Annotated in this window: 58 protein-coding genes (1 of these 58 running past the window's edge); 26 read left to right on the top strand and 32 right to left on the bottom strand. The window is 63.6% G+C overall.

Annotated elements, in window-relative coordinates; all coding sequences use genetic code 11:
- Positions 1-253 carry the 3' portion of an ABC transporter ATP-binding protein gene (locus tag GOX53_RS21125; protein ID WP_171179898.1) on the top strand. The gene continues 503 nt to the left of window position 1, outside the view, so the window shows 253 of its 756 coding nt (coding positions 504-756); its start codon lies off the left edge, out of view; the stop codon is at positions 251-253.
- A gap of 111 nt (positions 254-364) precedes the next feature.
- Here GOX53_RS21125 and GOX53_RS21120 read toward each other — a convergent pair whose 3' ends face one another.
- The 3 genes from GOX53_RS21120 to GOX53_RS21110 form a co-directional block, all read right to left on the bottom strand.
- Positions 365-1,015, bottom strand: coding sequence for a hypothetical protein (locus tag GOX53_RS21120; protein ID WP_171179896.1), 651 nt, complete (start codon positions 1,013-1,015; stop codon positions 365-367).
- The gene (locus GOX53_RS21115) at positions 1,012-2,067 is read right to left on the bottom strand and encodes a GSCFA domain-containing protein (protein ID WP_171179894.1); all 1,056 of its coding nucleotides are present in this window, start codon (positions 2,065-2,067) and stop codon (positions 1,012-1,014) included. Before GOX53_RS21115 ends, GOX53_RS21120 begins: the two co-directional genes overlap by 4 nt.
- A gap of 125 nt (positions 2,068-2,192) precedes the next feature.
- Positions 2,193-3,701, bottom strand: a complete 1,509-nt coding sequence (locus GOX53_RS21110) for a class I adenylate-forming enzyme family protein (protein WP_171179892.1) — start codon at positions 3,699-3,701, stop codon at positions 2,193-2,195.
- A 108-nt stretch (positions 3,702-3,809) separates the two neighbouring features.
- On the opposite strand from GOX53_RS21110, the gene GOX53_RS21105 reads away from it, so the two are divergent.
- The 4 genes from GOX53_RS21105 (at position 3,810) to aat (ending at position 7,034) form a co-directional block, all read left to right on the top strand.
- Positions 3,810-4,346 carry a LuxR C-terminal-related transcriptional regulator gene (locus GOX53_RS21105; RefSeq protein WP_171179890.1) on the top strand — a complete coding sequence of 179 codons (537 nt, stop codon included), beginning with the start codon at positions 3,810-3,812 and terminating at the stop codon, positions 4,344-4,346.
- Between the two features lie 149 nt (positions 4,347-4,495).
- Positions 4,496-4,999 (top strand): acetyl-CoA carboxylase biotin carboxyl carrier protein, encoded by a 504-nt coding sequence (gene accB / locus GOX53_RS21100; RefSeq protein ID WP_171179888.1) that lies wholly within the window; start codon positions 4,496-4,498, stop codon positions 4,997-4,999.
- A 10-nt stretch (positions 5,000-5,009) separates the two neighbouring features.
- Positions 5,010-6,359, top strand: a complete 1,350-nt coding sequence (gene accC, locus GOX53_RS21095; RefSeq protein ID WP_171179886.1) for an acetyl-CoA carboxylase biotin carboxylase subunit — start codon at positions 5,010-5,012, stop codon at positions 6,357-6,359.
- A 42-nt stretch (positions 6,360-6,401) separates the two neighbouring features.
- Complete coding sequence (gene aat / locus GOX53_RS21090) at positions 6,402-7,034, top strand: leucyl/phenylalanyl-tRNA--protein transferase (protein ID WP_171179885.1); 633 nt, start codon at positions 6,402-6,404, stop codon at positions 7,032-7,034.
- On the opposite strand, the gene GOX53_RS21085 is transcribed toward aat, so the two are convergent.
- From GOX53_RS21085 to GOX53_RS21075, 3 genes are read right to left on the bottom strand one after another with little or no spacing between them, the layout of a single operon-like run.
- Entirely contained in the window at positions 6,998-7,309 is a 312-nt protein-coding gene (locus GOX53_RS21085) for a DUF2155 domain-containing protein (protein ID WP_171179936.1), read from the bottom strand. The genes aat and GOX53_RS21085 overlap by 37 nt on opposite strands.
- Positions 7,310-7,353: 44 nt before the next feature.
- The gene (gene mlaD / locus GOX53_RS21080; protein ID WP_171179883.1) at positions 7,354-7,812 is read right to left on the bottom strand and encodes an outer membrane lipid asymmetry maintenance protein MlaD; all 459 of its coding nucleotides are present in this window, start codon (positions 7,810-7,812) and stop codon (positions 7,354-7,356) included.
- A gap of 26 nt (positions 7,813-7,838) precedes the next feature.
- Complete coding sequence (locus tag GOX53_RS21075; protein WP_171179881.1) at positions 7,839-8,222, bottom strand: NADH:ubiquinone oxidoreductase subunit NDUFA12; 384 nt, start codon at positions 8,220-8,222, stop codon at positions 7,839-7,841.
- A 271-nt stretch (positions 8,223-8,493) separates the two neighbouring features.
- Between GOX53_RS21075 and GOX53_RS21070 the strand changes: the two genes are divergently transcribed.
- Positions 8,494-8,796 (top strand): hypothetical protein, encoded by a 303-nt coding sequence (locus tag GOX53_RS21070; protein ID WP_171179879.1) that lies wholly within the window; start codon positions 8,494-8,496, stop codon positions 8,794-8,796.
- Here the strand turns inward: GOX53_RS21070 and GOX53_RS21065 are convergent.
- The 12 genes from GOX53_RS21065 to GOX53_RS21010 form a co-directional block, all read right to left on the bottom strand.
- The gene (locus tag GOX53_RS21065) at positions 8,790-9,164 is read right to left on the bottom strand and encodes a RidA family protein (protein ID WP_171179876.1); all 375 of its coding nucleotides are present in this window, start codon (positions 9,162-9,164) and stop codon (positions 8,790-8,792) included. The genes GOX53_RS21070 and GOX53_RS21065 overlap by 7 nt on opposite strands.
- A 192-nt stretch (positions 9,165-9,356) precedes the next feature.
- Positions 9,357-10,625, bottom strand: coding sequence for an ATP-dependent Clp protease ATP-binding subunit ClpX (gene clpX / locus GOX53_RS21060; RefSeq protein ID WP_171179874.1), 1,269 nt, complete (start codon positions 10,623-10,625; stop codon positions 9,357-9,359).
- Between the two features lie 146 nt (positions 10,626-10,771).
- On the bottom strand, positions 10,772-11,407 hold the full coding sequence (locus GOX53_RS21055; RefSeq protein ID WP_171179872.1) for an ATP-dependent Clp protease proteolytic subunit: 636 nt from the start codon (positions 11,405-11,407) through the stop codon (positions 10,772-10,774).
- A 293-nt stretch (positions 11,408-11,700) separates the two neighbouring features.
- Positions 11,701-12,738: a c-type cytochrome gene (locus tag GOX53_RS21050; RefSeq protein WP_171179870.1), complete on the bottom strand. Its 1,038-nt coding sequence runs from the start codon at positions 12,736-12,738 to the stop codon at positions 11,701-11,703.
- Positions 12,722-13,993, bottom strand: a complete 1,272-nt coding sequence (gene soxC / locus GOX53_RS21045; protein WP_171179868.1) for a sulfite dehydrogenase — start codon at positions 13,991-13,993, stop codon at positions 12,722-12,724. The genes GOX53_RS21050 and soxC overlap by 17 nt, the downstream gene beginning before the upstream one ends.
- A gap of 77 nt (positions 13,994-14,070) precedes the next feature.
- Positions 14,071-15,768: a thiosulfohydrolase SoxB gene (soxB, locus tag GOX53_RS21040; RefSeq protein ID WP_171179866.1), complete on the bottom strand. Its 1,698-nt coding sequence runs from the start codon at positions 15,766-15,768 to the stop codon at positions 14,071-14,073.
- Positions 15,769-15,871: 103 nt separating this feature from the next.
- Positions 15,872-16,723 (bottom strand): sulfur oxidation c-type cytochrome SoxA, encoded by an 852-nt coding sequence (gene soxA, locus GOX53_RS21035; RefSeq protein WP_171179864.1) that lies wholly within the window; start codon positions 16,721-16,723, stop codon positions 15,872-15,874.
- Between the two features lie 75 nt (positions 16,724-16,798).
- On the bottom strand, positions 16,799-17,128 hold the full coding sequence (gene soxZ, locus GOX53_RS21030) for a thiosulfate oxidation carrier complex protein SoxZ (RefSeq protein WP_171179862.1): 330 nt from the start codon (positions 17,126-17,128) through the stop codon (positions 16,799-16,801).
- A 33-nt stretch (positions 17,129-17,161) separates the two neighbouring features.
- Positions 17,162-17,578: a thiosulfate oxidation carrier protein SoxY gene (soxY, locus tag GOX53_RS21025; protein WP_171179860.1), complete on the bottom strand. Its 417-nt coding sequence runs from the start codon at positions 17,576-17,578 to the stop codon at positions 17,162-17,164.
- A gap of 42 nt (positions 17,579-17,620) precedes the next feature.
- The gene (gene soxX / locus GOX53_RS21020) at positions 17,621-18,097 is read right to left on the bottom strand and encodes a sulfur oxidation c-type cytochrome SoxX (protein WP_171179858.1); all 477 of its coding nucleotides are present in this window, start codon (positions 18,095-18,097) and stop codon (positions 17,621-17,623) included.
- 130 nt (positions 18,098-18,227) lie between these two features.
- Positions 18,228-18,806 (bottom strand): thioredoxin family protein, encoded by a 579-nt coding sequence (locus tag GOX53_RS21015; protein WP_171179856.1) that lies wholly within the window; start codon positions 18,804-18,806, stop codon positions 18,228-18,230.
- A 17-nt stretch (positions 18,807-18,823) separates the two neighbouring features.
- The gene (locus GOX53_RS21010) at positions 18,824-19,561 is read right to left on the bottom strand and encodes a cytochrome c biogenesis CcdA family protein (RefSeq protein ID WP_171179854.1); all 738 of its coding nucleotides are present in this window, start codon (positions 19,559-19,561) and stop codon (positions 18,824-18,826) included.
- A gap of 91 nt (positions 19,562-19,652) precedes the next feature.
- On the opposite strand from GOX53_RS21010, the gene GOX53_RS21005 reads away from it, so the two are divergent.
- From GOX53_RS21005 to GOX53_RS20980, 6 genes are all read left to right on the top strand, one after another.
- Positions 19,653-20,060: a hypothetical protein gene (locus GOX53_RS21005; protein WP_171179852.1), complete on the top strand. Its 408-nt coding sequence runs from the start codon at positions 19,653-19,655 to the stop codon at positions 20,058-20,060.
- A 113-nt stretch (positions 20,061-20,173) separates the two neighbouring features.
- Entirely contained in the window at positions 20,174-20,512 is a 339-nt protein-coding gene (locus GOX53_RS21000) for a helix-turn-helix transcriptional regulator (RefSeq protein WP_171179850.1), read from the top strand.
- Between the two features lie 94 nt (positions 20,513-20,606).
- Entirely contained in the window at positions 20,607-21,665 is a 1,059-nt protein-coding gene (locus GOX53_RS20995) for a YeeE/YedE family protein (RefSeq protein ID WP_171179848.1), read from the top strand.
- 232 nt (positions 21,666-21,897) lie between these two features.
- Positions 21,898-22,035, top strand: a complete 138-nt coding sequence (locus GOX53_RS20990; protein WP_171179846.1) for an entericidin A/B family lipoprotein — start codon at positions 21,898-21,900, stop codon at positions 22,033-22,035.
- Between the two features lie 857 nt (positions 22,036-22,892).
- On the top strand, positions 22,893-23,327 hold the full coding sequence (locus GOX53_RS20985; RefSeq protein WP_171179844.1) for a type II toxin-antitoxin system Phd/YefM family antitoxin: 435 nt from the start codon (positions 22,893-22,895) through the stop codon (positions 23,325-23,327).
- Between the two features lie 61 nt (positions 23,328-23,388).
- On the top strand, positions 23,389-23,802 hold the full coding sequence (locus GOX53_RS20980) for a hypothetical protein (RefSeq protein ID WP_171179842.1): 414 nt from the start codon (positions 23,389-23,391) through the stop codon (positions 23,800-23,802).
- A gap of 290 nt (positions 23,803-24,092) precedes the next feature.
- Here the strand turns inward: GOX53_RS20980 and GOX53_RS20975 are convergent, their stop codons facing one another.
- Positions 24,093-25,127 (bottom strand): hypothetical protein, encoded by a 1,035-nt coding sequence (locus GOX53_RS20975; protein WP_217351867.1) that lies wholly within the window; start codon positions 25,125-25,127, stop codon positions 24,093-24,095.
- Positions 25,128-25,226: 99 nt separating this feature from the next.
- Positions 25,227-27,026: a translation elongation factor 4 gene (gene lepA / locus GOX53_RS20970; protein WP_171179839.1), complete on the bottom strand. Its 1,800-nt coding sequence runs from the start codon at positions 27,024-27,026 to the stop codon at positions 25,227-25,229.
- A gap of 662 nt (positions 27,027-27,688) precedes the next feature.
- On the opposite strand from lepA, the gene GOX53_RS20965 reads away from it, so the two are divergent.
- Both GOX53_RS20965 and GOX53_RS20960 read left to right on the top strand, forming a co-directional pair.
- Positions 27,689-28,000: a hypothetical protein gene (locus GOX53_RS20965; protein WP_171179837.1), complete on the top strand. Its 312-nt coding sequence runs from the start codon at positions 27,689-27,691 to the stop codon at positions 27,998-28,000.
- 113 nt (positions 28,001-28,113) lie between these two features.
- Positions 28,114-29,079 (top strand): LysR family transcriptional regulator, encoded by a 966-nt coding sequence (locus tag GOX53_RS20960; RefSeq protein ID WP_171179835.1) that lies wholly within the window; start codon positions 28,114-28,116, stop codon positions 29,077-29,079.
- A 97-nt stretch (positions 29,080-29,176) separates the two neighbouring features.
- On the opposite strand, the gene GOX53_RS20955 is transcribed toward GOX53_RS20960, so the two are convergent.
- Positions 29,177-29,617, bottom strand: a complete 441-nt coding sequence (locus GOX53_RS20955) for a low molecular weight protein-tyrosine-phosphatase (protein WP_171179833.1) — start codon at positions 29,615-29,617, stop codon at positions 29,177-29,179.
- Between the two features lie 89 nt (positions 29,618-29,706).
- Between GOX53_RS20955 and GOX53_RS20950 the strand changes: the two genes are divergently transcribed.
- Positions 29,707-30,405 carry an NAD-dependent deacylase gene (locus GOX53_RS20950; RefSeq protein ID WP_171179831.1) on the top strand — a complete coding sequence of 233 codons (699 nt, stop codon included), beginning with the start codon at positions 29,707-29,709 and terminating at the stop codon, positions 30,403-30,405.
- Between the two features lie 73 nt (positions 30,406-30,478).
- On the opposite strand, the gene GOX53_RS20945 is transcribed toward GOX53_RS20950, so the two are convergent.
- Together GOX53_RS20945 and GOX53_RS20940 are read right to left on the bottom strand one after the other, a co-directional pair.
- Positions 30,479-30,958 carry a copper chaperone PCu(A)C gene (locus tag GOX53_RS20945; RefSeq protein WP_171179829.1) on the bottom strand — a complete coding sequence of 160 codons (480 nt, stop codon included), beginning with the start codon at positions 30,956-30,958 and terminating at the stop codon, positions 30,479-30,481.
- A gap of 47 nt (positions 30,959-31,005) precedes the next feature.
- On the bottom strand, positions 31,006-31,395 hold the full coding sequence (locus GOX53_RS20940; RefSeq protein WP_254446682.1) for a hypothetical protein: 390 nt from the start codon (positions 31,393-31,395) through the stop codon (positions 31,006-31,008).
- Between the two features lie 322 nt (positions 31,396-31,717).
- On the opposite strand from GOX53_RS20940, the gene GOX53_RS20935 reads away from it, so the two are divergent.
- A complete protein-coding gene (locus GOX53_RS20935) occupies positions 31,718-32,854 on the top strand; it encodes a Hint domain-containing protein (RefSeq protein ID WP_171179827.1) in 1,137 nt (378 codons plus the stop codon).
- A gap of 111 nt (positions 32,855-32,965) precedes the next feature.
- Here the strand turns inward: GOX53_RS20935 and rpmB are convergent, their stop codons facing one another.
- Together rpmB and meaB are read right to left on the bottom strand one after the other, a co-directional pair.
- Positions 32,966-33,253 (bottom strand): 50S ribosomal protein L28, encoded by a 288-nt coding sequence (gene rpmB, locus GOX53_RS20930; protein ID WP_138839816.1) that lies wholly within the window; start codon positions 33,251-33,253, stop codon positions 32,966-32,968.
- Positions 33,254-33,499: 246 nt separating this feature from the next.
- On the bottom strand, positions 33,500-34,477 hold the full coding sequence (meaB, locus tag GOX53_RS20925) for a methylmalonyl Co-A mutase-associated GTPase MeaB (RefSeq protein WP_171179825.1): 978 nt from the start codon (positions 34,475-34,477) through the stop codon (positions 33,500-33,502).
- A 139-nt stretch (positions 34,478-34,616) separates the two neighbouring features.
- On the opposite strand from meaB, the gene hrpB reads away from it, so the two are divergent.
- Both hrpB and GOX53_RS20915 read left to right on the top strand, forming a co-directional pair.
- The gene (hrpB, locus tag GOX53_RS20920) at positions 34,617-37,064 is read left to right on the top strand and encodes an ATP-dependent helicase HrpB (protein WP_171179823.1); all 2,448 of its coding nucleotides are present in this window, start codon (positions 34,617-34,619) and stop codon (positions 37,062-37,064) included.
- A gap of 97 nt (positions 37,065-37,161) precedes the next feature.
- Positions 37,162-38,103, top strand: a complete 942-nt coding sequence (locus GOX53_RS20915) for a potassium channel family protein (RefSeq protein ID WP_217351866.1) — start codon at positions 37,162-37,164, stop codon at positions 38,101-38,103.
- Between the two features lie 42 nt (positions 38,104-38,145).
- On the opposite strand, the gene GOX53_RS20910 is transcribed toward GOX53_RS20915, so the two are convergent.
- Both GOX53_RS20910 and gndA read right to left on the bottom strand, forming a co-directional pair.
- Positions 38,146-39,753, bottom strand: a complete 1,608-nt coding sequence (locus GOX53_RS20910; RefSeq protein WP_171179819.1) for a GMC family oxidoreductase — start codon at positions 39,751-39,753, stop codon at positions 38,146-38,148.
- Positions 39,754-40,061: 308 nt separating this feature from the next.
- Positions 40,062-41,459: an NADP-dependent phosphogluconate dehydrogenase gene (gndA, locus tag GOX53_RS20905; RefSeq protein ID WP_171179817.1), complete on the bottom strand. Its 1,398-nt coding sequence runs from the start codon at positions 41,457-41,459 to the stop codon at positions 40,062-40,064.
- 165 nt (positions 41,460-41,624) lie between these two features.
- Here gndA and GOX53_RS20900 point away from each other — a divergent pair, with 165 nt between their 5' ends.
- Positions 41,625-42,086, top strand: coding sequence for an NUDIX hydrolase (locus tag GOX53_RS20900; protein ID WP_171179816.1), 462 nt, complete (start codon positions 41,625-41,627; stop codon positions 42,084-42,086).
- A gap of 89 nt (positions 42,087-42,175) precedes the next feature.
- Positions 42,176-43,636 (top strand): inorganic phosphate transporter, encoded by a 1,461-nt coding sequence (locus GOX53_RS20895; protein ID WP_171179813.1) that lies wholly within the window; start codon positions 42,176-42,178, stop codon positions 43,634-43,636.
- A gap of 8 nt (positions 43,637-43,644) precedes the next feature.
- On the opposite strand, the gene GOX53_RS20890 is transcribed toward GOX53_RS20895, so the two are convergent.
- The 4 genes from GOX53_RS20890 to GOX53_RS20875 form a co-directional block, all read right to left on the bottom strand.
- Positions 43,645-44,634: a 2-dehydropantoate 2-reductase gene (locus GOX53_RS20890; protein WP_171179811.1), complete on the bottom strand. Its 990-nt coding sequence runs from the start codon at positions 44,632-44,634 to the stop codon at positions 43,645-43,647.
- A gap of 28 nt (positions 44,635-44,662) precedes the next feature.
- The gene (locus GOX53_RS20885) at positions 44,663-45,670 is read right to left on the bottom strand and encodes a sterol desaturase family protein (protein ID WP_171179810.1); all 1,008 of its coding nucleotides are present in this window, start codon (positions 45,668-45,670) and stop codon (positions 44,663-44,665) included.
- 894 nt (positions 45,671-46,564) lie between these two features.
- Positions 46,565-47,758: a hypothetical protein gene (locus GOX53_RS20880; RefSeq protein ID WP_171179808.1), complete on the bottom strand. Its 1,194-nt coding sequence runs from the start codon at positions 47,756-47,758 to the stop codon at positions 46,565-46,567.
- Between the two features lie 468 nt (positions 47,759-48,226).
- On the bottom strand, positions 48,227-49,126 hold the full coding sequence (locus GOX53_RS20875) for a LysR family transcriptional regulator (RefSeq protein WP_171179806.1): 900 nt from the start codon (positions 49,124-49,126) through the stop codon (positions 48,227-48,229).
- Positions 49,127-49,236: 110 nt separating this feature from the next.
- Between GOX53_RS20875 and GOX53_RS20870 the strand changes: the two genes are divergently transcribed.
- The 6 genes from GOX53_RS20870 to GOX53_RS20850 all read left to right on the top strand — a co-directional run bounded on the left by GOX53_RS20870 (position 49,237) and on the right by GOX53_RS20850 (position 52,921).
- Positions 49,237-49,944, top strand: coding sequence for an NAD(P)H-dependent oxidoreductase (locus GOX53_RS20870; RefSeq protein WP_171179804.1), 708 nt, complete (start codon positions 49,237-49,239; stop codon positions 49,942-49,944).
- A gap of 39 nt (positions 49,945-49,983) precedes the next feature.
- A complete protein-coding gene (locus GOX53_RS20865) occupies positions 49,984-50,286 on the top strand; it encodes a DUF1330 domain-containing protein (RefSeq protein WP_171179802.1) in 303 nt (100 codons plus the stop codon).
- 61 nt (positions 50,287-50,347) lie between these two features.
- Positions 50,348-51,127, top strand: a complete 780-nt coding sequence (locus tag GOX53_RS20860) for a CmcJ/NvfI family oxidoreductase (protein ID WP_171179800.1) — start codon at positions 50,348-50,350, stop codon at positions 51,125-51,127.
- 19 nt (positions 51,128-51,146) lie between these two features.
- The gene (locus GOX53_RS29860) at positions 51,147-51,761 is read left to right on the top strand and encodes an LLM class flavin-dependent oxidoreductase (RefSeq protein ID WP_254446681.1); all 615 of its coding nucleotides are present in this window, start codon (positions 51,147-51,149) and stop codon (positions 51,759-51,761) included.
- Positions 51,762-51,800: 39 nt separating this feature from the next.
- Positions 51,801-52,115: a hypothetical protein gene (locus GOX53_RS29855; RefSeq protein WP_254446680.1), complete on the top strand. Its 315-nt coding sequence runs from the start codon at positions 51,801-51,803 to the stop codon at positions 52,113-52,115.
- 11 nt (positions 52,116-52,126) lie between these two features.
- Positions 52,127-52,921: an SDR family NAD(P)-dependent oxidoreductase gene (locus GOX53_RS20850; RefSeq protein WP_171179798.1), complete on the top strand. Its 795-nt coding sequence runs from the start codon at positions 52,127-52,129 to the stop codon at positions 52,919-52,921.
- A gap of 564 nt (positions 52,922-53,485) precedes the next feature.
- Here the strand turns inward: GOX53_RS20850 and GOX53_RS20845 are convergent.
- Positions 53,486-54,607: a linear amide C-N hydrolase gene (locus tag GOX53_RS20845; RefSeq protein WP_171179796.1), complete on the bottom strand. Its 1,122-nt coding sequence runs from the start codon at positions 54,605-54,607 to the stop codon at positions 53,486-53,488.
- Positions 54,608-54,755: the final 148 nt, after the last annotated feature.

Raw genomic sequence — 54,755 nt, 5'->3', positions numbered from 1 at the left:
GGACATCAAGGTGCTGCTTCTGGACGAGCCTTACGAGGGGCTGGCGCCGGTGATCGTGGACGAGATCGAAAAGACCCTCATCCACATCAAGGAGCAGGGCATGACCACCATCATCGTGGAACAGAACGCGGTGCGTGCGCTGGAACTGGCCGACCGCGCGGTCATCCTGGACACCGGTGGCATCGTGTTCGACGGCACCGCCGCCGAAGTGCTGGAGAACGAGGAACTGCGGGCCGAATATCTGGCCATCTGAGAACACTCCCCGTCGCACGGCCGGATTGCCGTGCAGACCACCTGCAGGGCCGGTCCGTGTCTGGGGCCGGCTCTTTTTTCCTGGGTCTCAACGGTCGGGAGCGCCCCGGGCTCAGTCGCGCACCAGCGCCTGATCCAGCACCTTCGAGAGATGCCCCAGCGCGATGGCCGCGCCCTTGGGGATGAGGCGTGGCGGCTGGGTCGACAGCAGAAATTCCGAGCGGGTAAAGCCATTTGCGTCCAGCAGATCCGGCGCCATCGGCACGTAGAGGGCTCCCCATTCGTCGAGCTGGTCCTGAATGATCCCCTGCGCGGCCTCGAAAGGTTGCGGTTCCACATCATCCGGCGCCGCGGGCATGCACCCGCTCTGCACCAGCACCGGCGCCTCTGTCAGGGCCCGCAATTGCGTCAACACGTGACGCGCCGCCGCATGTTCCCACAAATCGTCGCACCCGGCCCGCCGGAACTGCTCCGATGCGGACATGGCCAGGACCTCGGCATAATCCGCCAGCGTCGGCATTCCCCCGGAGATCACGAACACATCGTGGCCTTCGGTATCGAGCACCCGCCCATACCCGCCTTCCAGCGGCGGCAGCCCGCCCAGCCCCTCTTCGGTCGCGATCAGCCGGAACAGCCCGGCCTGCTGGTCGTACCAATCGGGAACCGCGTGAAAGGTAAATTCACGATCCTTCGGCAGCTTGGCAAGCTCGCGCCCGCCGGACAGCGTGGTCACGCTGTGATCCCCGATGATGCAGATTTTCATGGCCATGCCTCCAGAACCCGCTGGGTATCCTCCTGATCCTGAAAGGCAACCCGATGCGAGACCGGGCTTGGCGGGCCGACATCGACCCCGTAGGCGTGATGCAGCGCCCGGAAGAAGTAGTTTATCGCCATTTCCATCCCGCTCGGGCTGACCCGGCGCAGATCGGGCTCGAAGAAAGTGCCGCGCGCGCCCGGGTGATTCACCAGTTCATAGAGCGGCACGTAATCGACAAAACCGCGCTTCTCCACCATCTGGCTGGCCACCGCCCGCAGAACCGCCTTGGAATAGGTGTTTGCCGTCAGCACATTCCGCCGGCGCGCGGTCACGGGCAGCGGCTCGGGCGACAAAGCCAGCAATACCCGAAGTCCCGGATTGATTTGGCGCAGCCTGTCGGTGACATCAGCCATGTGCCGCCGGCAGCCCTCGAAATGAAAGGCCCTGAGATTGCAGTCAGCAGCATTGCCAAACCCCGGCAAGACATCGGGATATAGCGGAACTTCCCACCCGTACCGGCCCGATATCCAAGCCTCGATACTGGACACCGTCAGCATGAGAACCTCGGCGGTCGTGATTACCTCGGAAAACGCCTGCAGAGTGGCGGCCCGGGACTGCAATCCCTCCTCTTGGCTGGCAAAGCCATCCGGTTCGATCAACGGGCGGTAGGGGTCATAGAAACGCCCTTGGTGTTCCCACATCTCGGCCGGGGGCCGGGTGCTGCCATCGGCCCAGCTTAGCCATTGATTAAACATCGAGATCGTGTTGAACGTGCCCAACCGGCAGGACTGCGTGCGATACCCGAACCTGCGGCAGAACGCATCGCTCAGCGCGGCAGGCGCCGGTTCCGCATCGATCCAGTTGAAACCGCGCGCCCTGAGCGCCAATCCCAGATGTTGTGAGAACCCGGTGCCGAACGTGGCAATCCGGGTATCGGAGTCGATCCTGAACCTGGGAATCCACAGTTCTTCGATATCATGGGCGGTGCGGTCCACGACCGCGCTCTGCCAGAATATCTTGTCTTCGTTGTCTCGGAAAAATGTATTGTCCTGCGTCATCTTATCAAAAGAGTGCCCTGATTACCCGACAGCAAAAGAGTGTGTTCGGCCTACCGGACCCGGGCCGAAAACGCAATCTCATAGGAGTAATGCGCACGGGATCATGCCGATGGACGGCTTGCGTGTCACCGCCCCTGCCCCAGCATCCGGCGCAGTTCGGTCTTGAGAACCTTGCCGTAGTTGTTCTTGGGCAGTTCATCCAGGCGGACATAGTCTTTGGGCCTTTTGAACCGGGCGATGTTTAGGATGCAGAGCTGGTCCAGTTCGTCCGGCGATGCGTCGCCGACGATGAAGGCCACCACCTCTTCCCCCCACTCCGTATGCGGGCGCCCGACGACGGAGGCCTCGGAGATTTTGGGATGGGTCAGCAGCACCTCTTCCACCTCGCGCGGATAGACGTTCGAGCCGCCGGTGATGATCAGGTCCTTGGACCGGTCCTGCAGGGTCACGTAGCCATCGGTATCCATGAAGCCGACATCGCCCGTCATCAGCCAGCCGTCTTTCAGGGTTTTGGCGGTGGCCTCGGGGTTCTGCCAGTAGCCGGGCATCACCACGTCGCCGCGGACCATGATCTCGCCATGGCTGCCCTCGGGCAGAAGTTTGCCATCGGCGTCGCCGATGCGCAGCTCGACCGGGGATTGCGCGCGGCCCACGCTGGCCAGCCTCTCACTCCAGCGGGGATGGGTCCGGTCCGTCACGTCGCGGCGCGAGAGCGCGGTGATCCCCATCGGGCATTCGCCCTGCCCGTAGATCTGCACGAAGACTGACCCAAAATGATCGACCGCTTCGATGATATCGGCCAGGTACATCGGCCCGCCTGCATAGACGACGGTGCGCAGCCCCTCGCCGGTTTCGCCGGTCGCCCTGGCCACATCGGTCATTCGCTTCACCATGGTCGGGGCGGCGAACATCTGCACCCTACCGAAACGGCGGGCGAGGTCGAAGATTTCGGCCTCGTCGAACCCGCCGGAGACCGGGCAGACATGGCGCGCGCCGGCCAGCACATGGACCATGTTGTAGAGCCCTGCCCCGTGGCTCATCGGCGCGGCGTAGAGGATCGTATCCTCGGGCGAGACCCGATCCACATCCGTGCCATAGGCCAGCGATACGCCCATCAGCATCCGGTGGGTGATCATCACGCCCTTGGATTTGCCGGTCGTACCGGAGGTGTAGAAAAGCCAGGCCAGATCGCCCGGATCGCGCTGAACGGGTGCCGCCACCGGGTCATGCTCCAAGGCGGCCGCATAATCGGCACCGGTGATGTCCACCACCTGTCCCTGCACTCCGGCGTCATGCAGCGCCGCAGTCAGGCCCGGAGAGGTGAACGTGATCCGGGTGCCGGAATTGCCGAGAATGTAAGCCGCCTCGCGCCCGTGCAGCTTGGCATTGATCGGAACTGCGGCGGCTCCGGCATACCAGATCGCGTATTTGACGATCAGATAATCCGGGCAGTTCTTCATGAAGATCGCCACCCGGTCGTCCGACTGCACGCCCTGCGCGATCAGCCAGCCCGCCACCCGCGCGGCGTGGCCATGGAACGCGGCGTAATCGGCCACCAATTCGCGGCCCAGAAACAGGGCCGGAGAGCCGCCGTTCAATTGCGCCTGCCGGGCCAGCCACAGACCGATATTCATTGCCTCTCCCCCTCATCAGGCGCGCATTTGCCCCTGCCCGCCCGCGAAACCCTATGTTCCCGGTACAGCCCCCTTCAATTCCGTAGAAATACCCGGCACCATGAGGGCATGAGCGATCCCGCCTTCGAATACGCGCCCATCGGCCTTGTCGAGCTTGAAAACCGGATCATCCGGCGCTGCAACCTGCAGTTCGCGCGTACATTCGGCGGTGAGGAGGAAGAGTATCGCAACATGCCGCTGTTGCAACTCTACCCCTCGGTCGCCGATTGGGAGCGGATCGGGGCGCGCGGCCTGCAAGCCATGCGCGAGACCGGATATTACACCGACGAGCGGGTCATGCGGCGGCGCAATGGCGATCTGTTCTGGTGCCGGGCGCGCGGGCGCTCGCTGACCCCGGACGACCCGTTCCGCCATGGCATCTGGAGCTTTTCCGACATCTCCGAGGAACGCCCGCTGGTCGAGCTGACCCCGCGCGAACGCGACGTGGCAATCCTGTCCTGCCGGGGCTTCTCGGCCAAGGAGATCGGCGCCGAGCTTGGCCTCAGTTACCGCACCATCGAGGCGCACCGCGCCCGGCTGCTGGAAAAGTTCGGGGCGCGGAAACTGCCGGAACTGGTGGCCAAGCTCTCGGGCATGCCGCTTTGACGCCCGAGGCCTCGTAATCGGCGGCCCCCTTCCCCATATGGCGACGCGAGACTGCGCTTTTCATGGCCGGTCGCTTGGCGTATAACGCCGCGTAATTTACCAAAGCCCGCAGCGACAGACGGGCCAAAGGGGAACCGTCGAGGACACTCATGACAGACAGCAAACACGAAGCGGATGTGGCGTTCATCAAGGCTCTGGCCGAATTGCTGCGCGAGAACGATCTGACCGAGCTGCAGGTGAAACGCGAATATGGCGACGACGACAGCCTGAACGTGCGCGTCAGCCGCGCCGCGCCCGTGGCCGCTCCGGTCCAGGTGGCGGTTCCTGCCGCCGCCCCGGTGGCAGCACCGGCCGCAGCCCCTGCAGCCGCACCCGCCGAGGCCCCCGCTGCCGCGCCGGCCGAAGACCCGGCCAGCCATCCCGGCGCCGTGACCTCGCCCATGGTGGGTACCGTCTACATGCAGCCCGAACCGGGCGCTCCCGCCTTCATCACCGTCGGCGCCAATGTCTCCGAGGGCGACACGCTGCTGATCGTCGAGGCGATGAAGACCATGAACCACATCCACGCGCCCAAGTCGGGCACCGTCAAGCGCGTCCTCGTGGGCGACGGCGACGCGGTCGAGTTCGGCACCCCTCTGGTCATCATCGAGTAAGGATCGGCGCATGTTCGACAAGATCCTGATTGCCAACCGAGGCGAGATCGCCCTGCGCGTGATCCGCGCCGCGCGCGAGATGGGGATTGCCACGGTCGCCGTGCATTCGACCGCCGACAGTGACGCGATGCATGTGCGCATGGCCGACGAATCGGTGTGCATCGGCCCGGCCCCCAGCCCGCAGAGCTATCTGTCGGTGCCCGCGATCATCTCGGCCTGCGAGATCACCGGCGCGCAGGCGATCCATCCCGGCTATGGCTTTCTGTCCGAAAACGCCGATTTCGTGCAGATCGTCGAAGATCATGGCATCACCTTCATCGGCCCCACCGCCGAACACATCCGCATCATGGGCGACAAGATCACCGCCAAGGACACGATGAAGGAACTGGGCGTGCCTTGCGTTCCGGGCTCGGACGGAGGCGTGCCGGATCTGGCGGCGGCCAGGAAGATCGGGGACGAGATCGGCTATCCCGTCATCATCAAGGCCACTGCCGGCGGCGGCGGACGCGGCATGAAAGTCGCCCAGAACGCCGGCGAGATGGAAAGCGCCTTCATGACCGCGCGGGCCGAGGGCAAGGCCGCCTTTGGCAATGACGAGGTCTACATCGAGAAGTACCTGACCACGCCGCGCCATATCGAGATCCAGGTCTTTGGCGACGGCAAGGGCGGCGCCGTGCATCTGGGTGAGCGCGACTGCTCGTTGCAGCGCCGCCACCAGAAGGTGTTCGAAGAGGCGCCCGGCCCCTGCATCAGCCCCGAAGAGCGCGCCCAGATCGGCAAGGTTTGCGCCGACGCGGTGGCCAAGATCAACTATATCGGCGCGGGCACCATCGAGTTCCTCTATGAAAACGGCGAGTTCTATTTCATCGAGATGAACACCCGCCTGCAGGTGGAACACCCGGTGACCGAAGGTATCTTTGGCGTCGATCTGGTGCGCGAGCAGATCCTGGTCGCCGCCAGTGAGCCGATGTCATTCGGCCAGGACGACCTGCGGATCAATGGCCACGCCATCGAGGTGCGGATCAATGCCGAGCGGCTGCCGAACTTTGCCCCCTGCCCGGGCAAGATCTCGGCCTATCACGCGCCCGGCGGTTTGGGCGTGCGGATGGATTCGGCGCTCTACAATGGCTACTCGATCCCGCCCTATTACGATTCGCTCATCGGCAAGCTGATTGTGCAGGGCCGCGACCGCTCCGAGGCGCTGGCGCGTCTGAACCGCGCGCTGGGTGAGCTGATCGTGGACGGGATCGACACCACCGTGCCTCTGTTTCACGCCCTTCTGCAAGAGCCCGACATCCACAGTGGTGACTACAACATCCACTGGCTGGAGCGCTGGCTTGCGGAGAACATGGCCGAGTGAGAAAACAGGCCAGGCCTTGCGCCCGGCCCCTGGTTTGTTGTCATGAGCCTGTCCCCAGATCTGCTGCTGCACGGCTATTCCATCGGCATCTTCCCGATGGCCGAAAACCGGGACGACCCGGATCTGTTCTGGGTCGATCCAAAATTTCGCGGCGTCTTCCCGCTGAATGGCTTTCACATCTCGCGCACGCTGGCGCGCCGCATCCGCCGAGGCGGCTATACCATCACCATCGACCGCGATTTCCTTGGCGTGGTGGACGGTTGCGCCGACCGGTCCGAGACCTGGATCAACGACGAACTTCGCCGTCTTTACAAGACGTTGCACCAGCGTGGCGATGCCCACTCACTGGAAGTCTGGGAGGGCGAAGAGCTGGTCGGCGGCGTTTATGGCGTGGTGCTGGGAGCGGCGTTTTTCGGCGAGAGCATGTTCTCGCGCCGCGCCGATGCCTCGAAAATCGCGCTGGCGTATCTGGTTGACCGGCTGCAACAGACCGGGTTCCGGCTGTTCGATACGCAGTTCCTTACCGCGCATCTGGCCTCGATGGGGGCGATCGAGATCCCGCGGGAGCAGTATCAGGCGCAACTGGCCGAGGCGATTGCGCAAGGCGCCGATTTCACCGCGTCGCTCAGCCAGACCCCTCAGGGGGTCATACAGCGGATCACCCAAACATCGTAACGGGCGTGATCCAGCGCGTTGAGGGCTGGCGAGGTGGCGATCATCCAGCCGTCGAACAACTGCTGCGACCGGCCCTGTTCCCAGATGGTGAGATAGGCAAAGGCATCGCCGGTCGGGTTGTCCGCGGGATAGCGGCAATCGCCCAACGCCACATCCAGACCAAAGACTGAAGCCGTGTCGCCGCTGCGCAACTCGACATCGACGGTCTGTCCGTTCACCTTGTCGAGACCGCGCAGGATCGCGCCCGGACCGGAGTCCACCGTGTCCTGCGCCATCGCGGCACCGCCCGTCAGGGCAAGGATCAGCGACAGGGCCCGGATCACTCGCTGCTGCTCCCGTCGCCGGCCACGAATTTGACCAACAGCGAAATCAGGCTGACCGCGCCTTGCGTGTCCTCGACCTCGTCGCCCGCTTCGAAGAAGAAGGGCGAGCCGCCCGGCATCACTTCGACGAAATTGCCGCCCAGCAGCCCCTCGGACGAGATCACCACGGCACTGTCATCGGGTATCTGAATGCCGTCGGCCACGGAAAAGGTGGTATCCGCCCGGTAGCTTTCGGGGTTCAGCGTGACGCCGGTGACGGTGCCGATCTTGACCCCGGCCAGCCGGACGTCGGTGCCAACGGTCACCCCCTCGAGGGACCGGAAGGACGCGCCGAGCTGATAGCCGGTGCCAGTCTGCGACAGGCCGGTGGACTGGCTGGCATAGACGCCAAAGGCGACGGCAAAGGCCAGTACGGCGCCGCCGACCAGAACTTCGGTCGTGGTATGGGTAGACATCGGGTTGCCTCGCTTATTCGGGGCTCTTACTCAGGGCTCCAGGCCTCGTAATCGCTGCGCTCGACCGGGTCGGGCCGGCGGATCGAGCCAGCGGGCGCATAGGCCAATGCGGTGCCGGTCAGGTTCTCCTGATGCGGCTTTTCCCACTGCTTGTGCGGGAGCGGTTTGTCGGTCGGCGGCTCGTCCCAGGTGCGGTGCAGCCAGCCATGCCAGTTGGGGTCGATGCGGCTGGCCTCGACCTCGCCGTTGAACATGACCCAGCGCTGGCTGTCATCGGCGTTGCGATAGAACACGTTGCCCTGCTCATCCTCGCCAACCTTGATGCCCTTGCGCGCGGTGTAGAGCTGGGTGTTCAGGGTCGACCCGCTCCACCAGGTCACGGCGCGCAATAGAGTGTTCAGGATTCCCATCGACAGCCTCCGGCATTTCGTTATCCGCAGATATGGACCATCTGCGCCCCGAGGTCCAGAGACCGGATGCCGCGCGCCATGCCTGCGCGATTGCCAGCTATGAATAAACGCTGTGTTTGGTCGAAAGGGATCGCCCGGCGGCGGTTGATCCATTAGGGTTACATTCAGAACATCGAATGCCGGACCGGGATGCGGGCCTCCTGCGCAAGGGTGCGGGCCATCGCGGGACACTGATCGAGCAACTGAGGCAAAGTCGTTTGAAGACCCGAGTATGAAAGTTATTGTTTTCCTCCTTTCCGTCGTCTCAACGATTGTCGTGACCCTGTCTTTGACTGAACTGCAATCGCACATGGTCACGCTGCTCAGAAGCGCCGAGGACAAGCCGCAACACCGCACCATCTCATTGAAACCAAAGGAGGAACCGAGCCTTTGGGACAAGGGGATAGATGGCATCGCCACGATGTTCGGCTTTGAGGCTCCTAAACCCAAAAGCAATATACAGAAGTTGATGGATCGGCGGCGGCGCGAGATCGCCGAGGAAAAGGCGCGGGAGAGCTGGCGTCAGGGTTACTGAGCGGTTGCGCCCGGCAGGTAGGCCGTGACCTCGATCTCGATGCGGTATTTCGGGTCGATCAGACCGCATTCGATCATGGTGGCAGCGGGCGGATTGGCGCCGAAGGTTTCGGCGAGGATTGGCCAGCAGGGTTCGAACTCGTGCCGGTCGGGCAGCATGTAGGTGACGCGCACGACATCCGCGAAGGATGCGCCCGCCTCGGCCAGCGCCGTTTCTATGATCGTCAGGGCGGACCGGCATTGCTCGACCGCGTTCTCGCCTTCACCGACGGTGCCGGCCACATGGACAAAGCCTCCGGCCACCACAGCGCGGCAATAGCCGACCTTGGTTTCGAAGGCCCCGCCGGATGAGATGCGTTTGATGGTCATCTTACTCTCGTGGAATGGTGGTTCTGGTTGGCTGGCTGGCGCTTTTGCGAGGCTCTGCCTGGCGCTCCGGGATATTTACGCCAAGAGGAAGATAGGGGCGAGCGCTGGGGGGATGGCTCCGGGGCGGACGGATTACCCAAACGGAAAACGGCGCAGTGAGGTCCGCGCCGTTTGGTTCCGTTGCAAGGGAAATCACCCGGCCGAGGCCGATTCCTTGTCCGCATCGGCATAGATGATCAGCGGTTGGGAATCCGAGACGACGGCCTCTTCGTTCACCACCACTTTGGTCACGTTCTTCATGCCGGGCAGCTCGAACATGGTGTCGAGCAGGATGTCCTCGAGGATCGAGCGCAGCCCGCGCGCGCCGGTCTTGCGCTCGATGGCGCGGCGGGCGATGGCGTTGAGCGCGTCGTCGGTAAAGTCCAGTTCCGCGTCTTCCAGTTCGAACAGGCGCTGGTATTGCTTGACCAGCGCGTTCTTGGGTTTGGTCAGGATGGTGACCAGCGCGTCCTCGTCCAGATCCTCGAGCGTTGCCAGCACCGGCAGGCGGCCGACGAATTCCGGGATCAGGCCGAATTTCAGCAGATCCTCGGGCTCAAGCTCCTTGAAGATCTCGCCCACGCCGCGCTCGTCATTGTCACGCACATCGGCGCCAAAGCCCATGGCCGAGCCCTTGCCGCGCTGCGCGATGATCTTGTCGAGACCGGCAAAGGCGCCGCCGCAGATGAACAGGATGTTGGTGGTGTCGACCTGCAGGAATTCCTGCTGCGGATGCTTGCGGCCGCCCTGCGGCGGAACACTGGCGACAGTGCCTTCCATCAATTTCAGCAGCGCCTGCTGCACGCCCTCGCCCGAGACGTCACGGGTGATCGACGGGTTTTCGGACTTACGGGTGATCTTGTCGACTTCGTCGATATAGACGATGCCGCGCTGCGCTCGTTCGACATTGTATTCGCTGGCCTGCAACAGCTTGAGGATGATGTTTTCCACATCCTCGCCCACGTAACCGGCCTCGGTCAGCGTGGTGGCATCGGCCATGGTGAAAGGCACATCGAGAATCCGCGCCAGCGTCTGCGCCAGCAGGGTCTTGCCGCAGCCGGTGGGGCCGATCAACAGGATGTTGGACTTGGCCAGTTCGATATCGCCGCCGGCCTTTTGCGCGTGGTTCAGGCGCTTGTAGTGGTTGTGGACCGCGACCGAGAGTACCCGCTTGGCAGTGGCCTGTCCGATCACGTAATCGTCCAGCACTTCGCAGATATCCTTGGGCGTGGGCACGCCGTCGGCGGATTTCAGGCCGCTGGCCTTGGTCTCCTCGCGGATGATGTCCATGCACAGCTCGACGCACTCGTCGCAGATGAACACGGTCGGGCCCGCGATCAGCTTGCGCACCTCGTGCTGACTTTTGCCGCAGAAACTGCAGTAGAGCGTGTTTTTGCTGTCACCGCCTGAATTCGTCGCCATGGTCTACCTTTCGGGCTCCGTCTCTGCGACCCCCGCATCGGGACCGCGCTCTGCCGCCTGTTCACGCAGCTTAGGCCAGCACTCCGGCCGCTACAATCCAAAACATGTCCCGGCTGAACCGGCCGGGACAGGCCGTGTTGTCCGGTTCAGGCGTCGTCCTCGCCGCCCACCTTGATCCGGTTTTCGACGATCTCGTCGATGTGACCCCATTCCTTGGCCTCGTCCGGGCTCATGAAATTGTCACGGTCGAGCGCCTTTTCAACGCTCTTTTTCGTCTGCCCGGTGTGCCTGACGTAGATGTCATAAAGCCGGTCCTTGAGCTTTTGCGTCTCGGCGGCGTGGATCATGATGTCGCTGGCCTGGCCCTGATAGCCGCCCGAGGGCTGGTGCACCATGATGCGGCTGTTGGGCAGCGAGAAGCGCATGCCCGCCTCACCGCCGGCCAGAAGAACGGAGCCCATCGAGGCCGCCTGACCGATCACCAGCGTCGAACATTTCGGTTTGATGTACTGCATTGTGTCGTAGATCGACAGGCCGCTGGTCACCACACCGCCGGGCGAGTTGATGTAGATCGAGATTTCCTTGTTGGGATTCTCGGCCTCGAGATGCAGCAGCTGGGCCACCACCAGATGGCTCATCCCGTCATGGATCGGGCCGTTGATGAAAATGATCCGCTCCTTCAGCAGGCGCGAGAAGATATCGTAGGCGCGCTCACCCCGGCTGGTCTGTTCGACGACCATGGGGACGAGGGTATTCATGTAGGTGTCAACTGGATCGTACATACGGGGACCTGCCTGCTCGTTTCAGATGGATCGGGACCATACCCGATGAGGGGTTACACGAGTCTTAGTGTCGGCCCGGGGGGGCTGCAAGGGGGCGCGCGCCGTTCTGTGACGGGCGTTGCGGGCCGGGTGGTCGGTTTGGTGCGCAACGGCAGGCGCCCGCGCCCGTGGCACAGGGCGCGGATTGCGTACTTTCAGCAAGAAGAAGCGGGAGATTCACGCCCTGCCGTCCGGGATCGGACCGAGGGCAGGTCAGGCCTGGGGCGCGCGGGTGGCGCCCCAGGGCCGTGGCGTTATTCGGGGAAGGATTTCAGATAGGCGATGACCGCCTCGATATCCGCATCCTTCTTGAGCCCGGCAAAGGACATCCGCGTGCCCTTCATGTAGCCTTTGGGCTTGGCGAGAAAGGCAGTCAGCTCGGTTTCGTCCCAGATCAGCCCGTCCTCGGCGGCGGCTTTCATGACCTTGGAATACTTGAACCCGTGTACCTGACCGGCGGCGGCCCCGACGATGCCGTTGAGCGTCGGGCCGGTCTTGTTCTTGGCGCCGTTACCGACCTGATGGCAGGCCTTGCATTTCTTGAAGGTCTTTTCGCCCTTGGCCACCAGTTCCGGGTCCAGCGCGGCGGTTTGCTCGGGCGCGGGCGCGGGCTCGGCCTTGACGTCCTGCACCGGGGCGGGCTCGGCGGCTGCGTCACCCTCGTCCGGGGTCACGTCCAGAACCATCGCGCGCATGGTGATCTCGACACTGTCCTTACAGTTTTCCATACACGGGGCGTCGGTCCAGAAATGCGCCTCGGTCTGCTCGCGGTCATCGAGGATGAAGCCATCCGCGTTGGGCATCTCGACCGAGAGGAAGTTCTCGTTCGAGAGCACAAAGTTATCCTCGACCAGATCGTTGGAATAGAGGATGTAGGCGACGATGGCGTAGGTGTCGTCGGCGCTGAGGGTCTGGGCATCGCCGAAGGGCATCGAGCGGTGAACATAATCCCACGCGGTCGAGAGATACGGCCAGTAGGAACCCACGGTCTTGAGCGGGTCCTTGTCGGCCAGCGTCCCCTCGCCCCCGGCCAGTTTGGGCCAGTTGTCCACGCCCTCGGCGAAATCGCCGTGGCAGATGGAGCAGGCCTCGGCGAAGAGCATCTCGCCATCCTCGACCGAGCCCGACCCGGCGGGCAGGCCGGTACCGTCGGGTGAGACGTCCAGATCCCATGCGGCGATCTCCTCGGGCAGCGCGGGGCGGCCCAGGCCAAACACATTGGCCAGCGCTGGCCCCGCGACCAGAGCCGAGGCCAGCGCGGCGGCAGTCAGAAATTCAGGACACTTCGACATTCTCGGCCTCTCCGTTTGCCTTGACCCACCAGGTCTGGATGCAGTTGTTGTGATAGATCGAGTTCTCGCCCCGCACCTCGCGCAGTTGCGCCTTACTGGGCTGGACATAGCCCGAGCCATCCCGGGCGCGGCTTTGCAGCAGCATTTCCGAGCCGTCCCAGTCGTAGTCCAGATAGAACCGGGTCAGCGCCTTGTCGGTGCCGGGGGCGGCCAGCCGCGCGGGCATCCAAGTCTTGCCGCCATCGACCGAAACGTCGACACCGGTGATGGCGCCGCGCCCCGACCAGGCCAGACCGGTGATGACCAGCGGGCCAGGACCATGGGTGATCGGTGCCTGCGGGCTGGGTGACGTGACCACAGACTTGGCGTCCATCACCCAGGTCCATTTGCGGCTGGTGCCGTCGGCCAGCGTGTCGGTGTATTTCGAGGTCTCCTCGCGGCTTTCCACCGGGCCTTCCATCACCTCGACCCGGCGCAGCCATTTGACCCACATGTTGCCTTCCCAGCCGGGCACGACGAGGCGGACGGGATAGCCGTGTTCCTTGCGCAGCGCCTCGCCATTGGCCTTGAAGGCGACCAGCACGTCGTCCATCGCCTTTTCCAGCGGGATCGAGCGTCCGTTCGAGCTGGCATCGGCGCCCTCGACATAGACCCATTTGCCCTGCGCCTGAACTCCGGCCTCTTCCAGCAGGGTGCGCAGGGGCACGCCGGAATATTCCATGTTGTGGATCATGCCATGGGTGAACTGCGCGCCGTTGAGTTGCGATCCGGCCCATTCCATGCCGGTATTGGCGGCGCATTCGCAGAAATAGATGCGGTTTTCGCGGGGGAAGCGTTCCAGATCCTCGTAGGTGAAGACCAGCGGCTGATCGACCAGACCGTTGATCATCAGCCGGTAATCCTGCTTGCGCAGTTCGATGGCGCCCGAGTGGTGCCGCTCGAACGCGCAGCCCTGCGGGGTGATGGTGCCATCGAGCGCATGGATCGGGGTGAAGTTGATCGAGCTGATCGTGTCGGCGGTCAGCCATTCCACGTTGCGGCGCACCACGTCCGATTCGTACTGGATCGGCAGGCCATAGGGCGTGGCATCCACCCCGTCGCCAGTGGCGCGGGCCCAGTCCTGCACCTCGGTAATCAGCGGATCGGGACCTGTGGCCCCGGCCGCCCCGCCGGCAACGGCCCCTGCTCCGGCTGCCGCCGCCCCGGTCAGGAACTGGCGGCGCGACGGGGCGTTTTTCGGGGAGCTTTCACTCATTTTGAACTAGCCTCCTTGAGCATCAAGACATTCGTCCGCGCGAATGTGTAAGCATAAAAATTTTTGACGGCGGGCGTTCAGACGCCCACCACATTGACCGAGTTGTTCGGGTTGACCGTCACCGTGCCCTGCTTGCGGATATGGCTTTCGACCACATCCCAGATCATCGGGCCTTCGGTGCCCTCGTTGACGCTGGCCCAGCCTGCGACCACGTAGGTCTTGGCCGGGTCGATGGCCTCGCCCGTCTTGAGCAGGGTCATCTCGCTGATCCGCGCGCCCTGCGGCTGGGTGATGTCGATGCGATAGCCCAGACCGCCGACGCGCACCATGTCGCCGCCCTGCTGATAATAGGGATCGGGGTTGAAGATGTTGTCGGCCACATCTTCGAGGATCACCTTGATGAATTCGCCGGTCATTTCCGTGCGATAGGCCTGACCGTAGCTCATCGAAGTGACGTTCCAGATATCCTCGCGGGTGATGTCGTCTCCGGGCCGCAAGCTGGGGCCCCAGCGCACGCCGGGAGACATAGCGATGTCGGCCTCACGTTCCGAGATCAGCGCGTCGCAGATAAGGTCGTCCCAGGTGCCGTTGAAATTGCCTCGGCGATAGAGCAGCGAGTCGGTTCGGCCGATCACCTCTGCCAACTCGGTGGCATAAGGTGCGCGCTGTTCGTCGATCAGCGCAGTCATGGCCGGATCGGGCGCGATCACGTCCGAAAAGATCGGGATCAGCTTGTGCTTCAGCCCCATCATCTGGCCGCCCCGCACGTCGAGATCGACGCGGCTGACGAATTTGCCGTTGGAGCCGGAGGCGATGATGTGGGTCTGGCCGATCAGCACCGGCTCGGGCAGCGCGTCATGAGTGTGGCCCGACAGGATGACGTCGATGCCGCTGACCTTGCCCGCCATCTTCTTGTCGACGTCAAAGCCGTTATGGGACAGGATCACGACCACATCGGCGCCCGCCGCGCGGACCTCATCGACCATGGCCTGCATGTTCTCGTCCCGGATGCCGAACGAGTATTCCGGGAACATCCAGCCGGGGTTGGCGATGGGCATGTAGGGAAAGGCCTGACCGATCACCGCGACCTTGGCGCCGCCCCGGTCGAAGAACTTGTAGGGCTTGAACATCTCCGCCGGTTCGTCCCATTCGGCGTCAAAGATGTTCTGGCCCAGCGCGGCGAAGGGCAGCCCCTCGACAATCTCGTTCACCCGGTCGCTGCCCAGCGTGAATTCCCAATGGAAGGTCATCGCATCCGGTTTGAGCGCGTTCATCACGTTGACCATGTCCTGCCCTGCCGTGTGATGGCAGGTGTAGGAGCCGTGCCAGGTGTCGCCGCCATCCAGCAGCAACGCATCGGGCCGGTCAGCGCGGATCGCGTTCACCACCGTGGCCACCCGGTCCAGCCCGCCGACGCGGCCATATGTCTGCGCCAGCGCCGAAAAATCATCATGGGTCAGCGCGTAGGCCGTAGGAGAGCCGTCGGCGATGCCGTAAGCCTTGCGGAAATCGGCGCCGGTGATATGGGGCACGAAGCCCTTGTTGGCGCCGACACCCAGATTGACCTCGGGCTCGCGGAAGTAGATCGGTTTCAGTTGGGCGTGAATGTCGGTGATGTGGATCAGGCTGATATTGCCGAAGGTATCGAACTCCAGAAGCTGGTCCTGGCTCAGCGCCTGCTGCGCCGCCAGCCGTGCCCAGTTGCCGAAGCCCGACGCGCCCACAAGGGCCGAGGCTGCCATTGAAACCTGAAGGAAGTCACGACGCGAGATCATTTGGATCAGCTTTCCCGTTTGAACACATGATACATTCACATGTTTGAATTCAATTGAAGCGATGCACCCCGCATCCGGACAGGACGCGGGGCGCGCATTCAGGTTAGTTGCGGACCGAGGGTCCCTCGACCGACAGGCCGTTGCCGCGCGAGGCAACGTAAAGCTCCAGCGCCACGAACTCCGGGCTGCCGGGGCTGAAGGTCTCGGCGCGGGTGTCGCGCACGCAGCCCTTGAACCGGGCATGGGCGTTGTTCAGCTTGGCGTTCTTGAGCCGGTAGGTGGGAAACCCGTTGATCTGGCCCTGGCTCAGATGGTCGGCGCGGATCATGTTGCCATAGTTCTGCTCATGGCAATTGGCACAGCTCAGCTCCAGCTGGCCGTAGCGGGTGTAGTAGATCTCTTTCCCCATCTCCCAGGTCTCCTGTGCCGGGCCGTCGAAGGCCACGTTGACCGGCAGACCGCGCGACTGGACCGAGATCAGGGCCTCCATCGCCGCCATCTCGCCGCCGGTGTATTTCCACTTTTCGGCGCCCATCTGGTTAACGCGGCAATCGTTGATCTGGGTCACAAGAGTGCGCACCTCGCCCGCCTCGTCGTTCCATTTCGGATAGACGGCACGGACACCGGCCATACTCTCATCAACCGCGCCGTGGCAGGTGGAGCACGACTTGCCCTCGGTCCCGTCGACGGTGCCCCACGCGTCCTGCGCCTGATCGACGAAGACCAGCGCGGGGTTGTCGAAATCGTCCATCTGCAGCGACTGGGTCTCGTCCGAACGAAAGCGCCAGCCGGAATAGATCTCGTCCAGCGCATCGGACAGATGCGCGGGGGCGGCGGTCTGGGTGACCATTTCGATCTCTTCATTGACGACCAGAGCGTCCTCGTCGGGCCCGGCCACCGCTGACAGTGGTGTTGCCACCACTGCAACAATCGCGGTCAGTGCCTTGAAATTCATCCAGTATCCTCCCTTGGGTGGTTGGCCTCGCCATGCCGGTTGGCGGCGGGGCTCATTATCTGCCGGGGTCGCCGCTCAGGCGATGGAGATCGATTTTGACTCGTCGTAGACCGAGCCGTCATCGTCATACCAGGTGAACACGAACTCGCCCGCCTCGGGCACGGTCGCGTCGAACTGGAAATAGGGGTTGGTCGAGATCGCGGGCTCCATCGTCACGTCGATCACCATCTCGCCGTTGAAGGCGCAGGTGAAGCGGTTGATGATCGAGCGCGGGATGATGTTGCCCTCTTTGTCCTTGCGCTGACCGCTTTCCATCTTGTGGCTGATCAGGGTCTTGATCGTCACCGCCTCGCCTGCGGCGGCGGTTTTCGGGACCTTCACGCGGGGTTTCACACCAGATGCCATGTCGTATTCTCCTGTCTCTGCGGATGGGCGGGCTTAGCCGCCGCAACCCCCGATGGTCACTTTCACGGTGGCGCTGGCCTTGGCGAACGAGCCGTCGGCCAGTTTGGCGATGGCCACCACGTCCTGCGTGCCGGCCAGCCGGATACGGGTCGAGGCCGACTGTACCGCCGCCAGCGGGCCGAAATTGAAGGTCGCCACGCCCGGTTCGGGGTTGCCGGTCGCCAGCACCATGATCGCGGCGGCACCGGGTGCGCTGACCTCGATCGGTACGGTGTTGCCGTTCTCGGCAATCTCGGGCGCGGTCAGGGTGACCCCGCCTTCGGCCATGTCGGCGCCGCCGGTGAACTCGGCAATCGCATCCTCGGCCGCCGCGTTGGCGCGGAACGGCAGGACGGTCAGGGCCGCTGCGCCCAGGGCCAGGCCCAGGGTGTCACGACGTGTGAACTCCATCGTCTTTCTCCTTTGCATCATGCAAGGCACGCGGGGGCGGCCTTATTCTTCCTTCAGGGTCGCAAGAAACGCGACCACGTCTTCGATTTCCTGAGCCGTCAGGATCGGTGCCAGCGGCCCTGTGGGGGCGTCACCGGTATAGGCGTCGCCCGGGCGGGTGAAGCCGTCGACCTTGTAGAAGGCGGGCATGACCGTGCCCTCGAAGGTCATCTTGGCGTTGCTGACCAGCCCGCGCAGCTCGGCCTCGGTCCAGCGGTCCCCGGCCCCGTCCAGCGACGGGCCGACCTCACCATGAAACGGCACATCGGCCAGTGCGGTTACCTGATGGCAGGCCACGCAGTTGCCCTTGGATTTCTCGCCCACGATGACCGCGCCACTGGTCGCATCGCCCGCAGCACCGCTGAGCGAGGCATCGATCGCGCCATCCTCGGTGAACGCAACCTCGCCGGGGCCGACCTCACCGGCCTGCGCCGCACCGCCGATCAGCGCGGCGGCCAGTGTCAGAGATGTAAGTTTCATGTGCCCTCCCATTGGCTGCCACGCTTGCCGCGCGGCGAAATTGGCTTGGCATACCGTAGGGCACAGTCCGCCCTTAACGCAACATCAAATTCATTATTGTGAATTATTAAATGTTTTCGGAGAACCCCGATCAGTCGAAAGACCCGTTGTTGCGTTCCTGAATCCGGCGGGCATGGTAACGCTGGAAATCTTCCCCGTTATCAAGCGCATAGCGCTTTTCGCGAACCCAGGTGAACATGTCGATCGTGGTGCCCCCGCCAAAGGCCCCCGGCATGACCGCCACCGCGGCCTGCTGGGCGGTTTGCCCCTCGCTCACCTCTTCCGGCAGGAACAGAATCGTCGGCGTGAACATCACGCCCCACTTGCGCGCCATATCCTTTTCGGCCAGCGTCTCGCCGTCGAAATCGGTGACCTCGACATCGCCATAGAGGTTGAGCTGCACCACGAAATAGTTGTCGGCGATGTACTGGCCGATCTCGGGGCGCGGAAACACCTCCTGATGCATCTTGGTGCAGTAGATGCAGCCGCGCTGCTCGAAGAACAGAACCAGCCTTTTGCCCTCGGCATTGGCCTCGTCCAGATCCTCGCGCAGGTCCTTGAAGGTGTCGCGCATCCACTCGGTCTTGTGCAGGCCATCATCGCCCAGTTCTGCGGCCCAGAGCGGGGCGGCAAGGATAAGGGCGGCGAGCCCGGCAAGCAGTTGTTTCATGGTTAAGTCCTCCCTGTTCAGCCCAGGCTTGTCAGGCCCGGCATCCATCGGATCATCGCATCGGCAATCAGGCGCACGCCGCCGGTTGCGATGAGCACGGCAAAAACGATCAGCATCGCCCCCATCCCCTTTTCCACCCGGGCAAAAGCCGCGCGGTGGCGCTGGACCCAGCCGAGGAAGGGTTTGGCGAAAAACGCAGCGATTACAAAAGGCGCGGTCATACCAAGGCCGTAGACAAACAGCAGAAACGCACCGCGCCAGAGCTCTCCCATGCCCGAGGCGATCATCAGGATCGAGGCCAGCGCGGGCCCCACGCAGGGCGTCCAGCCGAAGCCGAAGGCCAGCCCCATGAGATACGCGCCCAGCGCGGTCGAGGCCTCGGCCTGGCTCTCCATCCGCGCCTCTCGATAGAGCAGCGGCACCCGGATCACGCCCAGAAAATGCAGCCCGAACACCACCAGCACCGCCGCCGCCGCATAGGACAGCGTTTGCAGGTACTGACCGAACAACCGCCCCAGCGCCGTGGCCCCCATGCCCAGCAGCATGAAGACCGTGATCACCCCCGCCGCGAACATGACCGACGAGGCCAGCAACCGCCGCTGCGCCCCCGCCGCTATGGCGCCATCCCCGCGCAGCTCGGCCATGCTGAGCCCGCCCATATAGGACAGGTAGAACGGCACCATCGGCAGAATGCAGGGCGTGAAAAAGCTCAGCAGACCGGCGATCAGCGCCCCAAACAGGGAAATCTCAAGCATTCACTCCCCCGTTTCGGGCGGCCAGGTCGGGTCGCTTGTAAAATTCACACATTCAAATTATATTGAGCGAATAGCAAAGGTCAACGGCCACATGTCAGCACTTCGCCCTCTTCTGTCCGCGCTTTTTGCGGCACTGTTTGCCCTGCCCGCTCTGGCGGCGGAACTGGTGATGGTCGAGCAGGCGGGCTGTTCCTGGTGCACCCGCTGGAACGCCGAGATCGCTCCTGCCTATCCCAAGACACCCGAGGGCCGCTTTGCCCCGCTGCGCCGCGTCGATCTGCACGCCTTGCCCGCGGATCTTGAGCTGCAGCGCCGGGTCGTTTTCACCCCGACCTTCCTGATCGTCGAGGACGGGCAAGAGGTTGGGCGGCTTGAAGGCTACCCGGGGCAGGACTTTTTCTGGCCGGTGCTGGATCAGTTGCTCGAGGCGCATACGGAGTTCGAACTGACCCCGGCCAACGACGATAGCGCAGCCGTGACACCGCTCGCGCGTTTTTGATTCGAGCCGGTAGCATTGTTCGCGCAATAGGTGTATCGGGAAAAGTCACCCGGCGAAGGATGCCCGGTACAGGAGACGGCCCCGGATATCCGGGACGATGAGGAACGAAACAAATGGCACTGCCCAAGTTTTCGACGGATATGGACGAACAGGAACTCGACAGGATGGTCGGCAACGCCACCCGTGCGTCGAACTTCCTCAAGGCGATCAGCCATGAGGGGCGCCTGATGATCCTGTGCCACCTGGTCTCGGGCGAGAAATCGGTGACCGAGCTGGAAGAGCTGTTGTCCGCTCGGCAGGCCGCCGTGTCCCAGCAGCTGTCGCGGCTGCGCCTTGAAGGGCTGGTGATCCCGCGCCGCGAGGGCAAGGCGATCTATTACCGGCTGGCCGACGACCGCCCGCGCCGGATGCTGGAACTGGTTTATGATCTGTTCTGCAACGCGGACGACTGATCCTTCCGCTCGCGCACAGCGCCGCTTGCACTCGCATAACAGTTTTTGCATATTTCATCGCCAGTAGCCCGTCCTTGGGGAGGAGATGGCGCAGATGCTTGAGATGCTCACCGACCACCAGATCGCCGCCCTGTTCGGAGTTGGCGGAGGCATCCTGTTGGGGCTCGCCGCGCGGCTAGGCCGGTTTTGCACGCTCGGCGCCATCGAGGACCTGCTCTATGGCGGCTCGGACCTGCGCCTGCGCATGTGGGCGCTGGCCATCGGCAGCGGCATACTCGGCAGTTTTGCCCTGATCGCGATGGGCGTTCTGGATCCCGGTGACAGCTTCTATCTGTCGATCCGCTGGATGCCGATGGCGTCGATCCTCGGCGGGCTGATGTTCGGCTATGGCATGGCGCTGTCGGGAAATTGCGGCTACGGCGCCATCGCGCGGCTGGGCGGCGGCGATCTGAGGGCCTTTGTCATCGTGCTGGTGATGGGCGTCTTTACCTATGTGACGCTCAGCGGCCCCCTCGCCCCGCTGCGCAACGCCCTGTTCCCGCAAATCGCCGTCACCTCGGACACGCCGCCAGGGCTGGCTCATCACGCCGCCACCCTGACCGGCCTGCCGCTGGGCGTCATCGGCCTGAGCATCGGCGCGCTGATCTGTGTCGGAGCGCTGAGCGGCGCATCCCTGCGGCGCACGCCGGGGGCGATCTTGTGGTCGCTGGTGGTCGGGCTGGCCATCGTCTCGGGCTGGGCCGGAACCGCATGGCTGGCTGAAACGGGTTTCGAGGCGCTTCCCGTTGTCTCGCACAGCTTCTCTGCCCCGCTCGGCGAGACCATCCTCTTTGCCATGACCGGCAGCCTGCGCCCGCTGTCCTTTGCCGTGGGCTCGGTCGCAGGGGTCTGGGTAGGCGCCTTCGTCGGGTCGATGATCCGCGGCCATTTCCGGTGGGAGGCGTGCGAGGACCCGCGCGAGTTGCGCCGCCAGATCCTGGGCGCCGCGATCATGGGCGTAGGTGCGGTGCTGGCCATGGGCTGCACCGTCGGTCAGGGGCTGAGCGCCTTCAGCCTGCTGTCGATCAGCGCACCGGTCACCTTCCTTGCCATCTTCGCGGGCGCCGCTTTGGGCCTGCGCCAGTTGATCGAAGGATTTCGCCCGGCCGGTTAGGGCACCTCACTGCCCCTCGGCAAAGGCTGTAATTTCACCTCTCATTCCCGCAACGGCGCAAGATAGAGAAACGACAGGGTGATGGCGCGCTTCGGGACGTTGATGACGAAAAAGCCCGGCTAGACTGGGCAAAACGCAAAAGCGTGTCGAACACTTTGCTAGGCCCGGACCTCTGGCGCGTATTGGGGATCGGTGCTAGGGGAATCCCAAACGAGCAGAGACGGAGAACACCATGATCCGAGCATTTCTGATTGGCCTGAGCCTCATCACGCTGACCGCCTGTGAAACCGCCAAAGGTGCGGGCCGGGATATCCAGAAAGCGGGCGACGCAATCGAAGGCGCGGCGTCGGATATTCAGCAAAAAATCTAAGCCGCGGGCCGGATCGCGCCTATCGCAGGTGTTGTGTTTAGGCCGCAAATCTTGCCCACCACCGCAAAACAGACGCAATATATAGTTGATCTTGTGCCAGGGCCGGTGTATCCATCCCTTACAGGTGCATAGACGCGGTGATGCATCAGCTGACGCTGACAACGGGGTTCGACTGTCCATGACAGATGAGCCCCGTTTTTCTTTGCGTGAGCGGTGAGATTGCGCAGCTTTTCCGAAAAAGGAAAAGGCGTCAGGTGCTCAGACGCGGTCCTTGCATGCATCCTTGCGGACACTCCCTGACGCCTTACCGAACCGATCCGCCCGAGGGCCGTCCGATTCAGATGCTCCAGCCCCGAAGGACCTTCGCAGCCGCTCCATGTCCGAGGACATGTCACGACCCGCACCGGCCTTTTAAAACCGACCCTTCGCCATGGGTCCGAAAACCCGTCGCGACCGGCCTGTCCTTGGTAAACCTCTGACTTCTCGGGATAAAACTGAAAGTCTCATCCGATCCGTCTTGGCCACCTGACCTGTGCGTCCCGCTCAAGTTCCTAAGAACCTTTGCGATGTCCTGACTGTTACACCAGGCGAAAAAAGGGGCAAGAAAATAGCACTGCAGCATAAAAATTAGCCGGGGATAAGGTGTTGATATCCGCCGGGAAAGCGATGTGGATAAGTCGAGAAATCGCGCAACTCGGGCGGGTTGTTTGGGGATAAAATTCGCGGGGCCCCGGCGGCGGATTTTGGCGCAGTTTCTGCAGGTGCGAAGGGATGCGGACGCCCCGACAGGGGTGAATTAACCGGATTGTACAAGGCTGAGAGGCCGATCTTTCGAATCGTACAACGGAGATTCGCCGATGCGCTACACAATCTCTCAGGCCCGCGCGCAGCTCGGGCAACTGGTCACCCGGGCCCAGGACCCGCGCGAGGTGATCGTGCTGACCCGGAACGGACGCCCCCTGGCGGCGCTGGTCTCGATCCCCGAGGCCGAGCGGATCTGGGACCTGTCCGACAGCGACACAATCGGCTGGCGACACCCCCTGAGCGGGCTGCGCGGCTGGTGGTCCCGGGGCAAGGGCATCCCCGGACTGGAGCCGGGACCGGACGGCAGCTATGTCACCGCGCGCGAGGCGGCGCTGCAGATGCGCGAGATCCAAAGGACGCGGGCCGAGGAACGGCGCATCCTGGCGCGCGGCGGGCTGGACCCGGTCGAGGGCGGCGAGGTGGTCCGGCGGCAGGACACCCCCTGGTGGAGCCGGCTGTTCGGACGGGCGGGCAGCCCCGCGCGCTAGGGCGCCGGTTCGGAATTGCGCGCCTTTGCGGTATGATCCGCCGGATCAGGGAGGACGTGAGATGGCGGACACGGACTATAAGAAACGGATTGCCGACATCAAGAAATGGAACAAGGACCAGAAGGGGGTCGAGAAACGGCGGACCGGATATATCGAGACGACGCGCAAGAAACTGATCTCGCTCGAGGACAAGCTGCGCAAGGACAGCATCGTCTGGAAGGGGTATTTCAAGCACCTCTATCAGTTGAACGACCAATACGTGAAACTCGCCGAACCGCTGGTCAAGGCGCAGGCGGATCTGAAGGCGGCGACCAAGGCCAAGAATGCGGCGAAGGTGGCCGAGATCAAGAAGCAGATCGGCGAGACCGAGAAAAAGCTGAAGCCGGTCGAGAAGAAGTTCCAGAAGAACTATGACGAGATGAAAAAGCTGGACGATGCGATCAAGAAATTGGTCGTGACGGTGGAGAAGCTGTAGGGAAGATGGGGTGGAACCCCATCCTACGGGCGGTTGCAAGGTGCGGGTGGGGGTTTGCCCCTCCGGTTGGTGCGGACGGTTGGGACCGGATGATGGGGTGAAACCCCATCCCACGTTTTTCGAGAGTCGCGCAGGTGGCGTAGGGCGGGTTTCAGCCCGCCAATTGGTGCCGCCAATGCCTCGGACCGGTGCCCGTGGTCAGGTTGGTTGTCGGGCTGAGCCCGCCCTACGGGGATAGATGCAACGGCTGATCTGCACAGGTGATGGGTTGAAAACCCATCCTACGCTTGCTAACCCACTTTACTCTCGTAGTTGCCTCTACCGAGGGTAGCCTCAATACGATAGAGAAGTTTTTCTCGGAACTCGTTCAGGTCAGCGTTCCATCTAATTTGATTGAACTGCCTTATGTCAAAATGAACGACATTTTCGACGTCCGCGATATCGGCTTTCACTGTCCAAATTACGGGAAGGCCAAGACCTTTCGCAAAACCCGCCTCGTAAAACACACCTCCACGCGGGCTTCCTACCAATTCAGACGTCGACCAGCCTTCCGGTTTGGCCAAACCACACGTCAGATCGACGATTACTGCTTTAGATTTTCGAATTTCGGCAATAATTTGATCGTCGATCTTTTCATTGTGTTCTGTATTGTCAATTCTAACGGGCAGGTATCCCGCATTCTGGATCGCAGGAGCGATTGCATCATGATAGAGAGTAGTTTGTTCATGTGAGCCAAACCACATCGCTACAAAGATTTTGTCACTCTTGGAGAGAGTCACGCCAAGTTCTGAGGCATAGAGGTGGCCGGTATAACTTAAGCGAAAGACCTGCTCTTTTGGCTGGAATAGTTGAATATGGCCCTGTTGGTTTGCTTCATTTATTAGAAGACTAATTTCTTCGCGTTCCCCGCCATCTATTGCTTTTTGTGAACCGAGCGCAGCTTGAATAATCCAACTGCTTTCACCTTTCCACAATGAGCTTGTCGCACAGTCTTTACCCAATTTTGGAAACAGATGAGCGATGCATGCTATGAAACGATCGTATTTTTCAGGAACTGGAACGTTTTCGTCAATGTGCGCCCGAGCAATTTCCGCACTGGTTATGTTGGGCGTTTCACCGCGATAGTTGAACTCAAAAATTGTTCGAGAAAGAGACGCTTGTTTTCGGTGTTTATCCGTTGAAGCAGCGGAGCCGCTGATCTGAAACTTACCCCCAGCACGGGGTGAGTAGATTTCGTCAACATCACCCAAAACTGACGGGTTGCGGTGCGCTGGAGTGCCCCAAATAGGGCACTGGCATAGCTCCCATCCCCTCAAGTCAACCATCAATATCCAACGCTGAAGCGCCTCCTAGTTATCCCACCGTGTGGGCACGCAGTTGGCTGCGCCAACCGCTTTCGACCACCGTCACTCAAAATGGACAGCTTAACTGTCCATTTTGAGTGCTGAAATAAACGCCTCCTGCGGGATGTCGACCTTCCCGAACTGGCGCATCTTTTTCTTACCGGCCTTCTGCTTGTCCAGCAGTTTGCGTTTCCGCGTGGCGTCGCCGCCGTAGCATTTCGCGGTCACGTCCTTGCGGAGCGCGGAGAGGGTCTCGCGCGCGATGACCTTGCCGCCGATAGCCGCCTGGATCGGGATCTTGAACATGTGGCGCGGGATCAGGTCCTTGAGCTTTTCGCACATGGCGCGGCCGCGCATCTCGGCCCGGTCGCGGTGGACCATGATGGAGAGTGCGTCGACGGGTTCGTCATTCACCAGGATCGACATCTTGACCAGCGCGTCCTCGCGGTAGTCGGTCATCTGGTAGTCGAAGCTGGCGTAGCCTTTGGTGACGGATTTGAGCCTGTCGTAGAAGTCGAAGACGACCTCGTTCAGCGGCAGGTCATAGACGACCATGGCGCGGGAGCCGGCATAGGTCAGGTCCATCTGGATGCCGCGGCGGTCCTGGCAGAGTTTCAGCACGTCGCCGAGATATTCATCCGGCACGAGGATGGTGGCCTTGATGCGGGGTTCTTCGAGGTGGTCGACCTTGGAGAGGTCGGGCATGTCGGCGGGGTTGTGCAGCTCGATCATCTCGCCGTCTTTCATGAAGACGTGGTAGATCACCGACGGCGCGGTGGTGATGAGCTCGATATCGTATTCGCGTTCGATGCGGTCGCGGATGACCTCGAGGTGGAGGAGGCCCAGGAAGCCGCAGCGGAAGCCGAAGCCGAGGGCGGCGGAGGTTTCCATTTCGTAAGAGAAGGAGGCGTCGTTCAGGGCCAGTTTGTCGATGGCGTCGCGGAGGTCTTCGAATTCGGCGGAGTCCACGGGGAAGAGGCCGCAGAACACCACCGGCTGCGCGGGTTTGAAGCCCGGCAGGGCCACTTCGGTGCCGTTACGGTCATTGGTGATGGTGTCGCCGACGCGGGTGTCGCGGACCTGTTTGATCGAGGCGGTGAGGAAGCCGATTTCGCCGGGACCGAGGCTGTCCACCATCTCCATCTCGGGGCGGAAGACGCCCACGCGGTCGACATGGTGAAGGGTGCCGTTCGACATGAACTTGACCCGCATCCCCTTTTTCAGCGTTCCGTCCATGATGCGGACGAGGACGATGACACCGAGATAGGCGTCGTACCACGAATCGACCAGCATCGCCTTGAGTGGGGCGTCGAGGGTGCCTTGCGGGGCGGGCAACAGGTTGACGATGGATTCCAGCGTTTGGTGGATGCCCTGCCCGGTTTTGGCGCTGACCTGGATGGCGTCGGTCGCGTCGATGCCGATCACGTCCTCGATCTGTTCGGCCACGCGGTCGCAGTCGGAGGCGGGCAGGTCGATCTTGTTCAGCACCGGCACGATCTCATGATCGGCGTCGATGGCCTGATAGACATTGGCCAGCGTCTGCGCCTCGACCCCTTGGGTGCTGTCGACGACCAGCAGAGATCCCTCGACAGCGCGCATGGAGCGGGAGACCTCATAAGCGAAGTCCACGTGGCCGGGGGTGTCGATCAGGTTCAGCACATAGGCCTCGCCGTTGTCGGCGGTGTAGTCGATGCGGACGGTGTTGGCCTTGATGGTGATGCCACGCTCGCGCTCGATATCCATGCTGTCGAGCAGCTGTTCCTTCATGTCGCGATCCTTGACCGTTCCGGTCTCTTGAATGAGCCGGTCGGCAAGGGTGGATTTACCATGGTCGATATGGGCGACGATGGAGAAATTGCGGATATGAGCGAGGTCTGTCATGGGTTGGGGATATGGTTAGGTTTTACAACGCGGTCAAGCGTAGTCAGAGTATATCCAAGGTAATTCTGGGTGAAAACAAACATGGCGGCAGAAACACGCGGAACTGCCGAATGGTCCGAGCTTCAGAACTGGCTGACCAGACAAAATCAACGGATGAACCAAGCGATCGCTGCGCGTTCAAGCCTGTGAAGTCTCGCGGCGCTCATGTAGGAAATGAGATCGCATCGGCAACCACATAATGCTTCCCTCGCACTTCATATTGCTTCCCTCGTGCTTAAGGTCAGCAATCGCGTCGGTTGCCTGAGCTACTTCGACACTCCTGACGCAGTGATCGCCCACTAAGCAACCCGATTTGTAGACCGAAACCTGAACGCAGCCAGCTGCTCGGAGGAGGTTAAGACGCTTGTCGAAGCCGTTGAGGGGTGGCTTGCGTTCCTGCCGTGAGGGGTGCCGGGCTGAAAGCCCGGCCTACGGGTTTGTCTTAGGGCCGGTGTTTGGCTGTGGTGATTTCGCTACTGCGCGGGGGCTTGCCGGTGTCCTCTGAGCAGAAACAGTTTGATGCACTTTTCGTGAATTGATCGGACGATTCCCTTGCGGCATACTGCGCGCGACGCTGAGAGGGGCGGCAAGATCTCTCCGGCCGGGCAAGACGAGGCATAGAGATGAAACAGTTCCTGACAATGGCCCTGTGTATGCTGGCTCTGGCGGCTCCGCTGCCTGCGGCGGCGGCCGGGGGCAAGATCAAGCGGGCCTGCATGGCCAGCGACCGGCCAGCCGCCACGCGGGCGCGGTGCGGTTGCATTCAGCGGGTGGCCAATGACGCGCTCAGCCGGTCCGACCGGGTCAAGGTCGCCGAGTGGTTCACCGACCCGCATCAGGCGCAGGTGGTGAAGATGTCGCGCACCGCCCGTGACGATGCGCTGTGGGACCGCTACGAGGCGTTCGGCCAGCTGGCGCAGGCGGTCTGCAGGTAAGATCTCCGTTCTTCGATGTCGCTTCCCGGGCGCTTCGCCGCCGCCCGGCCTGTCCGTGCTTGACCTGAGCCGTCGCGGCACCCAGAACGGGTGAAACGGCAAGGGACATCGGTATGGTGATGAAAGGTCTGACCCTGCGCGGGGTTGAGGTGTTCGAAGCGCTGGCGCGCACCGGCTCGGTGGCGCAGGCGGCCGAGATCACCGGCCTGAGCCAGCCCTCGATCAGCCAGCAGCTGCGCAATCTGGAGAACGCGCTGGGGACCGAGCTGGTCGATCACGGGCGCCGTCCGATGCGGCTGACCCAAGCCGGGCGCAGCTTTCTGGCCCGGGCCGAGGCGGTGTTGGCCGAGCTGCGGCTGGCGCAGAGTGAGCTGATGGTGATGGACCTGACCCATCTGAGCACGCTGTCGATCGGGCTGATCGACGATTTCGACAATGACCTGACACCGCGGCTGGCGACGTTGCTGGCCGACAGTCTGACCAAGTCGAGATTCAAGCTGATCACCTTGCCCAGCCTTGAGATCTTTGAGGCCATCGAGACGCAGAAGCTGCATCTGGCGGTGTCGGCCACCAGCGGTGAGGTTCTGGAAGGGGTGGTCGAGTACCCTCTGGTCCGGGACCCGTTCATTCTGGTGGCGCCGCGCGGTGCGGTGCCCGATGGTGCCGATATCATGGCCGCGCTGCGCGATCTGCCGTTTCTGCGCTATGCGCGCGAGCAGTTGATCAGCCGCCAGATCGAGGGGCATCTGGCGCGCGAGCAGCTGGAATTCGAGGAGCGCTTCGAGATCGGCTCGCATCTGGCGCTGATGGCGATGGTGGCGCGGCGGCTGGGCTGGGCGCTGACCACGCCGCTGGGATACATGCGGGCGGGGCGGTTTCACGATCAGATCGACGCGTTCGAGGTGCCGTTTGGCGCGTTCTCGCGGACGATCTCGCTGTTCACCCGGATGGACTGGTCCGATCAGGTGCCCCGCGACGTGGCCGAGATGATCCGGCGGCTGGCGCAGAGCCAGATCATCGACCCGGCGGTGGCGCGGCTGCCGTGGCTGAGCGGTCAGTTGGCGGTGATCGAGCCTTAGAGCGCACTCCGAAAAGCGGGGGCCGGTTTTCGGATCAAACTGCGCGATTTGACAAAAGACAGAGCGGCGCATTCGATTCAGATTTGTCTGTGCCGCTCTAGGCGAGGTGGCGTTTGAGCCCGGCGGCTGCCGCCTCGATCAGGTCCAGGGCGCCGTCGAAATCGCGGGTGTAGTACGGGTCGGGGACGTGATCGGCGCCGGTTTCGGGGGCGAAGTCGGTCAGCAGGCGGACCGGGGTGGCGTTGCCCGCGGGCCGCAGGTGCTCGATATCCGCGATATTGCTGTCGTCCATGCCGAGGATCAGGTCGAACCGGTCGAAATCGCCGGCGGTGAACTGCCGCGCGCGCAGGTCCGAGAGGTCGACGCCGCGCGCCTTGGCCGCCTGCCGCATCGGGCCATAGGGCGGGTCGCCCGCATGCCAGCCAGCGGTGCCGGCGCTGTCGGTTGCGGTCTCGGGGCTGAGCGCGCGGAAGACGCCTTCGGCGGCGGGTGAGCGGCAGATATTGCCGAGGCAGACAAAGAGGATTCGATGGGTCATGATGACCCCGTTTTAAAGCGCTTTGCGTTTGATTTGAATCGGAATACGCCTCGGATTGAACGCAAAGCGCTGCAAAGGCTGGAGCGGATATGCAAAAGATCGTCATTCTGACCGGCGCCGGGATATCGGCGGAAAGCGGGCTGGGCACGTTTCGGGATGAGGGGGGCCTGTGGGCACAGCACCGGATCGAGGATGTGGCGACGCCCGAGGGGTTTGCCCGCGATCCGGCGCTGGTGCACGGGTTCTACAACGCGCGCCGGATGCAGGCGGCGAAGGCCCGGCCCAACACGGCGCATGCGGCCCTGGCACGGCTGCAGCGGGACTGGCCGGGTGAGGTGGTCATCGTGACCCAGAATGTGGACGGGCTGCACGAGGCCGGGGGCGCCGAGGAGGTGATCCACATGCACGGCGTGCTGGCGGGCGCCTTATGCGCCGCCTGCGGTCATCGCTGGCCCGCGCCCGAAGAGATGGCGGTGGGAGAGCCCTGCCCCGCCTGCAACGGCCCCACGGCGCGGCCGGATGTGGTGTGGTTCGGCGAGATGCCGTACCGGATGGACGAAATCTATGATCACCTGGCCGGGGCCGCGATCTTTGCCGCCATCGGCACCTCGGGTCAGGTCTATCCGGCGGCAGCCTTCGTGCATGAGGCCATTGCCGCGGGGGCACGGACGGTGGAGCTGAACCTCGATCCCTCGGACACGGTGTCAAGCTTTGACGAGACCCGCTTTGGCCCCGCGACCCAGACCGTGCCCGCCTGGGTCACGGAATTGCTCGGGCAGTCGGAATAGGCACAGGCCGGGGCAACGCCCGGCCTGACGCATGGATGAGGGCCGCAGAGCGGCCTGAAGGCAGGCGTGGCCCTCAGTTCGAGTGTTTCTGGTGTCCTGCGCCTTCGCCCGGCTTGCGCTCCAGATCGACGGGGATTTCGATCTGTACTTCGCCCGCTTTCTCGAAGATCAGCGTCACCGGGATCATCGCGCCCTGCTCGAAGGGCTGGGTGAGGCCCATGAACATCACGTGATCGCCTCCTCGGGCCAGCGGGTGCGCCGCGCCCGCGGGGATGGCAAAGCCCTCGGGCACATGCAGCATCTGGGCGACCCCGTCGGCATTGACCTTGTGGGTGTGCAACTCGACCCGGGCGGCGGCGTCGGATTTTGCGTCGATCAGGCGGTCGGCCTCATCGCCGTGGTTCATGATCGTCATGAACGCGGCCCCGGCCTTGGCGGATTTGCCGGCGGCGCGGGCATAGGCGTCTTCGATCATGATGGCCCCGTCGGCCAGGGCGGCGCCGGCCACTGTCAGGGTTGCCGTGGCGGCGAGCAGGATGGATTTGAGCGACATTGCGTCTCTCCTCACTTGTGTCTGATGTTCCTTGGAATTCTGTGGGGTCAGACACGCCGGGGCGGTGCCCGGGCCGAGGCGCGGAGCGTGGCCGGGGAGATCAGATTGCGGGCGGTGCGCTGCGGTGCCGGCTGAATGGCCTCGGGCGCTGGAGGCAGCGGGGCCGCGTCCGGCGCGATGGCGCCCAGCAGGGTAAGCGCGAAGTCCGGGCAGTAATGCAGAGCCTGTGTCGGCTGACCCTCGGCATCCACATAGACGATGACCGGGCCGGTGCCGGTGCAGATCTCCACTTGCCCCACGGCGGCATCCAGCCCGCGCGAGGCGGCAAGGCTCTGCCCGGTCAGGGCCAGAAGCGCCGACAGCGCAAGCGCCAGATATGTGCGGAGACAGGTCTGCATCGCGGCTTTGGTATAGGTCCGCAGCCGGGACCGCTTCAAGCGCAATCGGCAGCCTGCGACAGCAAGGCTGCCATGGCCGCATCTGGTCCGCCGGTCACATTGCAATGGGCGATGCCGGTCTCGGCTGTGAAACTCTTGCCCTTCCCAGCCCGGCGCAACCCACTGACATCATGCGGCGAACCAGGGGCGCGGTGACCGGGGCGCGCAAAACAGATGTGCCACAGTCGGCCACAACAGAAAAACCGCCAATTTGATGCATCCCGGGATCATGTATACGTTGCGGTGTAGGTTGTCTCAGACCTTACACTTGAATTCGGGTCGGCCGCCGCCGGTCTGACCCGGCAAACTGGAACCTTCGGTCATGCCCAATATCAACGGGACAGGATCCGCCGACAACATCGACGTCACCGATGACAACGGCACATTGAACGGCACGCCACAAGGCACGCCGATCAATAATATTCGCGCCCGGGGCGGCAACGACACGGTAACGGTGACCAACAGCACCATTTCCGGCACGGTTCGTGGAAACGGCGGCGCCGACGACATTACCGTGACCGGAAGCACGGTTGGCGGCAGCGTCAATGCGGGCTCGGGCAGCGATACGGTTTCGATCCAGGGCTCGGATGTCGGCAACATCCGGCAGGGCGGCGGCAACGATACGCTGGACCTCATCAGCACCACCGTCACCGGCGATGTGCAGGGCGGCAACGGCACCGATACGCTGAACCTGCCGACGGGGACGGTGGTGAACGATGCCACCTTCGGGACGTTCACTGTGTCGGCGGGGGTCGGTTATTCCCTGTCGAGCGGCACCTTCACCCTGCCCTCGGGAACGGTCATTACCTATTCCGCTTTCGAAAACGGCACCGGTTTTCCGTGTTTCACCCGCGACACGCTGATCCGGTCCGGCGGCAGAGCAATCAGCGTGCAGAACCTGCAGGTGGGCGATCAGGTTGCGACCGCAGGCAACGGACCGCAGCCCATTCGCTGGATCGGCAGGCGGCGTTTCGAGCTGCGTGATCTTGAGGAGAACCCCAAGCTCAGACCGGTTCGGATTCTGGAAGGCGCATTGGGTCATGGCCTTCCGGAGCGCGATCTTCTGGTATCGCGCCAGCATCGCATGCTGGTCCGGTCAAAGATCGCGCAGCGGATGTTCGGCGCCTTCGAGGTTCTGATCCCCGCGATCAAGCTGACCGCCCTGCCCGGCGTTTTCATCGACGAGAGCGTCGAGAGCGTCGAATACTATCACCTGCTGTTCGACCGGCATGAGATCGTCTTTGCCGAGGGCGCGCCCAGCGAGAGCCTCTACACCGGGCCGGAAGCGCTGGATGCGATCAGTAGCGAGGCCCGACGCGAGATTTTCGGGATTTTCCCCGAATTGGTCGATCTGAACTATGAACCTCCGGCGGCGCGCTATATCCCGCGCGGGCGGCAGCAGGCGCAGCTGGTCGCGCGGCATCTCAAGAACAACAAGCCGCTTCTGAGCTTCGGGTGATCCGGGCCGGGGCCGGCCTTGATCCGGGGCATCGAGCGGCGGTGGTGCGCACGCAAAGACCCCGCACCTTGGGGCGCGGGGTCCGAAATCCGGTGATCGGAAAGTGTGGGATCAGGCCGAGGCTTGGGCCTTGGCGATCTCTTTCTTCACTTTCAGGGCGTTGGCCGACAGATCCTCGTCCTTGGCTTTGGCCAGGAACGCGTCCAGACCACCGCGGTGGTCGACCGAGCGCAGGGCGGCTGCCGAGATGCGCAGCTTGACGCCGCGGCCCAGGGTTTCCGACTGCAGTGTGACGTCGTTCAGGTTGGGCAGAAAACGACGCTTGGTCTTGTTGTTGGCGTGGCTGACATTGTTGCCAGTCATCGGGCCTTTTCCGGTCAGTTCGCAACGGCGCGACATGGTTTCTTCCTTTGTTTCTGGTGGCAGGGCATCGGGCCGTCTGCCAAATCACAAGGGGCGCGGCCGGTGGACGCGCCCGAAAACTGGTTGGATGCGTTTAGGAGGAATCGCCGGAAGGGTCAAGACGGGTGGTGTGAAATCTTTGGATTCGCGGACCTCGCATATTGAGGCGCATGTATGGCCCGTGCCGGGCCGTGCCGCTGGCAGGAGTATTTAGAAAAAGATGAAGCGAGGAGCTCGAGGAGGTCAGGCGGTTTTCAGGGCGGCCAGCATCTGTTCGGCGGCGGCGGTGGGGCCGAGACGCCCTTGGGCCACGTCACCGCTGAGCCGGTCCATTTCCGAGCGAGCCTCGGGCGTGTTGAGGCGGGCGAGCAGGGCGTGGCGGACCTCCTGGTCGAACCAGTAGCGGGCCTGGGTGGCGCGGTTGGCGTCCCAGTGGCCGTTTTCCTTGCGCCAGTCGGTGAGCGCCTGCATTTCGCTCCAGGCGTCGGCGAGGCCCTCGTGCTCGACCGCCGAGACCATCATCGCCTTGGGGAAATCCGCCGGGTCCTGCGGGCGTTTGCGCAAAAGCCGTAGGGCGCCCATGTAATCGGCGCAGGTGCGGGTGGCGGCGGGTTTCAGGTCTCCGTCGGCCTTGTTGATCAGGATCAGGTCGGCCATCTCCATGATGCCGCGTTTGACGCCCTGCAGTTCATCTCCGCCGGCGGGCGCGAGCAGCAGCAAGAAGAGGTCGGACATCTCGGCCACCACGGTTTCGGATTGCCCCACCCCAACGGTTTCGATCAGCACCACGTCGAAGCATGCGGCCTCGCACAGCGCCACCGCCTCGCGGGTGCGGCGGGCGACGCCGCCGAGATGGGTCTGGCTGGGTGACGGGCGGATGAAGGCGTTTTTCTCGCGGCTGAGGCGCTCCATCCTTGTCTTGTCGCCCAGGATCGAGCCGCCGGAGCGGGCCGAGCTGGGATCAACGGCGAGTACGGCGACCCGCAGGTCCTGCCCGGTCAGCAGCATCCCGAAGGCCTCGATGAACGTGGATTTGCCCACCCCTGGCGTGCCCGAGAGGCCGACGCGCAGGGCCTGGCGGCGGGCTTTGGACAGGTGTTCGAGCAGCTCGCCCGCCTGCGCCCGGTGATCGGCGCGCTGGCTTTCCACCAGCGTGATGGCGCGGGCCAGTGCGCGGCGGTCGCCGGTCAGGATGCGGTCTGCAAGCTCGGTGATGTCCATGGGGCACCTTTCGGGAATTTTGCCTAGATGACGCAGGGGCGGCTGGTTTGTCCAGAGGGGCGTGCGGCAAGTGGTTGCGCCGGATTGTCCCGATGCACCCGCGCTGGACCTGCGAGCGCGCTTTGGCGATAAGGCGGGGATGAGCAGGTTACCGATAGAGGATGTCCTTCCGGAACTGATCGCGGCGCTGAGGGCGCGCGGGCGGGCGGTGTTGCAGGCCCCGCCCGGGGCGGGCAAGACCACGCGGGTGCCGCTGGCGATGCTGGAGGCGGGGCTGTGCGACGGCCGGATCGTCATGCTGGAGCCGCGGAGGCTGGCAGCGCGGGCCGCTGCCGAGCGGATGGCCGAGACGCTGGGCGAGCGGGCGGGCGAGACCGTGGGGTACCGCGTGCGCGGTGAGGCCAACGTGTCCAAGGCCACGCGGATCGAGGTGGTGACCGAGGGGATCCTCACCCGGATGCTGCAGTCCGAGCCGGATTTGCCGGGCGTGGGTGCGGTGATTTTCGATGAATTCCACGAGCGGTCGCTGAATGCCGATCTGGGGCTGGCCTTGTGTCTGGAGGTCGCGGGCGCGCTGCGCGAGGATCTGATCCTGCTGGCGATGTCGGCGACGCTGGATGCGGGGCCGGCGGGCGAGTTGATGGATGCGCCGCTGGTGACGTCGGAGGGGCGGAGCTATCCGGTGGAGATGCGCTGGCTGGAGCGCCCCTTGGGGGCGCAGGCGCGGCGGCTGGATGCTCTGGTCGATCTGGTGGAACGGGCGGTGCGCGAGACGCGGGGCGTTGGCGGCGGGGTGCTGGTGTTTCTGCCCGGCGAGGGCGAGATACGGCGGGCCGAGGCGGTGCTGGCCGGGCGGCTTCCGGAGGGCTGCGTTGTGCGTCCGCTGTTCGGGGCGATGCCCTTTGCCGCCCAGCGCGCGGCGATTGCACCGATGGAGCGGGGGCGCAAGGTGGTGTTGGCCACATCCATTGCCGAGACCTCGCTGACCATTCCCGACATTCGCGTGGTGGTGGATATGGGTCAGGCACGGCGGGCGCGGTTTGATCCGGGATCCGGCATGTCGCGGCTGGTGACGGAACGGGTGACGCGGGCGGAGGCGACGCAGCGGGCGGGGCGCGCGGGGCGGGTGGCCGAGGGCGTGTGTTACCGGCTGTGGTCGAAGGGCGAAGATGGGGCGCTGGCCGCGTTTCCGCCTGCCGAGATCGAGGCGGCGGATCTGACCGGGCTGGCGCTGGAACTGGCGCTCTGGGGCGCGGAGCCGGAGGAGCTGGCGTTTCTGACGCCGCCGCCCGAAGGGGCCCTGGCCGAAGCGCGGGCGTTGTTGGCGATGCTGGGGGCGCTCGACGGCAAGGGGCGGATCACGGACCACGGGCGGGCACTGGCCGCCCTGCCCCTGCATCCGCGTCTGAGGCATATGCTGGTGACGGCGGGGGCCGAGGCCGCGCCTCTGGCGGCGTTGATGGCCGAGCGCGATCCGCTGCGCGGGGCGCCGGTGGATCTGGCGCTGCGGCTGGAGGCGCTGCGCGATCCCAAGCGGTTTCAGCGTAACCGGCCCTATCAGGTGAATATGGGTGTGCTGGACCGGATCAAGGGAGAGGTTCGGCGGTTGCGGGCGCAGGCCAAGGGCACGGGAGCCGGGCTGAGCCCGGCGGCAATGGCGGCGCTGGCCTATCCCGACCGGATCGGACAGCGGCGCAAGGGCGATGCGGCGCGCTATGTGCTGTCAGGCGGCAAGGGCGCGGTGCTGGAGGCAGGAGACGGGCTGGCAAGCGCGCCCTATCTGGTGGCCATCGACACGGACGGGAACCCGCGCGAGGCGAAGATCCGGCTGGCAGCGCAGATTTCGGAGCGGGAGATACGGGATCTGTTTGGCGATCAGATTGCTTGGGTCGATCTCTGCGAGTGGTCGAAACGCGAGCGCCGGGTGGTGGCGCGGCGGCAGGAGCGGTTCGGAGCGATCACGCTGGATGACCGGATCTGGAAGGATGTGCCGCCCGAGGCGGTGGCCCGCGCTATGCTGGACGGGGTGCGCGATCTGGCGCTGCGGCTAGAGGGGGCGAGCGCCCGGCTGGCGGCGCGGGTGGAACTGGTGCGGGCCGAAGGGGGTGATCTGCCGGATTTCTCGGTCGCCGGGCTGATGGACACGTTGGAAGGCTGGCTGCTGCCGATGCTGACAGGCGTGAAAAGCGCCGAGGACTGGAAGCGGTTCGATCCGTTGCCCGCGCTCAGGACAGCGCTGAGTTGGGAACAGATGCAGGAGCTGGACCGCCGGGCGCCGGGCGCGTTCGTCACCCCGCTGGGGCGCAAGGTGCCCATCGGCTATGGCAGCGAGGTGCCAGAGATCTCGGTGCGCCTGCAGGAGATGTTCGGAGTGACCCGGCATCCGGTGGTGGGCGGGGTGCCGCTGAAGATCACCCTGCTGTCCCCGGCGCAGCGGCCGATTCAGATCACCCGCGATCTGCCGGGGTTCTGGGCCGGGTCCTATGCGGATGTGCGCAAGGACATGCGGGCGCAATATCCCAAGCATCCCTGGCCCGAGGACCCGACCGAGGCGGACCCGACCCTGCGGGCAAAGCCCCGCCGATAGACCCAACCTTCGCAGCGACTGCCTAAGCGTCGCACATGTTTGGCGGATTGGTTATGCTACTATCGGCAAAACGATCCGCAAAACCGGGTGTTACGCGTTGGGCCAGCTTCAGAAACTCATCCACGAGAAACTCGACCCCAGTGACCGGACCGACCGGGTGGGCCGGTATCTGGACCTGTTCCTGATCACCCTCATTGCGATCAACGTGGCCGCCGTGGTCCTGGAAACCGTGGGCAGTATCAACGCGCGCTTTCACACGGCGTTCTGGGTGATCGAGGTGATCTCGGTCGTGGTGTTCAGCGTCGAGTATATCGCGCGGGTATGGGCCAGCCCCGAACACCCGGAGTTTCAGGACAAGGCGCATCCCCGGCTGGCCTACATGCTGTCTCCGCTGGCACTGATCGACCTGCTGGCGATCCTGCCGTTCTACCTCGGCTTCATCGTCGATATGGACCTGCGGTTCCTGCGGGTGCTGCGGCTGCTGCGCATCCTCAAGCTGACCCGGTATTCCTCGGCCATGTCGATGCTGCTGGATGTGTTCCGGGAGGAGGCCAATGCGTTCTTTGCGGGGTTCTTCATCCTGATCGTGCTGCTGGTTCTGGCCGCGAGCGGCGCCTATCTGGCCGAGCATGAGGTGCAGCCGGACAAGTTCGGCTCGATCCCCGCGGCGATGTGGTGGGCGATGGCGACGCTGACGACCGTTGGGTATGGCGATGTCACGCCGATCACGCCCGCCGGGCAGATCTTCGGGTCTCTGGTCGGCGTGGTGGGCATCGGCATCGCCGCCCTGCCCGCCGGTATTCTGGCCAGCGGCATGGCGGATCTGCTGCGGCGCCGGCGGGCGGAGCTGACCAAGCAGCTGCGGGTCGCTCTGGAGGACGGAGTGATCGATGCCAATGAGGAAGAGGAGCTGGAGCAGATCCGGCGGGATCTGGGGCTGAGCAAGCGGGTTGCCGAGGAGATCCGGGACGATGTGCAGAGGTCGCGCAAACATGCCGGACTGGGCCAGTGTCCGCATTGCGGCAGAAACCTGGGTTAGGGCGGGGTTTTCCGCGTGATTTGCCGTTGGCCCTTGGGGCGGTCAGGCGGACGAGCGGATCATGTCGGCGGCTTTCTCGGCGATCATGATGACCGGTGAGGCGGTATTGCCGGAGGTGATTTTCGGCATGATCGAGGCGTCGATGACGCGCAGGCCGTCCACGCCGTGGACGCGCAGCTCGGGCGTCACCACCGCCATAGGGTCGGTGCCCATCTTGCAGGTGCCCACCGGGTGAAAGATCGTGGTGGCGATGTTGCCCGTCTCGGCCAGCAGATCGGCATCGGATTGGGCCTTTGGCCCCGGCAGAAACTCCTGCGGCTGATAGGGGCGCAGCGCCTTGGCCGTCATGATCATGCGGGCCTGTTTGACGGCGGTAACGGCGACCTGCTTGTCGCGCTCCGCGCTGAGGTAGTTGAGACGGATATCGGGCTGCGGGTCGGGTTGGTTGGTGGTGATATGGCTGTGGCCCACGCTTTCGGGACGCAGGTTGCAGACCGAGACGGTGATGGCCGGGAACGGGTGCAGCGGGTCGCCGAGCCTGTCGGTGGAGAGCGGCTGGACATGGTATTCCAGGTCCGGGGTGGCGAGCGCGGGATCGGATTTGGTGAAGAGGCCGAACTGACTGGGCGCCATCGACAGGGGCCCTGAGCGGGTGAGCGCGTATTTCAGCGCGATTCCGATGCGGCCGGTCAGGGAGTTGGCCTTTTCGTTGAGCGTCTCGGTGCCTGAGACCTTGAACACGGTGCGGATTTGCAGGTGGTCCTGCAGGTTCTCTCCGACACCGGGCAGGTCGTGGACCGGGGTGATGCCCAGCGGCGAGAGGCGGTCAGGCCGGCCGATGCCGGACAGCTCCAGCAGCTTGGGCGAGTTGAGGGAACCGGCGGCCAGCAGCACCTCGCGCCGGGCTGTCACCGTCAGGGGTTTGCCGTTGTGGCGGAGGGCGACGCCGGTGACGCGCTTGCCGTCGAGGATCAGCCGGTCGGTCATGGCATGGGTCAGCACCCGCAGGTTGGGGCGTTTCATGGCCGGGCGGAGAAAGGCCTTGGTGGTGTTCCAGCGCAGGCCGTTCCTCTGGTTCACTTCGAAGAAGCCCGAGCCCTCGTTGCTGCCCGAGTTGAAATCCTCGGTGGGACCGTAGCCGAACTCGCGGGCGCCCTCCTGAAAGGCGCGCAGGATGTCCCAACTGAGGCGCTGGGTGGTCACCTTCCATTCGCCCCCTGCCCCGTGCAGATCGGTCTCGCCCTTGTGGTGATCCTCGGATTTGCGGAACCAGGGCAGCACGTCGTCCCAGCCCCAGCCCGCATTGCCCATCTGCCGCCAGCCGTCATAGTCGGCGGCCTGCCCGCGCATGTAGATCATGCCGTTGATCGAGGTGCAGCCGCCCAGCACCTTGCCGCGGGGATAGACCAGCGACCGGCCGTTGAGGCCGGGTTCGGACGCGGTCTTCATCATCCAGTCGACGCGCGGATTGCCGATGCAGTAGAGGTAGCCGACCGGGATATCCACCCAGTGGTAGCGGTCATTGCCGCCTGCTTCTAGCAGCAGGACGTTTGTGTTCGGATCCTCGCTCAGGCGATTGGCCAGCACGCAGCCGGCGGTGCCGCCACCGACGATGACGTAGTCATAGTCGCCTGTTAGCTGTTCGGTCATATGGCTCTCCCTCGCCCGCCAGCTTGCCGATTGGTGCGGGAGTTGCAATGGGGTGCAAGGGGGCAGCGCAGGGTTGGCGTGCCGGTAGCTCAACAGAGGGCCGCGGCCTCCCTCGGGTGGGCGCACGCAACGCGTGTGGTCGGCGGTTTATCTCAAAAGCTCCGGACGACGGGCGAGCGGCGTGGGGCATCGCCAATGCGCCCTCCCATGCGGGAGCGAGGGCGCGGCCCGGCGGGCTACGCCCTTGATTCCGGGCCCGGGGTTGGTTGAGGACGTTCGATAGAGAGTTCAGGCCAACTATCCGAGCCTCATCCCCAGTCAGCATGGGTCTTGCCAGGCCGGTCAGTGCGTTCGAAACCGTGACGGCCGAAGACGTCCCGCTGGGCCTGGATCAGGTTGGCGGTGCCCACGCCCTGCCGCGCGGTGTCGTACCATGCGAGCGCGGCGGAGAGTGACGGAACCGGCAGGCCCAGGGTGGCGGCGCCTGCCACGGTGCGGCGCAGGGCGGGCAAGGTAGGGGCCAGCAGGTCGGCAATGCCGGGGGCCAGATAGGACGGACGGTCGGGCGTGGCGCGCAGGATCGGGGCGAGGTCGCTCAGCAGCGCCGAGCGGATGATGCAGCCCGCCCGCCAGATCTCGGCAATCCGGGCGCGGTCGAGGGACCAGCCGAATTCGGCGGAGGCGGCGCGCAGGATGTCGAAACCTTGTAGGTGGGCCAGCAGGCGGCCCGCATAGAGGGCTTCGGCAAGGTCCAACGGTGGCGGGAGGTCGGCGGGTGCGGTTCCGGCGGGCAGTTGCGTGGCCGCCGCGAGCCGGGCAGATTTGGCCGCGGACCAGGAGCGGGCACCCACCGCGGCCTCGATGGCCGAGGCGGATTGGCCGAGTTTGAGCGCCTCGATCACCGTCCAGCGGCCGGTGCCCTTTTGCCCGGCCTGATCGCGGATCATGTCCACCATCGGCCTGCCTGAAAGCGGGTCGGTGACCAGCAGGATGCGGGCGGTGGTCTCGATGAGGAACGAGGCGAGCGGGCCGTCCTCCCAGCTTTGGAACAGGGCACCGATGCGGGGGGCGTCCCACCCTGCCCCGTCGCGCAGCAGGCCGTAAACCTCGGCGATCATCTGCATGTCGGCATATTCGATGCCGTTATGCACCGTCTTCACGAAGTGACCGGCGCCGTCGGGACCAAGATGGGCGATGCAGGGATCGCCCTCGAATTTCGCTGCTATGGGCTCGAGCACCGGTTGCAGTTGCGTCCAGCTATCGGCCGAGCCCCCGACCATCATCGACGGGCCGGTGCGCGCGCCCTCTTCGCCGCCCGAAACCCCGATGCCGACGAAATACAGACCAGCCTCGGCCAGTTCAGCGGCGCGGCGGATGGTGTCGTTGAAATCGGCATTGCCGGCGTCGATCAGCGTGTCGCCGGGGGCGAGCAGCGGGCGGAACGCCTCGATCATCGCGTCGACCGGCGCGCCCGAGGGGATCATCAGCAGGATCAGGCGCGGGGTGGCGAGGGCAGCGACGAAATCCGCAAGCGTTTCCGCACCGGTGATACGGTCGGCCAGCGGTCCGGCCTTGGCCAGAAACGGGGCAATCCAGTCGGCTTCACGGTTGGTGACGGCGACCGGGATCCCCTTGTCGGCGAAGTTCTGCGCAAGCGCGCTGCCCATGGTTCCCAGACCAAAAACGCCGATCCGTGCCTTGCCCATCGCTCACCTCGTTACCATTTAAAGATGCAGGATGCGTCATGCGGGCGGGGGGCGCAAGCGGGGCGTTGCCGATTGAAAACAAAGGGAAACCATTGAAATTCGCAGGATAATGCATATTAAGCAGACATATTTAACAATGCGCGCGACAGAAACGAACCGAATGACATGACCAACGCATTGCGAAAAGCCTGGGAAGAGGTGGTGCGGCCTCTGATCCTGCGCCCCAGACGGGTGCAGGTGGCGGCGCTGTGCGTGCGGCGGGGTGAGGACGGGCCCGAAGTGCTGTTGGTCACCAGCCGCGATACCGGGCGCTGGATCGTGCCCAAGGGCTGGCCCATCGACGGGCTGGACGGGGCCGAGGCGGCGGCGCGCGAGGCGTGGGAAGAGGCCGGGGTGAGACCGGCCGGGTTCAGCCGGAAACCGGTCGGGACCTATAAATACGACAAGATCCTGAGCAATGGCGTGCCCGAACCGATCCTGACCAATGTCTACCGGATCAAGGTCGAGGGGTTGGCCGAGGATTATCCCGAACGCGACCAGCGGCAGCGGCGCTGGGTTCCGGCCACCGAGGCGGCGGGTCTGGTGCGTGAGCCGGAATTGCAGGATTTGCTGCGCGGTTTGCAATAACTTTACTCAAACCGGTTTCAATCACCCTTGCAGTGTGCGGCGGGGACCTGTAGGCGGTTCTGCCACCTGCGCTGACGGAAACCGCGACGATGGCGAACGCCCCGAATGGCAATCAATGGGCCCGGCTGGACCGGGATTTGCACCGGATCTCGCGGATCGAGATCGCGGTGGCCCATACGTCGCGCCCGCTAGTCGGAACCGGTGTGGCGCTGGCCTTTCTGGTGCTGGCGGCGCTGCTGGCCGAGCTGGTTCTGGGCTTTCCGCCCGGCGGTGTGCTGGTGGCTGCGGCAGCAGTGTTCGGGGCCTATATGGCGCTGAATATCGGCGCCAACGACGTGGCCAACAACATGGGGCCAGTGGTGGGCGCGCGGGCGCTGCGGATGTCCACAGCCATCGTGATCGCCGCGCTGGCCGAGATTGCCGGGGCGCTGCTGGCGGGGTCGGACGTGGTGTCGACCATCTCGGTGGGCATCGTCGATCCGCAATCGGTGCCGCAGGGGCCTCCGCTGCTGGCGATGATGATGGCCGCGCTGATGGCCGCCGCCCTGTTCATCAACTTTGCGACCCTGATCGGCGCGCCGGTCTCGACCACCCACTCGATCGTGGGCGGGGTGATGGGCGCCGGGATCGCAGCGGCCGGGTACGAGGCGCTGAACTGGCCGATGATGGGGCGGATCACCGCCAGCTGGATCGTCTCACCGCTGATGGGCGGTGCCATCGCGGCGGCGGTGCTGGCGCTGATCCGCAACCGGATTTCGCGGCGCGAGGACAAGATGGCCGCCGCACGGCGCTGGGTGCCGATCCTGGTGGGATTCATGGGCGGCACCTTTGCCGCCTATCTGGGCATCAAGGGGCTGGGCCGGATCGTGACGCTGAGCGGGTCCGAGGCGCTGGTGCTGGGCGTGGTGTCCGGTCTGCTGCTGTGGGGCGCCACGATCCCGGTGATCCGGCGGCAATCGGCGGGGATGGAGAACCGCATGCGCTCGGTCAAGGCACTGTTCGCCCTGCCGTTGGTGATCGCCGCGACGCTGCTGAGCTTTGCCCATGGCGCCAATGACGTGGCCAATGCGGTGGGGCCGCTGGCGGCCATCGTGCACGCCGCTGAGCATGGCGCGCTGGCCGAAGGGATCGCGGTGCCCAACTGGGTGATGCTGATCGGGGCCTTCGGCATCGCCTTTGGCCTGTTCCTATTTGGCCCGCGTCTGATCCGGCGCGTCGGCAGCCAGATCACTAAGCTGAACCCGATGCGGTCCTATTGCGTCGCGCTATCGGCGGCGGTCACCGTCATTCTGGCCAGTTGGCTTGGCCTGCCGGTCAGTTCCACCCATATCGCCGTGGGCGGCGTGTTCGGCATCGGATTTTACCGCGAGTGGGAGGCCGGGCGGCGGCAGTACAGCACCTCGCAACGGCTGGCGCGCGAGGAGCGGCGGCGGCGCAAGCTGGTGCGGCGGTCGCATTTCCTGACCATCGTCGCGGCCTGGGTGGTGACGGTGCCTTTGGCCGGGTCCCTGGCGGCGGGCATTTTCTGGATGCTGATGCTGATCGTCTGACCGCTGTTTCAGGGCCGGATCTGGGCGGGGCTGAGGGAGGGGTTGTGCTCTGCCGCCTCGGTTGCTGCGGTGACGCGGTCGTGGATGGCGGTGCAGAGGGGCGTGGGAACACCATGGCGCTGGCCCAGCCGGATGATCTCACCCTGCAGGCTGTCGATTTCGGTGGGACGCCCGCCCATCAGATCATAGGCCATCGAGGTGCGGGCCGTGGGGTCGATGGTCAGCATCTGCGCGGCGATGCGGGTGAAGAGCGGCGTCGGCAGGCGCAGGATATGCGGCCCGGCCCAGGCGGGCAGCGGCGTGGTCGAAGCGACGGGGACATGCGCCGCGCGCAGCACGCCCAGCGCCTCGGCCATCTGGTCGGCCATCAACCGGCGCCAGTTGCGGTTCAGCAACTGCTCCTGCAAGGTCAGGCCCGAGAGCGCGTTGAGCGCGTTGTTGAGGTTGATTACCAGCTTGCCCCATTGCACCGCCTCGATCCGGTCGCTCTCGGTGACCGGCAGAGGCGGCGACGTGAGGTGCCGCGCCAGATCGCCGGGGCCGGACTGGATCACGATGTCGCCCGAGGTGGCGCGGTGATAGGTGGCCGGGCCGGTGGGCACCACGTTGAACGGCACCATCCCGGCGCGGATGTCGCGGTCGGGCAACAGCTCGAGCAGGGTGGCGGCGTTTGCCATACCGTTCTGCCAGGACAGCACCGGCGCGCTCGCAGGCGCATGTTCGGCGATCAGCCCGGCCATTTCGATGGTCGCCGGGGTCTTGACGGTGACGATCACGACCTGCGTCCCGGCAAGACAGACGGGCTCTTCCGAGAGTGTCAGGCGACTGGCGGGAACGGTCTGCGTGAGCCCGGCGAAATCCGTGCAGGTCAGGCCGTGCGCGCGGATCTCGTCCAGCACCCGGGCGCGGCCGAGCAGGGTCACGTCATGGCCCGCGGCGGCCAGAAGGCCACCGGTAAAGCAGCCGATACTGCCCGCGCCTGCAATGGCTATGCGCATTCCGTCTCCCTCCGTTGCTTTCGCTGCGTCATCCCGCCGGGCGGCCACGGCGGGATTTCAACCGCTCATGCGCCTTGGGCGTGCCGTCGTGAAACGTGCCGAACCAGGCATCCCACGGCATTTCCAGATTACCGTAATTCACCTCAAAATACCGGTGATGCATCTGGTGGTGGAAGGTGCCCAGCGCCAGCCGGTTGCGGTCCTTGACCAGCAGGCCCTCGTAGCCGGTATGCGAGCTGGCCGCCGTCAGCGACTGGTGCTGCAGGTGGAACAGGATGTGCAGCGGATGGGCCGGGACCACCAGATGGATCAGGATCGAGCTGAAGAACAGCAGGTGTTCGACAGGATGCATCGACAGTCCGGACCAGGGACCCACGTTGATGTTGCGGTGATGCAGCGCGTGGGCAAGCCGGTAGAGCGGCGGCCAGTGCAGCGCGCGGTGGATCCAGTAGAAGTGGAACGAGATCCAGACTGGGGTCAGCAGCAGGATCAGTACCGTCCAGACCGGATGCGCCGCCGGATCGAGCCAGGGCACCCAGCCGCGTGCCGCCCCGTGCAGCATCAGCACCTCATAGGCGGTCCAGAACCCGACGCCGCTGGTCAGGCTCCAGAACATGTTGTCATGCACCTGGTTGGAGAAGGTGAACTGCCGCCCCTTGCGCATCAGTTGGCGCGGGTCGAATTTCAGCCGCGCGCCCTGCAGGCTGACGCCGTGGAAATAGAGGTGCAGCCCGCCCGCGACCAGCAGCATCAGGCCGAGATTGCGCAGCCAGATCAGGGCGATCCAGTCCAGCGACAGGCTCTGCATCCGTTCCAGCGACGGGGTGAGCCAGACCCAGCTGATCAGGGCCAGCGCCAGTACGATGACATTCTCGGCACAACTCAGCCAGCGCGCGGCGACCCAGCGCCACATGGCGGCGGGATCGGGCGGCCAGCGGAAAAACGGCGACGTTGCAATCGGCACGGCGGGCATATGCGCCCAGCCGGGCAGTTGGATGTCGGGATCGGGTTTCCGGGCACGCTGTTGGTCGGTCATCGCGGTGAAACTGACACAGGGATGACCGTCCGGGCAAACGTTTTGTGGCGCACAGAACAGGGTGCCGGGTGTCAGACATCGGAACATCGGGTGCGTGCCGGCATTTGATATGGGCGGGGTGTCGGTACGGTCGACGATCGCGCGGTTGTGGCTGTTGGTTGCTCAACGAACGCCCTCTCCTGATGACGGGCAAACAGGTTGCTGGCCGGTCCTTCAAGCATTCAATCTACTGGGCGGAAAGTCGGCGCTGAGCCCATGGGAGACCTGCCAAAACCTTGATGCGAGCGCGGCGCGAACTCGCATGCAAACGGCGCGACATCGTGCTATTCAACGTTGCAATCTACAGCAGTTTATGCGGTTGCGATCTTGTGAGGCTCAAAGTGACCGACCTGGTCAGCAGCGACCGCGTGCGCGAGTGTGTCCCGGTTATTCGGAGGAAAGCCGAGCAGCCGTTACAGGTCGAGCGCACCGAGAATACTCACGGTTCAGTGAAAAACTGGGTGGGTTGGCAAGAAATGATCGGGTGCGCTTTCATGTTTCTCAGTCGGTTTCGCGACCGCCCGGACATCTCCACACGCCACTATGGTCGGCTGGTCCGCGACCGGGTGGCGATCGGGCTTAAGCTGAGCAGATCGACATGTGAACGAAAGTGGCGACGGGTGGGCGCCGTTTGCAATACCTTTTTGCCAGGACAGCATTGGGGCACTCGCAAGCGCGTGTTTGGCATCTCGATGGTCGGCGGGGTCTTGAGGGGACGATCACGACCTACGTTCCGGACAGGCAGACGGGTTCTCGGGAAAGTGTCAGGCAACCGGCGGGACCGGTCTGCCCGCGCCTGCACTCGCGATCTTCACGGCTGGCCCTCACCAAGCCGGATACCCGCTGCACACATGTTCACCCTGCCAGAGGCGCACCCGGACGGAAGGCACCCAGCGATTTCGCCAGATCTGTATAGCCGTCCACGCTGGAGAAGTAGGTCTTGAGATTGCTACCGATGGAATTGGATTTGTAGAACTTCCCAAACTCTTCGATCTTGACGTTGAACGCCTTCAACTCGGCGATCAGTGACTTTCCGCTATTCATGATGGAAAACGCTTTCTCAAGATCCTTGGCGATCACTTCGGCTTCGTCTTTCAGCTTGAAGCAGTTGTCGATCTGTTTCTTGATGACCTTGTCGCCCAGCATTTCCGATATGCTCTTTTCGGTGTGAATTTTGCGCAGGGCCTTGATCTCGGAATCGATCTGCGTCCGCGTCTTCTTCATTTCCATAGACAGTTTCTGAATCTCGGAACTGCGCTGCTTGATGACCACGTCAAGCTCGGAGACGTGCTTGCCGATCGAGCTCTTTTCGAAGGGCGCCATCGCCGCCTTGATGTTCTTCAATTCGCCTTCGACATTCTTGAGGATCTTCTTTTCGAGGTCCTTGTCCCTGATTACGTTCTTGGCAAATCCGACGATCCCGGCGCCGCCCGAAAGCGCGGCGGTGGCAATGCCAAGCCCGAGAACCAGCGGCGCGGCGGTGCCCGCGCTGAGGACCAGGGCGGCGACGCCCACGGCGATGGCCGAGACAAGCAGGATGCCCTTGACCACCTTGCCCAGCGTCATGCGGGCTTTCTTGTCTTTCAGCAGCTTGGATCCGGCCTGTTTCTTGGCCGCCGCCAGGGCAACATAGCCCTGCTGTTCCATCACGTTGTCGGCCCAGCCGTCGATGAGTTTCTGGAAATCCTTCTGCAGACTGTCGGCGGAAAAACTCAATTTGGCTAATTTGTCCAGTTCACTAGCCAGTTTCTTGCAGCCGGCGTCGTCTTTTGGCATGCCCATCTTGCGGATGTTCTTGTCGAGCGCTTTGGCATCGTCGATGTTTTTCTGTTTCTCCTTCAGCCAGGTTTCCAGATGGCTGATCTGTGCCTTCACCAGCTTTTCGAATTCCTTCTTGAAATTCGTTTCGATCTTCTTGGCGAGCGAGACTTCGGAACCGTCGAGCGGAATGGTGAAGTCGATCTTGGCGTTGAGCGTGGGCGTGAGGTCCGCCGTGCTTTTAATGCTGAACTTCTTATCGAATTTGAACTTATGAGTCGCTTCGGGCATTGATCCCTCCTGAGTGTTCGCGTTCGGATTAAGACGGGGTGGGCAACCATCGCAGCGGGTTGCCTTACGCAAGGTTAAGTTGAACCCGAAAATCTGGCAACGCTTTTGCGATTATATCGCGGGTGCGCCACCGATGCGGCGGGATCGCAAAGGACATGCGCGCGCCGGACAGAGGTCGACACGGCGGCAGACAAGAAACCGGAGAAGACGTCAGGGCAGAGGCGCGTGGCGGGCTTCTTGCAAGCTCAGGTTGTCGTGACCGAATCGAGCCGTGATCGGACCAGCCTTGTCGCGGCGCCTTGGGGCCGCTTGCCTCTGCCATTTAGCCGCAGGCCATGGTGTTTCTCACCGCTGGCGACGCCGTCGGGGTATAGAGATGTTTGCGAGTCGCCGATGGGTATTTCGCCGCCGATCACGCCTCCATCTCAGGGGCGAGGGTGGGGTGGACCGAATACGAATGGTTCAATCTCACCACATTTCCCGATGCCCAAGTCGTTCAATCAGAAAGTCGATGAAGAGACGTGTCTTCGGGGTCAGAACGTTGGACCGGGGATAGACCAGCCAAAGTACAGATTGGTCATGCAACTGCCAGTCGGGGAGAACATGGACGAGTCGTCCCGAACGGATTTCGTGTGAAACGCTCCAAAGCGAGTTGATCGACAGACCGGCCCCGGCGATGGTCGCCTCTCGCTGCGCATCGCCGTCATCCACGATGGTGCGGCAGATCATGTCGGCAGGGTCCAGTACGGCCCGTTCGCCTGCGGCATTGGTCAATTCGCGCGTGTCCTGATTGCTCCAGGCGATGAAATGGTGCCCGGCAAGATCTGACGCGGCCTCGGGCGTTCCGTGAACCTCGAGATAGCCGGGAGAGGCGCAGAGAACGCGGGTATCGTCTGCAAGCTTGCGCCCCTTGAGGCTGCTGTCGGTGAGCGGCGCGCTGCGCAGCGCGAGGTCGAAGCTGCCCTCGATTGCGTCGAAGCGCGTGTCGGAGAGGCGGAGATCCAGCGTGAGATCGGGATAGAGGGTTTGGAACTCCGGCAGGAGCGGCATGACATGCAATTGCGCGAAACTGCTGGGCGCCGCGAAGCGCAATGTTCCTTTTGCCCCGGAATCCGATCCACCAAGCGCGGCGCGCGCAGCATCCGCCTGCGCGAGGATTTCGCGGGCGTAGGGCAGGAAATCCGACCCCTCGAGCGACAAGGACACCTTGCGGGTAGTGCGGCGCAGGAGTTCGACCCCGAGTTCGGTCTCAAGCTTGGCGAGGCGCGCGCTGGCAACCGCCGGCGCCAATCCAAGCGCGCGACCGGCGCCGCTGATATTTAGCCGTTCGGCGGCCATGACGAAAAGGCGCAGGCTGTCTATGTTCATCTCGATTATCTTTAAAATACGAAAACTGAACTCACAATTGAGCCGATTTTATGCGTCACAGCAAGTGATATCTCGCTTCCCAGACAACACAACGTCCCATGGAGCGACACATGAACGCGATCACCCAGGTTATCACCGATGTACAGGCGCAGATCCTCGACGCCTTCAACTTTCGCCATGCCACAAAGGTCTTCGATCCCGAACGCAGAATCAGTGACGGCGAATTCGAAACAATTCTCGAAGCCGGGCGCTTGTCGCCGACTTCTTTCGGGCACGAGCCGTTCCGGATCCTGATGATCCAGGACCCGGAGAACCGTGAGCTTTTCCGCGACTTTAGCTGGGGCGCCAACGGTATGATGAACGGCACCACCGGCCAGTTGGGCACGGCCAGCCATTTTGGCATCATCCTCGCCAGCACCTCTGAGACGATGACAGCCGGGTCAGAGTATCTCCAAGACCATTATCGCACCGTCAAGCATCTGCCCGACGAGGTGATCGAGATCTTCAACGGGGCCTATGGCAAGTTCCAGACGACCGATCACGGCATCACCACCGACCGCGAGATCGCAGACTGGTCCGGCAAGCAGGCTTATATCGTTCTGGCCAACATGATGACGGCGGGTGCGCTGATGGGCATCGATTCCTGCCCCATCGAGGGCTTCGACATGGCGCGGACCACCGAAACCCTGGCACAGCATTTCGCCATCGAAACGAACAAGTGGAAGCCCGCGGTCATGTTCGCCTTTGGGTATCGCGCGAAGGACCCCGAATTTCCAAAAACCCGACGCGCCATGTCGGACACCGTCAGCTGGTTCTGACCGGCACCTTCAACAACGATCAAAGAAAGGAGTTCTCCAATGGCTTACTATTCCGTCCTCGACGTCACTCCGTCCAGCGAAGACTGGATCCCCGGCTATCTGCCCACCGCCAATGAGCGCGTGGCGGCACATGGCGGCAAGTATCTCGCCCGCACCGCAAGCCACGAGCAGGTGGAAGGGGACGAGCAGCCCGCCGCGCTGCGGATCATCATCGAGTGGCCGGCGAAGGAAAATGCCGAGGCCTTCATGGCCGACGAGGCCTATGCGCCGCACCTTGCAGCCCGCATCGCGGGGTCCGTCAGCCATCACTATATGATCGAAGGCAAGGACGACCTCGCCTGAACCACTTGACCGGTCCGCATCAAGATGGGCGGGCCGGTCTTGCCAGTGAAAGGAGCCTCCGATGTCGAGCACCGGAATGGTCAACTACCACGTCCACAAACCCGAGCGTCAAGCGTTCGAGATCGATGCAGGCGGGATCGAAGGCAATCTCGCTTCGCCTGAACTGATCGCTACCGAGGTCGCGCTGACCGACCTGCGCGCGGGAAGGTCAACCGCCAGCTTTGAGGCCGATGGCTTCGCCTTTGCCAGGGTGCCGACGCAGGTCGCCCAATTTGGCGCGGAAGCCGGCTGGCAGGGCGTTTACGACCGCGAACTGGCGAAAATGCTGCGCCAGTCCATCGGCGCGCGGGACGTTGTCGTTTTCGATCACACCCTGCGTGTCGACGATCCGGACGCCAAGCGGCGACCTGCGCGCAATGTTCACAGCGACTACAGCCAGGAGGGCGCGGAAAAGCGTCTGATCGGCATTCTGGGCAAGGAACGGGCGGCGGAATGGTCGGCCGGGCACTACGCTTTCATCAATGTGTGGCGGCCGGTCGAGAACCCGATCAACAGCGCGCCACTCGGCTTCGTGCGGCCCTCGACCGTGGCCGGGGAAGACTGGATCCTGATCGACCTGATCTACCCGGACCGTCGCGGTCACATCATGGGGTTGGCCGCGAACGACCGGCACGAGTGGGTTTATCTTTCGCGGATGACCCCGGACGAGGTGGTGTATTTCAACATCTACGACAGCAAGGGCGGCCCGTCGGTCGGCCACAGCGCCATCGACCGCGTCGAGGACCCGGACGTCGCGACGGTTCGCAAGAGCATCGAAAGCCGGACGCTGGTACTGTTCTGACACGGGCGGGAGAGACGACATGCTGGACAAGACCGAGACAACCAGTTTTCCAAGGATGAACCGCGCCTACAATGCGGTCTTCCGCCCCGGGCATATGAGCATCGGCCTGGTGGTGCCGTTGGAGAGCTACATGCGAAGCGCCGTGCCGGACATGACGCGCCATATCGCGCGCGCGCAACTGGCCGATGCGCTCGGGTTCTCGGCGCTCTGGCTGCGAGACGTGCCGTTCAACGTGCCCTCGTTCGGCGATGCCGGGCAGGTCTTCGATCCGTTCGTCTATCTGGGCGCGCTGGCCATGACAACACGCGACATCGCCCTTTGCGTGGCCAGCATCGTGCTGCCCCTGCGCCATCCCGCGCATGTGGCCAAGGCCGCCGCCTCGGCTGATGTCCTGTCTGGTGGGCGGCTTCTGCTGGGCATCGCGTCGGGCGACCGGCCCGAGGAATACCCGGCGCTCAACATGTCCTTCCCGGATCGCGGCGCGCGGTTCCGCGAGAGCGTCGATTACATCCGCGCTCTGGCCCGGGATTTTCCCCAGCTGGAAACGGCGCAAGGCACGCTTGCCGGCGGGATCGACATGCTGCCGAAACCCAGCGCCGGGCGCCTGCCGCTGCTGATCACCGGCGGCAGTTAGCAGGCGCCCGACTGGGTGGCGCAAAATGGCGACGGCTGGATGACCTATCCGCGCGATGCCGCCGCGCAGGGACGGGTAGTCGCCGACTATCGCCGTCGCGTCAGCAAGGCTGGACTGCCGGACAAGCCGGTCATGCAATCGCTTTATGTCGATCTGCTTGACTGTCGGGACGCGCCGCCGCGTCCGATCCACCTCGGGTTCCAGTCCGGCACCGACTTCCTGCGGAGTTACCTGTCGGAGTTGCGGGCGCTCGGCATCAACCACGTCGCGCTGAACCTGCGCTTCAATCGCGCGGATATTGAAACCACCATGCAGCGGATCGCTGACGAGATCCTGCCAGACTTAACGAACTGAGGAGCTTTTCCATGACCAAGACCATTCTGATCACCGGCGCGACCGACGGCATCGGCCTCTTGACCGTAAAGAATCTCGCCGCTGAGGGGCACACGATCCTGCTGCACGGCCGCAGCGCCGAAAAGCTGGAAGCGGCCGCGCGTCAGGTGGGCGGCGATCCCGAGACCTTCCGTGCCGACCTGTCGCGGCTGAGCGAGGTTCGTGCGCTGGTCGAGGCGGTCCTGTCACGCCATGACCGGCTCGACGTGCTGATCAACAACGCGGGCGTCTACAAGACGCCGCGAACCCACACGCCCGAGGGTCTCGACGTGCGTTTCATGGTCAATACAATCGCCCCCTATCTGCTGACCCGTCAGTTGCTGCCGATTATTCCCGCGACAGGCCGCGTGGTGAACCTGTCGTCTGCGGCGCAGGCGCCGGTTGATGTACGTGCGATGCGCGGCCAGAGAACCCTGGACGACATGGGCGCTTATGCGCAAAGCAAACTGGCCATCACGATCTGGACCCGGGAGATGGCGAAGGAACACCCGGATGGGCCTGTCTTCATTGCAGTCAATCCCGGTTCTTTGCTGGCGTCGAAGATGGTCAAGGAAGGCTTTGGTGTCGCGGGAAATGATCTGCAGATCGGAGCCGACATCCTGCGCCGCACCGCTTTGTCCGACGCGTTTTCGGACGCGTCGGGGAAGTATTTCGATAACGACAGCGGTGGGTTTGCATCGTCTCACGCAGGGGCGCTCGACCCGCATAGCGTCGCGGATGTCATGTCGGCCATTGAGGAGGCTGCGGAGGTCACCGCGCGCGAATGACAAAAGCCTTGATAGGGTTTCAAAACTTGGTACCACCTGGGCCTTGAGGAAAGAGCGTTCGACGCCGGTCGCGTCTCCTCTCGCGAAGCCCTATCAAGCGGCGACCCATTGCCGACCGCGGAGACAACCACGCATCCGGCTGGCGAGCATTCGGGTGTGCAGGATTGGACGAGACAAAAGCGATTAGACAAACCCATCTGCATCTCGATTGCTGAAACCGATCTCAGCGAAGGGGTGGTAGGAGTTACATCGGTCTCAATCGGTCTGGATGACGCTCTGGAGAGAACTTACTGCGCCGCCGAATAGCCACCGCTGCAAGTGCGGGTGTCGGCTCCAACTTTGCGCACGTGTTGTCACAGCAAGGGTGAAAGCCGGTTCCCTCCCGCGTTGAGGTCGAAGCAGTCCGAAGTGTCACGTCGGTGGCGGCTTTGCCTGTGCCAGAGGCGCCGTTCATTGCGGCGCCGGATCGAAAGTTCCAAGCGTCACCTGAGACGCTTGGTGGCATCAAGGTATCTCGGGCTGCGTCCCTGCGCCGGTCTCGCCGCAGCCCGAACACATCCGGCCCTAGTTGGTCGGCGTCATGTCGACGATTGTGGGTTCGCGGTCGCCGCTGGTCGGAAAGACGATCATCTCGTTGCCCATACCGTCGAAATCGATCTGCTTGAGATCGACCATGTGCACGGTCCGGTCGTACATCGTGTGGTAGTAATAGGCGAGGTTCAGGGAGTCGCTGGCGGTGGTGACCTGCGTGGCGCTGTAGAGCAGGTCCTCTGATTGGACATCATCCTCGGCACCCTCGGCGGCATCGGCCGGAATGTTGAAATTGTCGAGGATCCGAAACGCCTCACGCACCGTATCGTAGCCGCCCTCGGTGTCGCGTGCGGTTTGCGAAAACGCAACCGCGCGGACAAAGCGCGATGGCGGGGTGAAATCGCCCGGCAGGCCGATCATGCCGCTGCCCGCTCCGAGCGGAGCGAAGGTGACGCCGCTGGCTTCGACCGATGGCAGGCCGATGGCCGACAGGTTGACGTAATTGTTGAGGTTGGTCATGTGCCAGTCGTAGTTCGGCGAATTGGTAATGACGCCAAGCGGGGCCTCAAAGATCGTCAGTTCGCCGTCGATATACTCGATCACGATCCGCCCGCCGAAGCGGTCCGCCACCAGCATGTGAAACGGAAACGGGAAGCCAAGCGTCTCGTCCACGACGCCGACGACGCGAATGTCCGCGAGACCGGCCTGCGCCTCTTCAACGGTTTCGAACATCGACAGGACATAGCTGGCCAGCAGATCCCCGGGGATGGTGTTGTCCGCGAGATCGGGTTGGTATTCCTGATATTCGGTAAAGCCCGGCAGGTAGAACAGTCCGGCGGTCAGCCCGGCCTCGTTGATCCCATCGGCAGGCGCGCCGTGGTCCAGCATGCTGATGCCGACCATGCCGAAACGGCCGGTCCAAGAGGCGCCCTGTTTTCCGTCCGGCATCTCGCCGGCAGTATAGGCGTAGCCCCTTGGGATAACGTTGATCTTGGTCTCAAGATCGAACGGACCCCACTCTGCGGTTCTTGCGCGGATGATACTCCCGTCGGAACCGGTCAGCATGATCCCGGTGCATGCCCATGTCAGTGAGACCGACGCAATCAGCGCAACTCCGGCTTTGGCGGCAATCTTGAGAGTTTGTTTCAATATCATCAGCTTTCTCCGAGTCGTAAGGCCCAAGACTAATACCGCACGCTTGCATGACAGCCCGATGTCAGCGGAGTCCGATGCAGGCGCGCACTATTCTAAAGCATCCCGCCGAAAACTTGAATCGGGGGATTCCCAAATGGTTGTCAGTGTG

Origin of the sequence: Ruegeria sp. HKCCD8929 (assembly GCF_013031405.1) — a bacterium.
Taxonomy (GTDB): Bacteria; Pseudomonadota; Alphaproteobacteria; order Rhodobacterales; family Rhodobacteraceae; genus Ruegeria.
Note: the sequence above shows the minus strand (reverse complement) of the source record. Positions and strands in the feature narration are given on the sequence as shown.

Coding starts and splice junctions, on each gene's coding strand:
- GOX53_RS21120 (WP_171179896.1), bottom strand. CDS start 1,015: ATGAAAATCTGCATCATCGGGGATCACAGCGTGACCACGCTGTCCGGC.
- GOX53_RS21115 (WP_171179894.1), bottom strand. CDS start 2,067: ATGACGCAGGACAATACATTTTTCCGAGACAACGAAGACAAGATATTC.
- GOX53_RS21110 (WP_171179892.1), bottom strand. CDS start 3,701: ATGAATATCGGTCTGTGGCTGGCCCGGCAGGCGCAATTGAACGGCGGC.
- GOX53_RS21105 (WP_171179890.1), top strand. CDS start 3,810: ATGAGCGATCCCGCCTTCGAATACGCGCCCATCGGCCTTGTCGAGCTT.
- accB (WP_171179888.1), top strand. CDS start 4,496: ATGACAGACAGCAAACACGAAGCGGATGTGGCGTTCATCAAGGCTCTG.
- accC (WP_171179886.1), top strand. CDS start 5,010: ATGTTCGACAAGATCCTGATTGCCAACCGAGGCGAGATCGCCCTGCGC.
- aat (WP_171179885.1), top strand. CDS start 6,402: ATGAGCCTGTCCCCAGATCTGCTGCTGCACGGCTATTCCATCGGCATC.
- GOX53_RS21085 (WP_171179936.1), bottom strand. CDS start 7,309: ATGGCGCAGGACACGGTGGACTCCGGTCCGGGCGCGATCCTGCGCGGT.
- mlaD (WP_171179883.1), bottom strand. CDS start 7,812: ATGTCTACCCATACCACGACCGAAGTTCTGGTCGGCGGCGCCGTACTG.
- GOX53_RS21075 (WP_171179881.1), bottom strand. CDS start 8,222: ATGGGAATCCTGAACACTCTATTGCGCGCCGTGACCTGGTGGAGCGGG.
- GOX53_RS21070 (WP_171179879.1), top strand. CDS start 8,494: ATGAAAGTTATTGTTTTCCTCCTTTCCGTCGTCTCAACGATTGTCGTG.
- GOX53_RS21065 (WP_171179876.1), bottom strand. CDS start 9,164: ATGACCATCAAACGCATCTCATCCGGCGGGGCCTTCGAAACCAAGGTC.
- clpX (WP_171179874.1), bottom strand. CDS start 10,625: ATGGCGACGAATTCAGGCGGTGACAGCAAAAACACGCTCTACTGCAGT.
- GOX53_RS21055 (WP_171179872.1), bottom strand. CDS start 11,407: ATGTACGATCCAGTTGACACCTACATGAATACCCTCGTCCCCATGGTC.
- GOX53_RS21050 (WP_171179870.1), bottom strand. CDS start 12,738: ATGTCGAAGTGTCCTGAATTTCTGACTGCCGCCGCGCTGGCCTCGGCT.
- soxC (WP_171179868.1), bottom strand. CDS start 13,993: ATGAGTGAAAGCTCCCCGAAAAACGCCCCGTCGCGCCGCCAGTTCCTG.
- soxB (WP_171179866.1), bottom strand. CDS start 15,768: ATGATCTCGCGTCGTGACTTCCTTCAGGTTTCAATGGCAGCCTCGGCC.
- soxA (WP_171179864.1), bottom strand. CDS start 16,723: ATGAATTTCAAGGCACTGACCGCGATTGTTGCAGTGGTGGCAACACCA.
- soxZ (WP_171179862.1), bottom strand. CDS start 17,128: ATGGCATCTGGTGTGAAACCCCGCGTGAAGGTCCCGAAAACCGCCGCC.
- soxY (WP_171179860.1), bottom strand. CDS start 17,578: ATGGAGTTCACACGTCGTGACACCCTGGGCCTGGCCCTGGGCGCAGCG.
- soxX (WP_171179858.1), bottom strand. CDS start 18,097: ATGAAACTTACATCTCTGACACTGGCCGCCGCGCTGATCGGCGGTGCG.
- GOX53_RS21015 (WP_171179856.1), bottom strand. CDS start 18,806: ATGAAACAACTGCTTGCCGGGCTCGCCGCCCTTATCCTTGCCGCCCCG.
- GOX53_RS21010 (WP_171179854.1), bottom strand. CDS start 19,561: ATGCTTGAGATTTCCCTGTTTGGGGCGCTGATCGCCGGTCTGCTGAGC.
- GOX53_RS21005 (WP_171179852.1), top strand. CDS start 19,653: ATGTCAGCACTTCGCCCTCTTCTGTCCGCGCTTTTTGCGGCACTGTTT.
- GOX53_RS21000 (WP_171179850.1), top strand. CDS start 20,174: ATGGCACTGCCCAAGTTTTCGACGGATATGGACGAACAGGAACTCGAC.
- GOX53_RS20995 (WP_171179848.1), top strand. CDS start 20,607: ATGCTTGAGATGCTCACCGACCACCAGATCGCCGCCCTGTTCGGAGTT.
- GOX53_RS20990 (WP_171179846.1), top strand. CDS start 21,898: ATGATCCGAGCATTTCTGATTGGCCTGAGCCTCATCACGCTGACCGCC.
- GOX53_RS20985 (WP_171179844.1), top strand. CDS start 22,893: ATGCGCTACACAATCTCTCAGGCCCGCGCGCAGCTCGGGCAACTGGTC.
- GOX53_RS20980 (WP_171179842.1), top strand. CDS start 23,389: ATGGCGGACACGGACTATAAGAAACGGATTGCCGACATCAAGAAATGG.
- GOX53_RS20975 (WP_217351867.1), bottom strand. CDS start 25,127: ATGGTTGACTTGAGGGGATGGGAGCTATGCCAGTGCCCTATTTGGGGC.
- lepA (WP_171179839.1), bottom strand. CDS start 27,026: ATGACAGACCTCGCTCATATCCGCAATTTCTCCATCGTCGCCCATATC.
- GOX53_RS20965 (WP_171179837.1), top strand. CDS start 27,689: ATGAAACAGTTCCTGACAATGGCCCTGTGTATGCTGGCTCTGGCGGCT.
- GOX53_RS20960 (WP_171179835.1), top strand. CDS start 28,114: ATGGTGATGAAAGGTCTGACCCTGCGCGGGGTTGAGGTGTTCGAAGCG.
- GOX53_RS20955 (WP_171179833.1), bottom strand. CDS start 29,617: ATGACCCATCGAATCCTCTTTGTCTGCCTCGGCAATATCTGCCGCTCA.
- GOX53_RS20950 (WP_171179831.1), top strand. CDS start 29,707: ATGCAAAAGATCGTCATTCTGACCGGCGCCGGGATATCGGCGGAAAGC.
- GOX53_RS20945 (WP_171179829.1), bottom strand. CDS start 30,958: ATGTCGCTCAAATCCATCCTGCTCGCCGCCACGGCAACCCTGACAGTG.
- GOX53_RS20935 (WP_171179827.1), top strand. CDS start 31,718: ATGCCCAATATCAACGGGACAGGATCCGCCGACAACATCGACGTCACC.
- rpmB (WP_138839816.1), bottom strand. CDS start 33,253: ATGTCGCGCCGTTGCGAACTGACCGGAAAAGGCCCGATGACTGGCAAC.
- meaB (WP_171179825.1), bottom strand. CDS start 34,477: ATGGACATCACCGAGCTTGCAGACCGCATCCTGACCGGCGACCGCCGC.
- hrpB (WP_171179823.1), top strand. CDS start 34,617: ATGAGCAGGTTACCGATAGAGGATGTCCTTCCGGAACTGATCGCGGCG.
- GOX53_RS20910 (WP_171179819.1), bottom strand. CDS start 39,753: ATGACCGAACAGCTAACAGGCGACTATGACTACGTCATCGTCGGTGGC.
- gndA (WP_171179817.1), bottom strand. CDS start 41,459: ATGGGCAAGGCACGGATCGGCGTTTTTGGTCTGGGAACCATGGGCAGC.
- GOX53_RS20900 (WP_171179816.1), top strand. CDS start 41,625: ATGACCAACGCATTGCGAAAAGCCTGGGAAGAGGTGGTGCGGCCTCTG.
- GOX53_RS20895 (WP_171179813.1), top strand. CDS start 42,176: ATGGCGAACGCCCCGAATGGCAATCAATGGGCCCGGCTGGACCGGGAT.
- GOX53_RS20890 (WP_171179811.1), bottom strand. CDS start 44,634: ATGCGCATAGCCATTGCAGGCGCGGGCAGTATCGGCTGCTTTACCGGT.
- GOX53_RS20885 (WP_171179810.1), bottom strand. CDS start 45,670: ATGACCGACCAACAGCGTGCCCGGAAACCCGATCCCGACATCCAACTG.
- GOX53_RS20880 (WP_171179808.1), bottom strand. CDS start 47,758: ATGCCCGAAGCGACTCATAAGTTCAAATTCGATAAGAAGTTCAGCATT.
- GOX53_RS20875 (WP_171179806.1), bottom strand. CDS start 49,126: ATGAACATAGACAGCCTGCGCCTTTTCGTCATGGCCGCCGAACGGCTA.
- GOX53_RS20870 (WP_171179804.1), top strand. CDS start 49,237: ATGAACGCGATCACCCAGGTTATCACCGATGTACAGGCGCAGATCCTC.
- GOX53_RS20865 (WP_171179802.1), top strand. CDS start 49,984: ATGGCTTACTATTCCGTCCTCGACGTCACTCCGTCCAGCGAAGACTGG.
- GOX53_RS20860 (WP_171179800.1), top strand. CDS start 50,348: ATGTCGAGCACCGGAATGGTCAACTACCACGTCCACAAACCCGAGCGT.
- GOX53_RS29860 (WP_254446681.1), top strand. CDS start 51,147: ATGCTGGACAAGACCGAGACAACCAGTTTTCCAAGGATGAACCGCGCC.
- GOX53_RS29855 (WP_254446680.1), top strand. CDS start 51,801: ATGACCTATCCGCGCGATGCCGCCGCGCAGGGACGGGTAGTCGCCGAC.
- GOX53_RS20850 (WP_171179798.1), top strand. CDS start 52,127: ATGACCAAGACCATTCTGATCACCGGCGCGACCGACGGCATCGGCCTC.
- GOX53_RS20845 (WP_171179796.1), bottom strand. CDS start 54,607: ATGATATTGAAACAAACTCTCAAGATTGCCGCCAAAGCCGGAGTTGCG.